The sequence below is a fragment of the Mycobacterium sp. NGS57 genome, from assembly GCF_059812405.1.
This window is the reverse complement of sequence record NZ_JCALCP010000003.1, coordinates 1-56900: the sequence shown is the minus strand read 5'-3', so window position 1 is coordinate 56900 and position 56900 is coordinate 1. Positions and strand designations below refer to the sequence as shown.

54 protein-coding genes and 2 pseudogenes (1 of these 56 running past the window's edge) are annotated in these 56900 nt (G+C 70.1%); 19 read left to right on the top strand and 37 right to left on the bottom strand.

Going from position 1 to position 56900, the window contains the following annotated elements:
• Positions 1-2719, bottom strand: the 5' portion of a protein-coding gene (locus tag AC5Y43_RS06655; RefSeq protein ID WP_499970605.1) for a type I polyketide synthase. The gene continues 9800 nt to the left of window position 1, outside the view; 2719 of the gene's 12519 nt are visible here — the first part of the coding sequence; it begins with the start codon at positions 2717-2719; its stop codon lies off the left edge, out of view.
• A 308-nt stretch (positions 2720-3027) separates the two neighbouring features.
• The gene (locus tag AC5Y43_RS06650; RefSeq protein ID WP_499970603.1) at positions 3028-3387 is read right to left on the bottom strand and encodes a hypothetical protein; all 360 of its coding nucleotides are present in this window, start codon (positions 3385-3387) and stop codon (positions 3028-3030) included.
• Between the two features lie 178 nt (positions 3388-3565).
• Between AC5Y43_RS06650 and rbpA the strand changes: the two genes are divergently transcribed.
• A complete protein-coding gene (rbpA, locus tag AC5Y43_RS06645; protein WP_499965881.1) occupies positions 3566-3901 on the top strand; it encodes an RNA polymerase-binding protein RbpA in 336 nt (111 codons plus the stop codon).
• A 13-nt stretch (positions 3902-3914) separates the two neighbouring features.
• On the opposite strand, the pseudogene lnt reads toward rbpA, so the two are convergent.
• The 3 genes and pseudogenes from lnt to AC5Y43_RS06630 all read right to left on the bottom strand — a co-directional run bounded on the left by lnt (position 3915) and on the right by AC5Y43_RS06630 (position 8759).
• Positions 3915-6487, bottom strand: a pseudogene (gene lnt / locus AC5Y43_RS06640) (apolipoprotein N-acyltransferase).
• A 130-nt stretch (positions 6488-6617) separates the two neighbouring features.
• Positions 6618-8150 (bottom strand): amidohydrolase, encoded by a 1533-nt coding sequence (locus AC5Y43_RS06635; RefSeq protein ID WP_499971493.1) that lies wholly within the window; start codon positions 8148-8150, stop codon positions 6618-6620.
• A 102-nt stretch (positions 8151-8252) separates the two neighbouring features.
• Positions 8253-8759 (bottom strand): FxsA family protein, encoded by a 507-nt coding sequence (locus AC5Y43_RS06630; RefSeq protein ID WP_499970602.1) that lies wholly within the window; start codon positions 8757-8759, stop codon positions 8253-8255.
• A 73-nt stretch (positions 8760-8832) separates the two neighbouring features.
• On the opposite strand from AC5Y43_RS06630, the gene AC5Y43_RS06625 reads away from it, so the two are divergent.
• Positions 8833-9531 carry a dienelactone hydrolase family protein gene (locus tag AC5Y43_RS06625; protein WP_499970601.1) on the top strand — a complete coding sequence of 233 codons (699 nt, stop codon included), beginning with the start codon at positions 8833-8835 and terminating at the stop codon, positions 9529-9531.
• A 9-nt stretch (positions 9532-9540) separates the two neighbouring features.
• On the opposite strand, the gene AC5Y43_RS06620 is transcribed toward AC5Y43_RS06625, so the two are convergent.
• Complete coding sequence (locus tag AC5Y43_RS06620; protein ID WP_499970599.1) at positions 9541-10395, bottom strand: type 1 glutamine amidotransferase domain-containing protein; 855 nt, start codon at positions 10393-10395, stop codon at positions 9541-9543.
• Positions 10396-10410: 15 nt separating this feature from the next.
• Positions 10411-10797: a PPOX class F420-dependent oxidoreductase gene (locus AC5Y43_RS06615; protein ID WP_499970597.1), complete on the bottom strand. Its 387-nt coding sequence runs from the start codon at positions 10795-10797 to the stop codon at positions 10411-10413.
• Positions 10798-10909: 112 nt separating this feature from the next.
• Between AC5Y43_RS06615 and AC5Y43_RS06610 the strand changes: the two genes are divergently transcribed.
• Together AC5Y43_RS06610 and AC5Y43_RS06605 are read left to right on the top strand one after the other, a co-directional pair.
• Entirely contained in the window at positions 10910-11581 is a 672-nt protein-coding gene (locus AC5Y43_RS06610) for a TetR/AcrR family transcriptional regulator (protein WP_499970595.1), read from the top strand.
• Positions 11582-11593: 12 nt separating this feature from the next.
• Positions 11594-12397, top strand: coding sequence for an SDR family NAD(P)-dependent oxidoreductase (locus AC5Y43_RS06605; protein WP_499970593.1), 804 nt, complete (start codon positions 11594-11596; stop codon positions 12395-12397).
• 56 nt (positions 12398-12453) lie between these two features.
• Here the strand turns inward: AC5Y43_RS06605 and AC5Y43_RS06600 are convergent, their stop codons facing one another.
• Complete coding sequence (locus AC5Y43_RS06600) at positions 12454-13008, bottom strand: TetR/AcrR family transcriptional regulator (RefSeq protein ID WP_499970591.1); 555 nt, start codon at positions 13006-13008, stop codon at positions 12454-12456.
• A gap of 113 nt (positions 13009-13121) precedes the next feature.
• On the opposite strand from AC5Y43_RS06600, the gene AC5Y43_RS06595 reads away from it, so the two are divergent.
• Positions 13122-13583 carry a nitroreductase/quinone reductase family protein gene (locus AC5Y43_RS06595; protein ID WP_499970589.1) on the top strand — a complete coding sequence of 154 codons (462 nt, stop codon included), beginning with the start codon at positions 13122-13124 and terminating at the stop codon, positions 13581-13583.
• Positions 13584-13612: 29 nt separating this feature from the next.
• On the opposite strand, the gene cobN is transcribed toward AC5Y43_RS06595, so the two are convergent.
• Both cobN and AC5Y43_RS06585 read right to left on the bottom strand, forming a co-directional pair.
• Complete coding sequence (gene cobN / locus AC5Y43_RS06590; RefSeq protein ID WP_499970587.1) at positions 13613-17188, bottom strand: cobaltochelatase subunit CobN; 3576 nt, start codon at positions 17186-17188, stop codon at positions 13613-13615.
• A 3-nt stretch (positions 17189-17191) separates the two neighbouring features.
• A complete protein-coding gene (locus AC5Y43_RS06585) occupies positions 17192-17869 on the bottom strand; it encodes an alpha/beta fold hydrolase (protein WP_499970585.1) in 678 nt (225 codons plus the stop codon).
• 80 nt (positions 17870-17949) lie between these two features.
• Between AC5Y43_RS06585 and cobG the strand changes: the two genes are divergently transcribed.
• The 3 genes from cobG to AC5Y43_RS06570 are packed head-to-tail and all read left to right on the top strand — an operon-like array spanning position 17950 to position 21156.
• The gene (cobG, locus tag AC5Y43_RS06580) at positions 17950-19056 is read left to right on the top strand and encodes a precorrin-3B synthase (RefSeq protein WP_499970583.1); all 1107 of its coding nucleotides are present in this window, start codon (positions 17950-17952) and stop codon (positions 19054-19056) included.
• Between the two features lie 4 nt (positions 19057-19060).
• Positions 19061-19687, top strand: coding sequence for a precorrin-8X methylmutase (locus tag AC5Y43_RS06575; RefSeq protein ID WP_499970581.1), 627 nt, complete (start codon positions 19061-19063; stop codon positions 19685-19687).
• The gene (locus tag AC5Y43_RS06570; RefSeq protein WP_499970579.1) at positions 19684-21156 is read left to right on the top strand and encodes a precorrin-2 C(20)-methyltransferase; all 1473 of its coding nucleotides are present in this window, start codon (positions 19684-19686) and stop codon (positions 21154-21156) included. The genes AC5Y43_RS06575 and AC5Y43_RS06570 overlap by 4 nt, the downstream gene beginning before the upstream one ends.
• Before the next feature lie 4 nt (positions 21157-21160).
• On the opposite strand, the gene AC5Y43_RS06565 is transcribed toward AC5Y43_RS06570, so the two are convergent.
• Entirely contained in the window at positions 21161-21781 is a 621-nt protein-coding gene (locus AC5Y43_RS06565; RefSeq protein ID WP_499970577.1) for a flavodoxin family protein, read from the bottom strand.
• A gap of 42 nt (positions 21782-21823) precedes the next feature.
• Positions 21824-23329, bottom strand: coding sequence for a PPE domain-containing protein (locus tag AC5Y43_RS06560; protein WP_499970575.1), 1506 nt, complete (start codon positions 23327-23329; stop codon positions 21824-21826).
• On the opposite strand from AC5Y43_RS06560, the pseudogene AC5Y43_RS06555 reads away from it, so the two are divergent.
• The 3 genes and pseudogenes from AC5Y43_RS06555 to AC5Y43_RS06545 all read left to right on the top strand — a co-directional run.
• Positions 23281-24102: pseudogene (locus AC5Y43_RS06555) on the top strand (DUF2275 domain-containing protein); the annotation flags it as partial. The gene AC5Y43_RS06560 and the pseudogene AC5Y43_RS06555 sit on opposite strands and share 49 nt — an antisense overlap.
• Before the next feature lie 171 nt (positions 24103-24273).
• Positions 24274-24828, top strand: coding sequence for an RNA polymerase sigma factor SigC (gene sigC, locus AC5Y43_RS06550; protein ID WP_499971491.1), 555 nt, complete (start codon positions 24274-24276; stop codon positions 24826-24828).
• A 65-nt stretch (positions 24829-24893) separates the two neighbouring features.
• Complete coding sequence (locus tag AC5Y43_RS06545) at positions 24894-25403, top strand: DinB family protein (RefSeq protein WP_499970573.1); 510 nt, start codon at positions 24894-24896, stop codon at positions 25401-25403.
• Here the strand turns inward: AC5Y43_RS06545 and AC5Y43_RS06540 are convergent.
• The 4 genes from AC5Y43_RS06540 to dprE2 form a co-directional block, all read right to left on the bottom strand.
• Positions 25384-26112 (bottom strand): cobalt-precorrin-6A reductase, encoded by a 729-nt coding sequence (locus AC5Y43_RS06540; protein WP_499970571.1) that lies wholly within the window; start codon positions 26110-26112, stop codon positions 25384-25386. The genes AC5Y43_RS06545 and AC5Y43_RS06540 overlap by 20 nt on opposite strands.
• A complete protein-coding gene (gene cobM, locus AC5Y43_RS06535) occupies positions 26112-26864 on the bottom strand; it encodes a precorrin-4 C(11)-methyltransferase (RefSeq protein ID WP_499971489.1) in 753 nt (250 codons plus the stop codon). The genes AC5Y43_RS06540 and cobM overlap by 1 nt, the downstream gene beginning before the upstream one ends.
• Positions 26861-28024: a precorrin-6y C5,15-methyltransferase (decarboxylating) subunit CbiE gene (gene cbiE / locus AC5Y43_RS06530; RefSeq protein ID WP_499970569.1), complete on the bottom strand. Its 1164-nt coding sequence runs from the start codon at positions 28022-28024 to the stop codon at positions 26861-26863. The genes cobM and cbiE overlap by 4 nt, the downstream gene beginning before the upstream one ends.
• Before the next feature lie 82 nt (positions 28025-28106).
• Complete coding sequence (dprE2, locus tag AC5Y43_RS06525) at positions 28107-28856, bottom strand: decaprenylphospho-beta-D-erythro-pentofuranosid-2-ulose 2-reductase (RefSeq protein WP_499970567.1); 750 nt, start codon at positions 28854-28856, stop codon at positions 28107-28109.
• 35 nt (positions 28857-28891) lie between these two features.
• On the opposite strand from dprE2, the gene AC5Y43_RS06520 reads away from it, so the two are divergent.
• Positions 28892-29302 (top strand): F420-dependent biliverdin reductase, encoded by a 411-nt coding sequence (locus AC5Y43_RS06520; RefSeq protein WP_499970566.1) that lies wholly within the window; start codon positions 28892-28894, stop codon positions 29300-29302.
• Between the two features lie 40 nt (positions 29303-29342).
• Here the strand turns inward: AC5Y43_RS06520 and AC5Y43_RS06515 are convergent, their stop codons facing one another.
• The 3 genes from AC5Y43_RS06515 to AC5Y43_RS06505 all read right to left on the bottom strand — a co-directional run bounded on the left by AC5Y43_RS06515 (position 29343) and on the right by AC5Y43_RS06505 (position 33429).
• Positions 29343-29606: a hypothetical protein gene (locus AC5Y43_RS06515; protein ID WP_499970564.1), complete on the bottom strand. Its 264-nt coding sequence runs from the start codon at positions 29604-29606 to the stop codon at positions 29343-29345.
• Between the two features lie 12 nt (positions 29607-29618).
• Positions 29619-32222, bottom strand: a complete 2604-nt coding sequence (locus AC5Y43_RS06510; protein WP_499970562.1) for a WXG100-like domain-containing protein — start codon at positions 32220-32222, stop codon at positions 29619-29621.
• Positions 32223-32301: 79 nt separating this feature from the next.
• Positions 32302-33429, bottom strand: coding sequence for a M24 family metallopeptidase (locus AC5Y43_RS06505; protein WP_499970560.1), 1128 nt, complete (start codon positions 33427-33429; stop codon positions 32302-32304).
• A gap of 19 nt (positions 33430-33448) precedes the next feature.
• On the opposite strand from AC5Y43_RS06505, the gene AC5Y43_RS06500 reads away from it, so the two are divergent.
• Positions 33449-34405: a 5'-3' exonuclease gene (locus AC5Y43_RS06500; protein ID WP_499970558.1), complete on the top strand. Its 957-nt coding sequence runs from the start codon at positions 33449-33451 to the stop codon at positions 34403-34405.
• 6 nt (positions 34406-34411) lie between these two features.
• On the opposite strand, the gene AC5Y43_RS06495 is transcribed toward AC5Y43_RS06500, so the two are convergent.
• The 13 genes from AC5Y43_RS06495 to dop all read right to left on the bottom strand — a co-directional run bounded on the left by AC5Y43_RS06495 (position 34412) and on the right by dop (position 47221).
• Positions 34412-35161, bottom strand: coding sequence for a DUF4333 domain-containing protein (locus AC5Y43_RS06495; protein WP_499970556.1), 750 nt, complete (start codon positions 35159-35161; stop codon positions 34412-34414).
• 67 nt (positions 35162-35228) lie between these two features.
• Positions 35229-37991, bottom strand: coding sequence for a DEAD/DEAH box helicase (locus AC5Y43_RS06490; protein ID WP_499970554.1), 2763 nt, complete (start codon positions 37989-37991; stop codon positions 35229-35231).
• 90 nt (positions 37992-38081) lie between these two features.
• Positions 38082-39050 (bottom strand): twin-arginine translocase subunit TatC, encoded by a 969-nt coding sequence (gene tatC, locus AC5Y43_RS06485; RefSeq protein ID WP_499970552.1) that lies wholly within the window; start codon positions 39048-39050, stop codon positions 38082-38084.
• Between the two features lie 40 nt (positions 39051-39090).
• Entirely contained in the window at positions 39091-39345 is a 255-nt protein-coding gene (tatA, locus tag AC5Y43_RS06480; RefSeq protein ID WP_499970551.1) for a Sec-independent protein translocase subunit TatA, read from the bottom strand.
• Between the two features lie 50 nt (positions 39346-39395).
• Positions 39396-40367 carry a helix-turn-helix transcriptional regulator gene (locus AC5Y43_RS06475; RefSeq protein ID WP_499970550.1) on the bottom strand — a complete coding sequence of 324 codons (972 nt, stop codon included), beginning with the start codon at positions 40365-40367 and terminating at the stop codon, positions 39396-39398.
• Positions 40364-41362, bottom strand: coding sequence for a helix-turn-helix transcriptional regulator (locus AC5Y43_RS06470; protein ID WP_499970548.1), 999 nt, complete (start codon positions 41360-41362; stop codon positions 40364-40366). Before AC5Y43_RS06470 ends, AC5Y43_RS06475 begins: the two co-directional genes overlap by 4 nt.
• Positions 41363-41370: 8 nt before the next feature.
• A complete protein-coding gene (gene pafA / locus AC5Y43_RS06465; RefSeq protein ID WP_499970546.1) occupies positions 41371-42729 on the bottom strand; it encodes a Pup--protein ligase in 1359 nt (452 codons plus the stop codon).
• Between the two features lie 97 nt (positions 42730-42826).
• A complete protein-coding gene (locus tag AC5Y43_RS06460; RefSeq protein ID WP_499970544.1) occupies positions 42827-43267 on the bottom strand; it encodes a type II toxin-antitoxin system VapC family toxin in 441 nt (146 codons plus the stop codon).
• A gap of 2 nt (positions 43268-43269) precedes the next feature.
• Positions 43270-43524, bottom strand: coding sequence for an antitoxin (locus tag AC5Y43_RS06455; protein WP_499970542.1), 255 nt, complete (start codon positions 43522-43524; stop codon positions 43270-43272).
• A 191-nt stretch (positions 43525-43715) separates the two neighbouring features.
• A complete protein-coding gene (prcA, locus tag AC5Y43_RS06450; RefSeq protein WP_499970540.1) occupies positions 43716-44552 on the bottom strand; it encodes a proteasome subunit alpha in 837 nt (278 codons plus the stop codon).
• Complete coding sequence (gene prcB, locus AC5Y43_RS06445) at positions 44549-45436, bottom strand: proteasome subunit beta (RefSeq protein WP_499970539.1); 888 nt, start codon at positions 45434-45436, stop codon at positions 44549-44551. The genes prcA and prcB overlap by 4 nt, the downstream gene beginning before the upstream one ends.
• Positions 45433-45627: a ubiquitin-like protein Pup gene (locus AC5Y43_RS06440; RefSeq protein WP_067114400.1), complete on the bottom strand. Its 195-nt coding sequence runs from the start codon at positions 45625-45627 to the stop codon at positions 45433-45435. Before AC5Y43_RS06440 ends, prcB begins: the two co-directional genes overlap by 4 nt.
• Before the next feature lie 85 nt (positions 45628-45712).
• Positions 45713-47221, bottom strand: coding sequence for a pup deamidase/depupylase (gene dop / locus AC5Y43_RS06435; RefSeq protein WP_499970537.1), 1509 nt, complete (start codon positions 47219-47221; stop codon positions 45713-45715).
• Positions 47222-47322: 101 nt separating this feature from the next.
• Between dop and AC5Y43_RS06430 the strand changes: the two genes are divergently transcribed.
• Together AC5Y43_RS06430 and AC5Y43_RS06425 are read left to right on the top strand one after the other, a co-directional pair.
• Positions 47323-48489 (top strand): hypothetical protein, encoded by a 1167-nt coding sequence (locus AC5Y43_RS06430; protein WP_499970534.1) that lies wholly within the window; start codon positions 47323-47325, stop codon positions 48487-48489.
• Positions 48490-48498: 9 nt separating this feature from the next.
• Complete coding sequence (locus AC5Y43_RS06425) at positions 48499-49104, top strand: hypothetical protein (RefSeq protein WP_499970532.1); 606 nt, start codon at positions 48499-48501, stop codon at positions 49102-49104.
• A gap of 18 nt (positions 49105-49122) precedes the next feature.
• Here AC5Y43_RS06425 and arc read toward each other — a convergent pair whose 3' ends face one another.
• Entirely contained in the window at positions 49123-50952 is a 1830-nt protein-coding gene (gene arc, locus AC5Y43_RS06420) for a proteasome ATPase (protein WP_499970531.1), read from the bottom strand.
• Between the two features lie 245 nt (positions 50953-51197).
• Between arc and lppK the strand changes: the two genes are divergently transcribed.
• Both lppK and AC5Y43_RS06410 read left to right on the top strand, forming a co-directional pair.
• Positions 51198-51779, top strand: coding sequence for a lipoprotein LppK (gene lppK, locus AC5Y43_RS06415; protein WP_499970529.1), 582 nt, complete (start codon positions 51198-51200; stop codon positions 51777-51779).
• A gap of 6 nt (positions 51780-51785) precedes the next feature.
• Positions 51786-52082, top strand: coding sequence for a DUF503 domain-containing protein (locus AC5Y43_RS06410; protein ID WP_499970527.1), 297 nt, complete (start codon positions 51786-51788; stop codon positions 52080-52082).
• A 93-nt stretch (positions 52083-52175) separates the two neighbouring features.
• Here AC5Y43_RS06410 and trmI read toward each other — a convergent pair whose 3' ends face one another.
• Entirely contained in the window at positions 52176-53018 is an 843-nt protein-coding gene (gene trmI / locus AC5Y43_RS06405; protein WP_499970525.1) for a tRNA (adenine(58)-N(1))-methyltransferase TrmI, read from the bottom strand.
• A 73-nt stretch (positions 53019-53091) separates the two neighbouring features.
• Here trmI and AC5Y43_RS06400 point away from each other — a divergent pair, with 73 nt between their 5' ends.
• Both AC5Y43_RS06400 and AC5Y43_RS06395 read left to right on the top strand, forming a co-directional pair.
• Positions 53092-53973, top strand: a complete 882-nt coding sequence (locus AC5Y43_RS06400; protein WP_499970523.1) for a RecB family exonuclease — start codon at positions 53092-53094, stop codon at positions 53971-53973.
• Entirely contained in the window at positions 53970-54764 is a 795-nt protein-coding gene (locus tag AC5Y43_RS06395; protein ID WP_499970521.1) for a thioesterase family protein, read from the top strand. The genes AC5Y43_RS06400 and AC5Y43_RS06395 overlap by 4 nt, the downstream gene beginning before the upstream one ends.
• A gap of 3 nt (positions 54765-54767) precedes the next feature.
• On the opposite strand, the gene AC5Y43_RS06390 is transcribed toward AC5Y43_RS06395, so the two are convergent.
• The 3 genes from AC5Y43_RS06390 to hisG all read right to left on the bottom strand — a co-directional run.
• A complete protein-coding gene (locus AC5Y43_RS06390) occupies positions 54768-56138 on the bottom strand; it encodes an FAD-containing oxidoreductase (RefSeq protein ID WP_499970519.1) in 1371 nt (456 codons plus the stop codon).
• On the bottom strand, positions 56135-56617 hold the full coding sequence (locus tag AC5Y43_RS06385) for a glycine zipper 2TM domain-containing protein (protein ID WP_499970517.1): 483 nt from the start codon (positions 56615-56617) through the stop codon (positions 56135-56137). The genes AC5Y43_RS06390 and AC5Y43_RS06385 overlap by 4 nt, the downstream gene beginning before the upstream one ends.
• Before the next feature lie 57 nt (positions 56618-56674).
• On the bottom strand, positions 56675-56900 hold a 226-nt coding region (hisG, locus tag AC5Y43_RS06380), incomplete at its 5' end, for an ATP phosphoribosyltransferase (protein ID WP_499970515.1).

Here is a 56900-nt window from a genome sequence, read left to right as displayed (position 1 = left end):
CCATGGACAGCCAAAAGCGATGCCGCTCGAAGGCATACGTGGGCAACTCGACGAGGCCGGCGCCGGGCAGCACGCCACGCCAGTCCACGGTCACGCCCGCCACGTGCGCGGTGGCGGCCGACGTGAGGAACCGCTGCAGCCCGCCGTCGTCACGGCCCAGCGTGGGCACCACGATCGCCTGGGTCCCGGTGCCGGTGAGGCAGTCGTCGGCGCTGTCCTCGATGCCGGCGATCAGCGCGGGATGGGGGCTGGATTCGACGAAAGAGCGGTATCCGTGCTCGCACGCGGTGCGCACGGCCCGGTCGAACTGCACGGTCTGGCGGATGTTGCGATACCAGTATTCGGCATCCAAGCCCGCTGTGTCCAAACGGTTTCCGGTCACCGTGGAGAAGAAGGCCGTGCGCGAGGAGCGCGGCTCGATGCCGGTCAGCGCCTCGGCGAGCTCGCCTCGAATCGCCTCGACCTCCACCGAATGCGAGGCGTAGTCCACGTCGATTCGCCGGGTGCGCAGCTCCAGGTCGGCGCAGAAGCCGACGAGTTCGTCCAGCACGGCCACGTCGCCGGAGACCACGACGGCGGCCGGGCCGTTGACGGCGGCAATGCTGACCCGATCTCCATAGGGCGCCAACAGTTCCCGCGCACGCTCGACGCCGCACGCGATGGACAGCATGCCGCCGGGCCCGGCCAGCGACCTCAGCAGCTTGCTGCGCAGCGTGACCACCCGTGCGGCATCCGGCAGGGATAGCGCACCGGCGACGTAGGCGGCCGCGATTTCGCCCTGGGAATGTCCGACCACCGCGTCGGGACTGACCCCGACCGACCTCCACAGTTCGGCCAGCGACACCATCATGGCAAACAGGACCGGCTGCACGACGTCGACACGGTCCAGGCCCGGGGCGCCCGGCGCGCCACGCAGAACCTCGGTCAGCGACCAGTCGACGAATTCGGAGAACGCCTCCTCGCAAGCCCGGATCTGCTCCGCGAATACCGGTGCGGTGTCGAGCAATTCGAGGCCCATACCCAGCCATTGCGAGCCTTGCCCGGGGAAGACGAAGACGGTCTTGCCGGCGGGTGCGGCGGCGCCGCGGATCACCGAGACGGGCTCGTCCGCGGCCAGCTCGTCGAGCCCTACCAGCAAACGGTCGCGATCACCGCCGACGACCACGGCGCGGTGCTCGAAGGTCGAGCGGCCGGCCAAAGTCCACGCCACGTCGGCGAGGTCGAGGTCACCATGGCCGCGCACGTACGCGGCCAGCCGCGCCGCCTGAGCGGCCAGCGCGCCCGTCGATTTCGCCGAAATCACCCACGGCAGCGCCGGCGGAGTGGGGGTGGCCTCACGCGGCGGAGCCTGCGATGCGGCCTCCACGATCACATGCGCGTTGGTGCCGCTGATGCCGAACGACGACACCCCGGCGCGTCGCGCGCGACCATCCGCTCGCCAGGGCCGGGCTTCGGTCAACAACGACACCGACCCCGCCGACCAATCCACGTGCGGGCTGGGCTGATCCACGTGCAGGGTCGCCGGCAACACCTCGTGGCGCATCGCCTGCACCATCTTGATCACACCCGCGACGCCGGCAGCGGCCTGCGTGTGACCCATGTTCGACTTGACCGACCCCAGCCACAGCGGCTCGGCGCGATCCTGCCCGTAGGCCGCCAACAGCGCCTGGGCCTCGATCGGATCGCCCAAGGTCGTCCCGGTGCCGTGGCCCTCGACCGCGTCCACCTCCGCCGCCGACAGACCGGCGTTGGCTAGCGCCGCGCGCACCACCCGCTGCTGCGAAGGTCCGTTGGGCGCGGTCAGCCCGTTGGACGCGCCGTCCTGGTTGACCGCGCTGCCACGCACCACCGCCAGCACCGGATGGCCCAGCCGCCGCGCGTCCGAGAGCCGCTCGACCACCAGCATGGCCCCGCCCTCGGACCAGCCGACCCCGTCGGCCGCCCCCGCGTAGGCCTTGCAGCGCCCGTCGGGCGCCAGCGCGCGGTGCCGGCTGAACTCGACGAACACCGTCGGCGTCGCATTCACGGTCGCGCCGCCCGCCAGCGCCAGGTCGCACTCGCCGGTCCGCAGCGACTGCACCGCCATGTGCAGCGCGACCAGTGACGACGAACACGCCGTGTCCACCGACACCGCCGGGCCCTCGAGCCCCAGCACATACGACACCCGCCCGGAGGCGACACTGGAGGTCATGCCGGTGAGCCGATACCCCTCGACCTCCTCGGCCAACATGCCGTAGCCCTGCACGATGAGCCCGGCGAACACCCCGGTGGCACTGCCGCGCAGGCCGCCGGGGTCAATCCCGGCCCGCTCCAACGCCTCCCACGAAAGTTCCAGCAGCATCCGGTGTTGCGGGTCCATCGCCAAGGCCTCGCTCGGCGCGATCCCGAAGAAGGCGGGGTCGAAGTCCGCGACGCCGTCCACGAAGCCGCCGTCGCGCACGTAGGTCTTGTGGCGCGCGTCGGGATCCGGATCGAACAGGCCCGCCAGGTCCCAGCCGCGATCGGTGGGAAACTCCGACACCACGTCGCGGCCGTCGGCCACCAGCTGCCACAGGTCTTCGGGGGTTTCGACGCCCCCGGGGAACCGGCACGACATGCCGACGATGGCGATCGGCTCGCTCGACCGCTCCAGCAGCGCACGGTTGGTGCGCTTCAGGCGTTCCACCTGGACCAGCGCTTTGCGCAGCGCCTCGGTCGCATGCTGGAGTTGATCCGCCATCCCTAACCTCGCCTAACCCTCACCTGGCATGGGGCGTCGTGTCACCGCCGGATGCGGTCCTGCCGAGCGCCGAGTCACGGAAGTTGCCGCACGAACCGGCCACGTGGATTTTCCGACCAGCGCCGTGCCGCTGTCCGACCCAAGAATGTCGCTGGTGAGTATGGCCAACTCCGGCAGGATTTCAAAACGCCCGATACTCCCGACTCCTAGAGGAGGACCGGCTTCGACCTGTACACCCGCGTACGACTGGCCCCACCGCCCATGGCGCGACTGTACCTGGATATCCATTGCTGGTGGTCAAAGGCGAGTTAGACACCCGCCCGGCGCCAGCCGTCGGCGGCGCGGACGGCCCGGATCAGCACGTCACACAGCTCACGCAGCTCGGTCGGCGCGGCCCCCTCGTCGAGCGCCGTGGCGACGTCCTCGGCGGCGCACCGCACCTGGTAAACGCGATCCGACAGGTCGGCGGCGTCGTCGGCGGACAGCACCACCGCATCGGCGGGCAAGGCCGGCACCACGTCCGTCCCGCCTTTGGTCAACGCGGCCCGCTGCTCGTAAGCGCGCTGCCGGCAGGACTGCCGGCAGTACTGGCGGCGACGGCCCAAACCGGCGTCGGTCACGTCCCGACCGCACCAGCGGCACGGTTGGGGGCGGGCGCGACGGGGCACGCCTGCCGACTTTAGTCGGCGCTGCGCCATTGTCCCGGTATCATGAATGGTCGCGTCGCGTATGCCGAGTGTCGGCATGGGAACTACGCAGACCGTACATAACGTTTGCCAACCGGGACAGAACGAGACACCCGTCAACCCCGTCAATACAGCCCAGCAGATCTAAGGAGTAGCACGCATGGCCGATCGCGTCCTGAGAGGCAGTCGCCTTGGCGCCGTGAGCTACGAGACCGACCGCAACCACGACCTCGCGCCGCGCCAGATCGCGCGGTACCGCACCGAGAACGGCGAGGAGTTCGAGGTCCCCTTCGCCGACGACGCCGACATCCCCGGCACCTGGCTGTGCCGCAATGGCATGGAAGGCACCCTCATCGAGGGCGACCTGCCCGAGCCCAAGAAGGTCAAGCCGCCGCGCACGCACTGGGACATGTTGCTGGAGCGCCGCACCGTCGACGAGCTCGAAGAGCTGCTCAAGGAGCGCCTTGAGCTGATCCGGTCGCGCCGCCGCGGCTAGCTCGGCCCCGCGATTACGTGCGGTTGTCCGCGCGCGTGGTGTCCCTGCGCGCCCGGCGCCCCTCGACGCCCCACCGGGTGACCTTGACCAGCGCCTCGCGAATGTTGGAGCCGCTCATCTTGGAGACGCCGAGTTCCCGCTCGGTGAAGGTGATCGGCACCTCGGCGATGACGAACCCGTTGCCGACGGTGCGCCAGGTCAGGTCGATCTGGAAGCAATAGCCCTTGGAGTCCACCGCCTCGAGCCCGATCGCCTCGAGGACCTCGCGGCGGTAGGCACGGTAGCCCGCGGTGATGTCATGCACACCGATGCCCAGCGCGAGCCGCGCGTAGGTGTTGGCCGTCCACGACAGCGCCCAGCGCCGCCACGGCCAGTTCCGCACGGCGCCCCCGTCGACGTAGCGGGAACCGATGGCCAGGTCGGCCCCGGCGTCGACGGCGTCCAGCAACAGATGCAGCTGTTCGGGGGCGTGGCTGCCGTCGGCGTCCATCTCGACGAGCACCGAATAGTCACGGCTCAGGCCCCACGCGAAGCCCGCCAGATACGCCGCACCCAGGCCGTCCTTCTCGGTGCGATGCATCACGTGCGTGCGGCCGGGATCGGCCGCGGCCAGCTCGTCGGCGAGCTGACCGGTGCCGTCGGGGCTGCTGTCGTCGACGATGAGCAGGTGCACAGCGGGGCACGCGTCCTTGAGGCGCCGGTAGATCACCGGCAGGTTTTCCCGCTCGTTGAACGTCGGGATGATCACCAGGACGCGCTCGCTGGGACGGTTGCCCGTGGCCCGGGGCGCCGGCTGGCCGGTGGTCATGTAGCTCCTCTGTCGTTACTGTCTCGCCCGACATCAGGTCGGCCGTCCTCCTCGGACGGGGTGTGGTGCGCGGTGTCCGTGTTGCCCACGTCGGGCGGGGTCTCGCCCGGGGGCTTCGCGGCATCTTCGGATTCCCCGCGCCGCCCGGATCTCAGGCGAACCGGACGCGCGAACCATCCATTCTGCCGTATCCCGACCAGGATGGCCGCTGTGGCCACGATGACCAAAGCCCACTGCACGATCGGGCCCCAGCGGGTCGCCGGCGTCAGCTTCGTCTTGAGGCGCACCTGCATGTCCAGGTAGGCGGGCTCGAAGAAGTCCGTGCGCACCAGCTCGGCGCCGTCCGGAGCGAGGACCGCGCTGACCCCCGTGGTGCCGGCGACCAGGACGTATCGGTCGTGCTCGACGGCCCGCACCTTGGCGAACGCCAGCTGCTGTTCGCTCATCGTCTTGTTGAAGGTGGCGTTGTTGCTGGGCACGGCGAGCAACTGGGCGCCATTGAGGACCGCCTTGCGCGGAGCCCGTTCGAAGATCACCTCCCAGCAGGTGGATACGCCGACGGGCACCCCGGCGATGTGCACCACGCCGCTGCTGGTGCCGGGCACCATGTGGCCGGCCCGGTCGGCGTAGCCGGACAGGTGCTTGAACAGCCACGGCATCGGCAGGTACTCGCCGAACGGCTGCACGATTTCCTTGTCGTGGCGGTCGGCCGGCCCGGTGACGGGGTTCCACACGATCACCGTGTTGGTGTACTGCGGGGTTTCCGGCGGGCGGCCGGGCACGTCGAGCACGGTTCCGATCAGTATCGGCGCGCCGATCGCGGCGACGGCGCGCGCGATCTGCTCGGCGGCGTCGCCGTTGGCCAGGGGGTCGATGTCGGACGAGTCCTCCGGCCAGATCACGAATTGCGGCTGGGGGGCGGCGCCAGAGCGCACGTCCTCGGCCAGCCGCAGTGTCTCGCGGACGTGGTTGTCCAGCACCGCCCGGCGTTGCGCGTTGAAATCGAGGCCGAGTCGCGGCACGTTGCCCTGCACCACCGCGACGGTGACCGGCGGTTCCCCGCCCGATCCCGCGCCGGCATGGCGCACCTGAGGCCAGACGACGACGGCGGCGAATAGCACCAGGCAGATGCAGATCCCCGGCAGCACCACGGCGGGCGGCTTGGCGTCCTCGGCGGCCGGCGCGTGGCTTTTCCACCACTTCACGATCGCCAGCGCGATCGCGGTCGCGCTGAACCCCACCAGCATGACCGCCGTGGACAGCAGCGCGACGCCGCCGAGTTGAACCAGCGGCAGCAGGGGGCCCTCCGTCTGGCCGAACGCCACCGAGCCCCAGGAAAAGCCGCCGAACGGCCACGTGGCCTTCAGCCACTCCTGGGCCGCCCATACCAGCGCGAACCAGACCGGCCAGCCGGGCAGCCGCCGCACGACGACGGCGCACAGGCCGAAGAGCCCCGGAAACAGCGCACACGTCGTCGCCAGCACCAGCCAGGGCACGGCACCCACCAACGTGCTGATCCACGGCAGCAGCGGCAGGTAGAAGGCCAGGCCGAACAGGAATCCGTAGCCCGCACCGCCCGCGGGCGTCGTGGCAGGGTGCGTCAGCACCCGCCCCAGCAGCGCGGCGGCGACGACGGCGGCCCACCACCAGTTCAGGGCGGGGAAGCTGGCGTAGAGCAGCAAGCCGCCCGCCACCGCGAGCAGCAGGCGCGGCAGGCGCGGCCGCAGTGCCGCCCACGCGCCGGGCAGGCGCGCGATCGCCGCCGCGAGCAGTCCCACCAGCGTCCGTCGCGCGGCGGCGCCCACCCGGGCGGGCAGCCCGGGTGCCTCGTCGCGCTCGGGCTCGTCGGTGGGCTCGACGATGGCCTCCGGGTCCTGGTCGGGCAGCTCGTGGCGGCCGGACCCCTCGCTAGCCATGGATGACGGCGCCCCGATGCACGGTGCGGCGGCAGCGCGGCAGGGCGTCGGCCGGCCCCAGGCGCGGCAAGGCGGGCACCCGGGAACGCGGATCGGTAGACCAGCGCTGGACGGCGTCGCGAGGCGCGTGGACGGCGAGTTCCGCGGCGTCCCACACGGCATAGGAGGCCGGCGCGCCGGGGACCAGCGTCCCCGCGTGGCCGTCGCGGATACCGCAGGCCCGCCAGCCGCCGCGGGTCGCCGCGGCGAATGCGGCCCGCGCCGACACCGCGCTGCCCGGCGTGCGGTGGTTGACCGCCGCGCGCACGCTCACCCACGGGTCGAGGCCCGTGACCGGGGCGTCGGAACCTAGCGCGAGGGGCACGCCTTGGGATGCTAACAGCGCGAGTGGGTTGAGTTGAGCGCCTCGTTCGGCGCCGAGTCGCCGTGCATACATGCCGTCGGCGCCGCCCCACAGCGCATCGAAATTGGGCTGCACGCTGGCGATGACGCCCCATGCGCCGAGCTTGGCGGCCTGCTCGGCGGTGACCATCTCCAGATGCTCGAGGCGGTGCCCGCAGCGGGCGACCGCGGCCGCCCCGAGGTCCGCGACGACGCGTTCAATGGCGGCGACCGCCGTCGAGACCGCGGCGTCGCCGATGACGTGGAAACCCGCCGTGATCTCCGCCTCGGTGCACGCCCGGACATGGGCTTCGACGGTGCCGGCCTCCAGGTGGCAGGTGCCGACGCGGTCCGGGACGTCGGCGTAGGGCTCGTGCAGCCACGCGGTGCGCGATCCCAGCGCCCCGTCGATGAACAGGTCGCCCGCCAGCCCGCGGGCTCCCGTCTCGGCCATCAGCGCGCGCGCCTCCGCGGCGGTGCTGACCGCCTCGCCCCAGTAGCCGATGACCTCGACGCCGTGCTCGAGGTCGCGCAGGCTGTTCCAGTCGCCGCGCCCCCCGATCTCCGGCCCCGCGCATTCGTGTACGGCGACGATGCCTGCCGCGGCGGCGGCGTCCAGCGCGGCCGTCCGGGCGTCGGCGAGCTGTTGCGGTGTGAGCAGGTCACGGGCGACGGCCCGGACCAGGTGGTGGGCGTCGCCCACCAGGGGCCGGTCGGAAGCGAAACCCGCTGCCGCGGGAAGTTCCGGGACCAGCCGTCGCAGCCCGGTTGAAGCCAGCGCGGAGTGGACGTCGACGCGGGTCAGGTAGGCAGGCCGGTCGCCGAGGACCGCGTCCAGCTCGGCCGTGCTCGGCGGCGCGTTCTCCGGCCACGACGACTCGTCCCAGCCGTGGCCCCACACAGGCCGGCCGGGGTGGGCGGCCGCGTAGTCGGCGAGCAGCCGCAGGCAGTGGGCGCGCGACGCGGCGGGTTTGAGGTCGAGGCCGCTGTGGGTCAGCCCGGTTGCGGTCAGGTGGATGTGGCTGTCCACAAAGCCCGGCGCGACGAAGCCGCCGTTTAGGTCCACGACGTCGGCGTCCGGAAACCGGCCGCGTCCGACGGCGTCGCTGCCCAGCCAGGCGATGACGTCGCCGCGGACGGCCATCGCGGTGGCGTCGGGGTGGGTCGGGCTGTGCACCCGGCCGTTGACCAGCAGCGTGGTCGTTGTGTCGCGCACAGGCCAAAACTACGTGTAACGGCGGGCCGATCAGTCCCAGCCCGGGTGCCCCGGGTGTCCGCCGCGTGCCTCGTGCGGCACCGCGGGCGGGGCGACGTCGCGGACGTCGACAACCTCGCCGTCGATGTAGTCCCCGTAGTCGGGCTGGTTGCGCAGGTCGTTGCCCGGGGGCATGCGTCGCCGCACACCGCGCAGCCCGAGCGCGGCCAGCCCCGGGCGGGCGACGGCGCGAATCGGCGGCACCAGCAGTAACACCCCCACGACGGTGGTAACCACGCCGGGGACCAGGACCAGGACTATGGCCAGCGTGACGAGCGCCCCGTCGCTCGCCGCGCGCCGCGGGTCGGTCAGCCCCGACCGCAGGTGCCCGAGTTGGCGGACGAGGTGCGACCCGGCCATCGGCGCCAGCAGGCCCCACCCGAGCACGAAGCTGCCCAGCAGGACCACCAGCGCCCAGCCCCATCCGACGGTCGAAACCAGCGCGATGACCGCCGCCAGTTCGACGACGGCGTAGATCAGTAACAGCCGCGACACCATGTGATGCCAACGACTGCCGACCGGCGTCGAGTTCCCCTGGTGGTGTCGGTCCAGGCTGCAGTTAGATGACGGTATGACGACGATTCAGATCGACACGCCCGAGGGACCGATCGACGCGCTGCTGAACCTGCCCGAGGGCCAGGGCCCGCGACCGGGAGTGGTGGTGATCCACGACGCGTTCGGGTACGGCCGCGACAAGAAGTCGATCAACGAGCGCATCGCCCGCGCCGGCTATGTGGCGCTCACCCCGAACATGTACGCGCGCGGCGGGCGCATCCGCTGCATCACCCGGGTCATGAAGGAGCTGCAGACCCAACGGGGGCGCGCCCTCGACGACATCCTGGCGGCCCGCGACCACCTCAAGGCGATGCCCGAGTGCTCCGGGCAGGTGGGCATCGCGGGCTTCTGCATGGGCGGCCAGTTTGCGATCCTTATGTCGCCCAAAGGCTTTGGCGCCGCCGCGCCGTTCTACGGAACTCCCCTGCCCCGCAAACTCGACGAGGTCCTCGACGGCGCGTGCCCGATCGTCGCGAGTTTCGGCGGGAAGGATCCGCTGGGTAAGGGCGCGCCCGAGAAATTCCGGGCGGCGACCGAGGCCAAGCAGATACCCACCGACATCAAGGTGTATCCCGGCGTCGGGCACAGCTTCGCCAACACCCTGCCCGCCCAGCCGCTGCTACGCGTCGCGGGTTTCGGTTACGACGAGGACGCCACCGAAGACGCGTGGACGCGGATCTTCGCGTTCTTCGGTGAGCACCTGGCGGTGGGTTAACCGTTTGTCTCACTTGATCTTTCGGGATACCACGGTTGCGAAGGTGTGCGTGTCGCCGGGCCAGCGCGCCGACACGTAGCGGCCGTCGTCGACGACGAACGCCGGGCGCGCATCGGTGGCGGTGTCGCGCGCCAGCCCCGATGACTTGAGCCGCCAGCGCGGCGACCCGCGGGCGACGTCACGGAAGTCCGCCGGATCCGCAAGGGCGCGTGTGACTTCCGACTGCACCGACAGGTAGCCGCCGGGCTGGCCGGGCTCCTCGGTATACGTGCGGTAGTAGTCGCGGTCCCAGAATCGGGTGATCCGGGTGAGCCGCCACGCCAGGCGCTCCATCGCCCAGGTCAGCGCCGTGGTCTTGTGGCCGTAGAGCACCGAACGGCCGGTCGCCGGGTCGACGCTGCGCGCGGCGAGCAGCACGCCGTGGCAGATCGCGGCCACGACCAGCCCTCGGGTGAAGGCGTCCACGACGAGCCGCTGCAGGATGTCGCTGTCGACGTAGCTGCGCATGCCGCGGGCGCGGTGTCCCCCGGGCAACAGCAGCGCGTCAAAGCCGTCGAGGGACGCCTGCGCCCACCTGGCGGGGTGCTGAAACTCCGTTGATCGCAACATGTCCCGGTACGCGGCGCGGCCGTCCCGGTTGGCCCGCAGCGCCAGGCCGACGAGCGGGACGGATCCCAGCACCGGCAGTTTTGACCAGGCGTCGAGCCCGCGGCCGGTCACCATGATGTCGTCGGCCACCCCGCTCACGCCGGTCTCGGTGGCGAAGACGACCCGGTGGCCGTCGCGCGTCAGCACCCGCCAGCTCACCGCGACCTCGGTCGGGTCGAAGTCACGGTCCGGGATCGGGATGAGGACGGTGCCCATCTGTCCCCAATTGCCCTAGCCGGGCGCGACTTTCAGCTCGAGCCCGACGTTGTTCTGCATGCCGCCGCGCAGCTTGCTGACGAAGTTGAACACCTTGCCCACGATGCCGTAGCGCCGCCCGATCGCGTCGTACACGGCGCCCGTCTGCGACTTGTCCAGGATCGCGGCGGTGCCCTCGACGGCCTCGCTCGTCGGACGGCCGTTGATGGTGCAGGTGGCCAGCGTCACCCGCGGGGTGTTGCGGATCCGCTTGACCTTCCACGACTTTGCCTCGGTGATGACCAGCAACCGGTCCCCGTCGGCCGCGGCCCAGATCGGGACCGGCTTGGGTCGGCCGTCCTTGGTGAAGGTGGTCAACAGGATGTATTGCGCCTTGGCGAGGTCGGCGAAGGTGGGCGTCACCGTGTCAACCTACCTCGCCGGGGCCGCGTCGGCCGCGCCGTTGACATTGGCGTCCCCAGGCTGCGATAGTGAGCGGCATTAAACGAAAATACTATTTTCATTTAAGGGCCCGGTGAGCGACCAGCACACGGCGCCCCCTCGCACGCGGCGGCGCGACAAACTGAGCCCGGACCCCACGGTGCGCCGGGAGATCCTGGCCGCCGCGTCGACGACGCTGCGGGAGCAGGGCATCGAGGGGTTCAGCATCGCCGCGGTCCTCGAGCGCGCCGAGTTGGGCACCCGAGCCTTCTACCGGCATTTCGGCTCCAGGGACGAACTGGTGGCCGCGCTGTTCCTGGAGATGGCGCGCGTCGAGGAACGCCGCCTGCGCCGCCGCATGGCGGCCGCCGCCACCGAAATCGGCGCGGTCGCGGCGTGGATCGACGGGCGGCTCGACCTGGCGTTCGACGACAACGTCCGATCCGACCTGCGCCGCGTGTCGCTCGAGGCGCAATCGCAGATGTTCGCCTCCCCCAAGCTGATCCAGCCCGCCTACGAACGGTTGCTCAAGCCGCTGAGCGAGGCCCTGCAGCGCGGCCAGCAGCGCGGGGTGTTTCCGCGCATCGACCCGGCGGGCGACGCGCAGGCCATCCACGGCGCGGTGTGGGCGGCCACCGAGCGGCAATGGGCGACCGGCGATCGCGACCGCGACGGTGTGCGCCGGCGCCTGCTGCGCTTCTGCCTGGGCGGGCTCGGCGTGGCACGGGAAGCGATCTTTCGCTTTGAGCAACCACGTAGCAACTGAAGGGAGAAGTGGATGGACCTGGGTTTCGCCGGAGCGACGGCCGTGGTCACGGGAGGCAGCAAGGGCATGGGGCTGGCCATCGCTGAAACCCTTGCGGCCGAGGGGGCCAGCGTCGCGGTGATGGCCAGAGGCCAGGGAGCGCTCGACGCGGCGGTGGCGTCGCTGCGCGCCGCGGGCGCCCCGGACGCCGTCGGCATCGGCGTGGACATGGCCGACGCCGATTCCATCGCCGCCGCCTTCGCTGAGGTGTCGAGGCGGTGGGGACGCCTCAATTGCCTGGTCCACACGATCGGCCCGGCCGACGGCTATTTCGAGCAGATGGACGACGCCGAGTGGGAGGCCGCGTTCGCGCTCGGCACGATGTCGGCCGTGCGATCGATTCGCGCCTCGTTGCCGCTGCTGCGCGCCGCGGACTGGGCCCGCATCGTCACGCTGTCGGCGCACTCGATTCAGCGGCAGAACCCGCGCATCGTCGCCTACACGGCGTCGAAGGCCGCTTTGGCCAGCGTCACCAAGAACCTCTCGAAAAGCCTTGCCGCGGACGGCATCCTCGTCAACTGCGTGTGCCCGGGAACCATCGTCACCGCCAGCTTCACCGAGGTGCTCAAGGACATCCTCGCCGCCGACGGCCTGGACGCCGCCGACCCGGTGGACGTCATGACGTGGATCGACAACAACTTTCATCAGCCGTGCGACCTGGGGCGCGCCGGGCTGCCGGAGGAGGTCGCGTCGATCACCGCCTACCTGGCGTCGCGGCGCAACGGCTACGTCACCGGCGCCACGGTCAACGTGGACGGCGGCTCGGACTTCATCTGACGGGCTGCCGCTCAGCTTCGAGACCGGCTTTGGCGGCCGTCGTTGGCGACATGGCGTCAACCTGCGGCAAATTGCGCGGAGAGCACACGCCGCACCCGCCGGAGCGGGGTCGGCGACCGTTGCGCCACCGACATGATGACCGCGCCCTCCACGGCGGCAACCGCGGTGGTGGCCAGATCGGCGGCCGCCGATCGCTCCACACCGGCTTCGCGGAGGAGCTGAGCCAACAGGCCCTCCCACGCGCTGAACGCCGCTGCCGCCACGTCGGCGGCCGCAGGTGCCTGCGCGCGACCCAACGTCGCCGCGACGATCGGGCAGCCCGCCGTGTAGTCACTGTCGGCCAGCATCGATTCCCACATCTGCAGGAAGGCGCCCACCGCCCGCGCGGGATCGTCGTCGCGCATGCAGTCCCGGATGGCGGCGGTGAGCTCGGCGCCGGCGGCGTCGGTTGCTGCCTCGACGAGGTCCGGTTTGCCGCCGGGGAAGTTCAGATAGAGCGTTCGGCGTGCCAGGCCGGAGTGGTCGAGCAGCGCCGACACGCTGGCGCCGGCGACTCCGGCGGTCCGAATGAGCGCAATTGCGCTGGTAATCAAGCGCTCCCGTGCGGACATGACCTTCCTCACCTTCGCCCGTCAAGACCCACTTGCGGTAGACCGATTATTCTACTAGATTGCTATCGCAGGTAGACCGATCGATCTATCGAAGCGAGGACGGGAGGCTAACGATGCCGAGCGACGCGGCTTACCCCACTACCAGTCTGCAGGCCGTCCGGAAGTTTCGCAGGGAGCGCCTCATCGGTCGCTACCTCGCCAATCCCGCCGTGGCCTTGCTCGGCCGACTCGGCATCCGGACAACGTTCGCGACCGAGTTGGAAACGACTGGACGAAAATCCGGGGCGCGTCGCCGCGTTCCGGTTTCCGCCAACTTCGACGATGAAGGCGCATGGGTGATTTCCCAGCACGGGCGACGTTCAGGATGGGCCCTCAACATTGAGTCCGACCCCAAAGTGCTTATCCGGCAACGGGGCCGGTGGCGGTCCGGAATCGCCCGGTTCGAACCCGGAGACGACCCGGCCAAGCGGGCCAGCACGTTCGCGACGTCGCGGCTGCTGGCACCGGTCGTCGCCGCAACTTTCCGAGCCCTGCAGTCCGACCCGATCAGCGTGCGGATTGACTTCACGGACTGACCGGCTCAAGGGCGGCGCACCGCGCGGAGCTAGCTCTCCAGCTCGCCCTCGGTTTCCAGCAACGCCTGGCGCAGGCCGTCGACCGTTTCCGGTTGCGGCTCGGCCCACATGCCGCGGCCGGCGGCCTCGAGCAACCGTTCGGCCATGCCGTGCAGCGCCCAGGGATTGGACTCCGCCATGAACTTGCGGTTCTCCTGGTCCAGCACGTAGCGCTCGGTGAGTTGTTCGTACATCCAGTCGGCCATCACGCCCGCGGTGGCGTCATAGCCGAACAGGTAGTCGACCGTGGCGGCCATCTCGAAGGCGCCCTTGTATCCGTGCCGGCGCATCGCCGCCATCCAGCGCGGGTTGACCACCCGCGCGCGGAACACCCGGGTGGTCTCCTCGGAGAGGGTGCGGGTGCGGATCGCGTCGGGCCTGGTGTTGTCGCCGATGTAGGCGGCCGGCGCCTGGCCGGTGAGCGCGCGCACCGTGGCGACCATGCCGCCGTGGTACTGGAAATAGTCGTCGGAGTCGGCGATGTCGTGTTCGCGGGTATCGGTGTTCTTGGCGGCCACCGCGATGCGCCGGTACTGGCGGTTCATATCTTCGGAGGCAGGCCGACCGTCCAATCCGCGCCCGTAGGCGAATCCGCCCCAGGCGGTATAGACCTGCGCCAGGTCGGCGTCGTCGCGCCAGTTGCGGCTGTCGATCAGCTGCAACAGACCGGCGCCATAGGTACCCGGCTTGGAACCGAAAATTCTTGTGGTGGAACGACGTTCGTCGCCATGCTGGGCCAGGTCGGCCTGGGCGTGGGCGCGCACGTAGTTGTCCTCGGCGGGTTCGTCGAGGTCGGCGACCAGCCGCACCGCGTCGTCGAGCATGGTCACGACGTGCGGGAACGCGTCGCGGAAGAACCCGGAGATCCGCACGGTCACGTCGATGCGCGGGCGGCCCAGCTCGGCCGGTGGGATCGGGGTCAGGCCGACGACGCGCCGCGAAGCGTCGTCCCACACCGGCCGAACCCCCAGCAGCGCGAGGACTTCGGCGATATCGTCGCCGGCGGTGCGCATCGCCGAGGTTCCCCACACCGACAGCCCGACCGACTGCGGCCACTGCCCGTGGTCGGCGCGGTACCGGGTCAGCAGCGAATCCGCCAGCGCCACACCGGCTTCCCAGGCCAGCCGCGACGGCACCGCCTTGGGGTCCACCGAGTAGAAGTTGCGCCCGGTGGGCAGCACGTTGACCAGGCCGCGCAGCGGCGACCCCGACGGGCCGGCGGGAATGAACCGGCCGTCCAAAGCCCTTAGCACCTGGCCGATTTCGGCGGCGGTGCCGGCCAGCCGGGGCACCACCTCGGTGGCGGCGAACCGCAGCACCGCGGCGACGTCGGAGTTGTCGGTGAGCCCGTCGGGGGCGGCGGGGTCCCAGCCGGTGGCCTGCAGAGCCGCGACCAACTCCCGGGCCGCGGCCTCGGCGCGGTCGACTGCGGCGCGTTCGTCGGTCCCGTCCTCGGCCAGCCCGAGCGCCTGGCGCAACCCGGGAATGACGTGCTCGCCGCCGAACAGCTGGCGCGCCCGCAAAATGGCCAGCACGAGGTCGAGTTCGGCTTCCCCCGTGGGCTTTTGACCCAGCACGTGCAGCCCGTCGCGGATCTGGACGTCCTTGATCTCACACAGCCACCCGTCGACGTGCAGGATCATGTCGTCGAACGCGTCCTCTTCGGGCCGCTCGGTCAGCCCCAGGTCGTGGTCCATCCTGGCGGCGCGGATCAGCGTCCAGATCTGCTGGCGGATGGCCGGCAGCTTGCCGGGATCCAGCGCCGCGACCGTGGCGTGCTCGTCGAGCAGCTGCTCCAAACGGGCGATGTCGCCGTAGGTTTCGGCGCGCGCCATCGGCGGGATGAGGTGGTCGACGAGCACGGCGTGGGCCCGCCGCTTGGCCTGCGTGCCCTCGCCGGGGTCGTTGACCAGGAACGGGTAGATCATCGGCAGGTTGCCCAGCGCGGCGTCGGGCCCGCAGGACGCCGACATGCCCAGCGTCTTGCCCGGCAGCCACTCCAGGTTGCCGTGCTTGCCCAGGTGCACGACGGCGTGCGCCCCGAATCCGGCGTCCAGCCAGTGGTAGGCGGCCAGGTAGTGGTGGCTGGGCGGCAGGTCGGGGTCGTGGTAGATGGCGACCGGGTTTTCCCCGAATCCGCGGGGCGGCTGGACCATCAGGACCAGGTTGCCCGCGCGCAGGGCGGCGATGACGATCTCGCCGTCGGGGTCGGCGCTGCGGTCGACGAACAGCTCGCCGGGTGGCGGGCCCCAATGCGCGACGACGGCGTCGGTGAGTTCGGCCGGCAGCGTGGCAAACCAGGCCCGATAGTTCTTGGCGGACACCCGGATCGGGTTGCCGGCCAGCTGGCTGTCGGTGAGCCAGTCGGGGTCCTGCCCGCCGCGCTCGATCAGCGCGTGGATCAGGGCATCACCGTCGCCCGCGTCGACGCCCGGCAGATCGCCCACCTGATAGCCGCGCTCGCGCATCGCCCGCAGCAGCGCGACCGCGCTGGCCGGGGTGTCCAGCCCCACCGCGTTGCCGATGCGGGCGTGCTTCGTGGGATAGGCCGAAAACACCACGGCGACGCGCTTTTCGGCCGCCGCGACGTGGCGCAGCCGCGCGTGCCGGATGGCCAGGCCCGCGACCCGCGCGCAGCGTTCGGCGTCGGCGACATACGAGATCAGCCCGTCGGCGTCGATCTCCTTGAACGAGAACGGGACCGTGATGATGCGCCCGTCGAACTCGGGCACCGCCACCTGGCTGGCCACGTCGAGCGGGGACAGGCCGTCGTCGTTGTCCGCCCACTGGTCGCGGGCGCTGGTCAGGCACAACCCCTGCAGGATCGGGATGTCCAGGGCCGCAAGGTGTTCGACGTTCCAGCTGTCATCGGAGCCCCCGGCGGCCGCCTCCGCGGGTCTCAATCCCCCGGCGGCCAGCACGGTGACCACCATGGCGTCGGCGTCGGCGAGCCGTTGCAGCAGTTCGGGTTCGGCGGTGCGCAGCGAGGCGCAGTAGACGGGCAGCGCCCGCCCGCCGCCCTCCTCGATGGCCCGGCACAGCGACTCGACGTAGGAGGTGTTGCCGGCCAGCTGCTGGGCGCGGTAGTAGAGCACCGCGATGGTCGGGCCGTCGCTGTCGCCGGCGTGCGGCCGCTCCAGCTCGCCCCAGGTGGGGGTCACCACGGGCGGGGTGAACCCGAAGCCGGTCATCAGCACCGTGTCCGAGAGGAAGGCGTGCAACTGGCGCAGGTTCTCCACGCCGCCGTGGGCCAGGTAGACGTGCGCCTGCACCGCGATGCCGGCCGCCGGCGTGGACAGCCCGGTCAGTTCGGCGTCGGCGGCCTGCTCGCCGCTGACCAGCACCGTCGGGACACCGCTGGCGATCACCGCGTCGATGCCGCCCTGCCAGGCGCGGTAACCGCCGAGGATCCGCACCACCGCGACCGCCGCGCCGTCCAGCAACTCCGGCAGTTCCTCATCGGACAGCCGCGCCGGGTTGGCCCACCGATAATTCTTGCCGCTGGAACGGGCGCTGATCAGGTCCGTGTCGGACGTCGACAGCAGCAGGATGGTCGGTTCAGCCACCCGTCATTCGTACCGCAGCGTGGCCGCGATGCGGGCGGCGACCTCTGCGGCCACCTCCAGCGCCCGCCCGCCCGTCGCCGCCTCGTAGCGATCCGCGACGGGGTCGTAGTCGGCGCCGGCGATCGACCCGTGGTCGGCAGCCAGCTCCACCAGCTCCACCGGCCAGCCGGCCCGCTCGAGCCCGGCGGCGAACTCCCGGCTGGCGGTCACCGGCACGGCGTCGTCGGAAAGGCCGTGCAAGAGCGTGAACGGCGCCCCGACGCGGTCGGTGGGCAGCGCGTCGCCCGGCGGCCGGCCGGAGATCGGGTCGGCGACCATGAAGGCGCCGGCCAGACACACCGTGTGCGCCAGCGCGACACCGAAGCGCGCCGCGCCCAGGGTCAGCGCCGCCGCGGCGCAGCCCCCCATGGACCACCCGACGAGCACCATCCCGTCGGGGTCCGCGGCGAAGTTGCGCGCGAACTCCAGCGAACCCAACAGGTCGCCGCGCCCGCCGTCGCCGGCGTGGGAGTTCCAATCCGGGGCCACCACCGCGGCGCCGTGACCGGCGAGCAGGCCGGCGAGGGGGCGCACGGCCGTGCGGGCGTCGGTCTGCATGCCATGCCACAGCAGGACCGTGGCTTGCGTCGAATCGCCGAAGATGTCGGCCTTGCGCCCGGGGGCATACTCCACCGTTTCCACGGGGACGAGTGTGCCCCGGGCGGACCGCATCCAACCGCGAAGTGGTGCCCCGGGGACTCGAGGAGTCGTACCGTGATTGGGTGGTCCGAACCCGCGACACGGACGCCTGCCCGGGCGCGCTGCAGGTGCACCAGGCCGCCGACGGCGCGCTCGTTCGGGTCCGGCTGCCCGGCGGCATGATCGCCGCGGCTCAGCTGGCGGCGCTGGCCGGGCTCGCGAACGAGTTCGGGTCCGCGACGCTCGAGCTGACCGCCCGCGGCAACGTGCAGGTGCGCGGAATCGCCGACGTGACCCCGGTAGCCGAGGCAATCGCCCGCGCAAGCCTGTTGCCGTCCCCCACGCACGAACGGGCCCGCAACATCGTCGCGTCGCCGCTGTCCGGTCGCGCCGGCGGACGCGCCGACGTGCGGGCGTGGGTGGGCGAGCTGGACGAGGCGATCTGCGCCGAGCCCGGGCTGGCCGAGCTGGGGGGCCGGTTCTGGTTCAGCCTCGACGACGGCCGCGCCGACGTGTCCGGGCTGGGCGCCGACGTCGGCGCGCACGTGCTCGACGACGGGGTCGCGCTGCTGTTGGCGGGGCGCGACACCGGGGTGCGGCTGGCGGCCGGCGACGTGGCGCGATCACTGATCGGGATCGCCACCCGGTTCGTCGAGGTGCGCGGAAAGGCCTGGCGGGTAAGCGAATTGGCTGATATGGCAGCGCTGCTGCCCGGCGCGACGCTCGGTGCCGCCTTCGCCCCCGTGACCAGGGCGCCGGTGGGATGGATCGGTCAGGACGACGGCCGGGTCACGCTGGGCGCCGCGGTGCCGCTGGGCGTGCTGCCCGCGCGGGTCGCGGAATTCCTCGCGGCCATCGAGGCCCCGCTGGTCGTCACGCCGTGGCGCTCGGTGTTGGTGTGCGATCTGAGCGAAGAGACGGCGGACGCCGCGCTGCGCGTACTGGCGCCGCTGGGCCTGGTCTTCGACGAGAACTCGCCCTGGCTGAGCGTCAGCGCCTGCACCGGCAGCCCCGGATGCGCGCACTCGGCGGCCGACGTGCGCGCGGACGCGGCCGCGTCGCTGGATACCGATTGCGCCGTACATCGGCACTTCGTCGGCTGCGAACGCGCCTGCGGCAGCCCGCCGGCGGGCCAGGTCCTGGTCGCCAACGGGCAGGGATATCGCGTGCTGCGCGACGCCTTAGGGTGAGCGGGTGCTCGACTACCTGCGCGACGCGGCGGAGATCTACCGGCAGTCGTTCGCGGCCATCCGCGCCGAAGCCGACCTGACGCGGTTCCCCGACGACGTCGCCCGCGTCGTGGTCCGGCTGATCCACACCTGCGGGCAGGTCGACGTCGCCGAGCACATCGCCTACACCGACGACGTCGTCACGCGCGCCGGCGAGGCCCTGCGCAGCGGCGCGCCCGTGCTGTGCGATTCGTCGATGGTGGCCGCGGGAATCACCACCGCGCGGCTGCCCGCCGACAACCGCGTCGTCTCGCTGGTGGCCGACCCGCGCGCGGCCGAGCTGGCCGCACGCCGGCACAGCACCCGGTCGGCGGCCGGCGTCGAGTTGTGGACCGATCGGCTGGCCGGCGCGGTGCTCGCGATCGGCAACGCCCCCACCGCGCTGTTCCGGCTGCTGGAGCTGATCGACGAGGGCGCTGCCCCACCGGCCGCGGTGCTCGGCGGCCCGGTCGGATTCGTCGGATCCGCGCAATCCAAACAGGAACTCATCGACCGTCCGCGCGGGATGTCGTATCTGGTGGTGCGCGGCCGACGCGGCGGCAGCGCGATGGCCGCGGCCGCCGTCAACGCGATCGCGAGCGACACCGAATGAGCGCGCGTGGGACACTCTGGGGGGTCGGGCTGGGACCCGGCGACCCGGAGTTGGTGACCGTCAAGGCCGCCCGGGTGATCGGCGAGGCCGACGTGGTGGCCTATCACAGCGCTCGGCACGGTCGCAGCATCGCCCGCGGAATCGCCGAACCTTACCTGCGGCCCGGCCAGATCGAGGAACACCTCGTCTACCCGGTGACCACCGAGACGACCGACCACCCCGGCGGCTACGCCGGCGCGATCGAGGACTTCTACACCGAGGCGACCGCGCGCATCGCCGCCCACCTGGACGCCGGTCGCGACGTGGCGCTGCTCGCCGAGGGCGACCCGCTGTTCTACAGCTCCTACATGCATCTGCACACCCGGCTCACCGAGCGGTTCAACGCCGTTATCGTGCCGGGCGTCACGTCGGTGAGCGCCGCGTCGGCGGCCATCGCGACACCCCTGGTCGCCGGCGACGAGGTGCTGTCGGTGCTGCCCGGCACCCTGCCGGTCGCCGAGCTCACACGCCGGCTCGCCGACGCCGACGCCGCCGTCGTGCTCAAGCTGGGCCGCTCCTATCACCATGTGCGCGAAGCGCTTTCGGCGACGGGTCAGCTCGACGACGCGTTCTACGTCGAGCGGGCCAGCACGTCCGGGCAGCGGATCCTGCCCGCCGCCGAGGTCGACGGGGCCGGCGTTCCGTACTTTTCGCTGGCCATGCTGCCCGGCGGCCAGCGGCGCGAATCGCTGTCGGGTACCGTCGCCGTCGTGGGCCTGGGGCCCGGCGACCAGGACTGGATGACGCCGCAGACCCGACGCGAACTGGCCGCCGCGACCGACCTGATCGGCTACGGCGGCTATCTGGATCGCGTCCCGGTCCGCGACGGACAGCGCCGCCACCCCAGCGACAACGCCGACGAGCCCGCGCGGGCGCGGCTGGCCTGCGCGCTGGCCGAGCAGGGGCGCAGTGTCGCGGTGGTGTCATCGGGCGACCCGGGCGTGTTCGCGATGGCGACCGCGGTCTTGGAGGAGGCCAAACAGTGGCCGGGCGTGCGGATCCGGGTGATACCGGCGATGACGGCCGCGCAGGCGGTCGCCAGCCGGGTCGGCGCCCCGTTGGGTCACGACTATGCGGTGATCTCGCTGTCCGACCGGCTCAAGCCGTGGGAGGTGATCTCCGCGCGGCTGGCCGCCGCGGCCGCCGCCGATCTGGTGCTGGCCATCTACAACCCCGCGTCCAAGACCCGGACCTGGCAGGTGGGTGCGATGCGGGACGTGCTGATGGCCCATCGCGAACCCGGCACACCGGTCGTGATCGGCCGCAACGTGTCCGGACCCGACGAGGAGGTCCGCGTGGTGCGGCTGGCCGACCTCGACCCCGCCGCGGTCGACATGCGCTGCCTGCTGATCGTCGGGTCCTCGCAAACCCAGTGGCACACAGACGATTTCGGGGACCGGGTGTTTACGCCCCGGCGCTATCCCGCCTGAAGGCCTACTCGTAAGGCGGATACGGGCTTTGCCGCAGCACCCCGGCCAGGTGCACCGCGTTGCGGGCGGCGGATGCGGTAGTGCTGGCGATGACCTCCGGGACCTCGTCGAGGTCCTTGAAATCCCCGCCCTGCATGGCCTCGCCGTTCCAGTACGTGCAGCCGTGCGCCGGGATCGAGAACCCCACGTCGTTGAGCGCCTGGAACAGGTCGGCGACGATCTTGTGCGCGCCGTCCTCGTTGCCCACGACCACGGCCAGCGCCACCTTGCCGAGCGTCTTCGGCCGTCCGGCGTCGTCCTTCTCGGACAGCTCGGCGTCCAGTCGCTCCAGCACGCGCTGGGCGACGCTGGACATGTGGCCCACCCAGGTCGGCGTGGAAATCACGAGAATATCTGCGGCCCTGATCTTTTCGAGCAATCCGGGCCACTCGTCGCCCGGCCCCATGTCCGCCTCGGTGCCGGGCAGCAGGTTCAAATCGACGCAACGGACCTTCTCGCCCTCGGCGCCGGCCTTGCGCAGCTGCTCGAGCACCTGGTCGGCCATCACCTCGCTGCTCGACCGGTCGGGGCTCTTCTTCAAGGTGCAGATCAAGGCGAGGGCCCGCTGCTGTGGTGTTGAGGTCATGCCGGCGCGTACCCCGGTACCGCGCCGGCAAAACGATGCCGGTTACTGCGGCTCGCCGCCCCAACTGCTCGGCAGCATCGGCAGGGCCGGCCCGTCGCTCCAGCCGTCGCCGGCCACGGTCGCCAAACCCGTCGCCGCTGCCGCACCGGAGTTCGTTGCCGCCCCGGCGAATCCGAGCGTTCCGGCGCCGGCGTCCGACTCCAGGTATTCGTAGCGGTGGGCGCGGTCCTCGGCGGTGGCCCGAAGCCGGCGACGGCTGCGCTGCCGGGTCGCCGGCGCGGCGGCGGGAGCGGGAGCGTCGGCGTCATCGTCGGCCGGTTCCTCGGATTGACGACGCGCGCGTCCGCTGGCACTGCCGCGCGCCGAAAGCCCCGACAGGCCGACGGCGTAGAGGACATCGGACAGGCTCGCGCCGATGCCGTCCGTCACCGTCGGACCGAAGCCCACCCCTGGCCCGGCCCCGGCGGGTCCCCCTCCGATCGCCGGGGCCGGGCTTGGGGCGGCGGCGCTCGGCAGCACCGGGCCGCTGCTGCTACTCACGGGGGCGGTGCCCGCCGCGGCGGGAGCCGGCAGGGCCGCCGGCGTCGGGGCCGCCGCGGCGGTGGCCAACGGCGTGGCCACGGCGACCGGGACCGCGATGCCGGCGGCGGCCGCTCCCCCCGCTGCCAGGCCCGCGGCCGGGACTGCGAGCAACGCGGGGGCCAGCGCGACGGCCAGCTGGATCGCCTGCTGCCCGAACGGCCAGAAGATCATCAGCGTGTGGAAGGTGGCCCACCCAATCGCGGTGGCCAGGGCCGGCGTCATCCCCGGGATTTGCATGAGCGGGCCAGTGATGGAGTTGACGAACGGGACCGCGGGGATGGGCCAGCCGGCGGGGTTGAGATCCTTGGATACCGGCCACGCGAAATTCTTTGTGTACTGCTGCAGGTAGGACGCCAGTTGATCCTGCCAAGAAGTGCTGGCGGCCGGGGCCACCGCGTCAGTATGGGCGGCAGCGGCCGCCTCTCCCGCCGGGGCGGCGATCTGCGGTGCCGGCGGGGTCGGCGGGACCGCCGCGAGGGCCGCGCCGGCGGCGACCTGGTAGGCGGTCATCGTCTCGGCGGCCTGGACCCACATGCGCGCGTAATCGGCTTCGTTCACCGCGATGGGGATGGTGTTGATGCCGAAGAAGTTGGTTGCCACCAGCGCCGCGTGCACGGCGTGGTTTGCGGCGAGTTCGGCCAGCGTGGGCATGGCGGCCAGCGCGGTGGTGTGGGCCGCGGCCGCCGTCTGATGCAGCGAGGCGGCGGCCGTGCTCTTGGTGGCACCCTCCAAAAGCCAGCTCAGGTAGGGCGCGTGGGCGGCCACGTAGCGCTCCGCGGTGGGGCCATCCCAGGCGCCCTGGGCCGCGCCGAGCACGCCGGTGAGTTCGTCCGCGGCGGCGGCATACTCCGCCCCCATCGACGACCATGCCTCCGCAGCGGCGAGCAGCGGCCCGGATCCCGGACCGCTGCTGAGCAATGTGGAGTGCACCTCGGGGGGCAAGGCCATCCAGATCGGGGCGGTCATCGTCGGCGGCCGTCGGGTCGGGGCACGAATTCCTCTTCGGTCGATGGTCTGCTGAGCTGCTTGCCTCCAGTGGTCGGTTTGCCGAACGGTTTGGTTCCCGTCGTTCGTTTTTTGAGTTCTTTGCGCGCCGAGGAGCCATGCGCAACGATGCAGGGATGCGGTGTGACGTTGCGCGTGAGGCGCTTTCTGCGCGATTGGACGGCGAGCGTCCGCAAGTGCTCGCGCAACAGGTCGACGCCCACCTGGAATCGTGCCGGCGTTGCCGCGCCTGGCTGATCGGTGCCGCGGTGCAGACACGGCGGCTGGCATCGATCGAGCCGGGCCAGGGACCGGACCTGGTCGACAAAATCATGGCGAGGATCGACCAGCAGTCCCCCGCGTACCAGCGGTCGATGCGCTGGTTGCGGGTGCGCTACCGGCGCTGGGGGCTGATTGCGGTCGGCGTGTTCCAGGTGGCGATCGCCGCCGCGCAGGTCGGCGGGATGGACTTCGGGATGGTGTCGGGCCACATGCATGGCGCGATGTCGGGCGAGCACCTGATGCACGAGTCGACCGCCTGGTTGCTGGCGCTGGGTCTGGCCATGATTGCCGCCGGCGTGTGGCCCGTGACCGCGATTGGCGTGGCGGCGATTACCGGTGTGTATTCCGTCGCGCTGTTGGGTTATGTGATCGTCGACGCCTTTGCCGGCGACGTGACGGCGGCACGCATCGCCAGCCATATGCCGCTGCTGTTGGGATTGGTGTTCGCGGTGTTGGTGGCGCGCGAACGCGTCGGTTCCGGCGGGCGGGCGCGGGCCTCGGAAGCCTCCGCCGACTTCCGGGCCTGGCCATCGGCGTCGCAGAGCGGCCGGCGGCACCGGCATCTCTGGCCGATCAACCGCTCGGCCTCTTCTACGACGACCCGTCGTAGACTTACCCTGCCCACGCAACTAAGGTGGTTGGCCATGACCGCGTCCAGCGACGACGAGGCCGTTACCGAGTTGGCCTTGGCCGCCGCACGGGGCAACGCGCGAGCGCTCGAGGCGTTCATCAAAGCCACCCAGCAGGACGTGTGGCGGTTCGTCACGTACCTGTCCGACGCGGGCACCGCCGACGACCTGACGCAGGAAACGTTCCTGCGCGCCATCGGCGCGATCGAGCGGTTTTCCGGACGATCCAGCGCCCGCACGTGGTTGCTGTCGATCGCGCGCCGGGTGGTGGCTGACCACATCCGCCACGTCCGATCACGACCGCGCGCAGCGGCCGGCGCCGAGCCCGACCAGTACCTGCGTGGCGACCGCCACGCCCGCGGATTCGAAGACCTGGTCGAGGTGACCACGATGATCGCCGACCTGACCGCCGAGCAGCGGGAAGCCCTGTTGCTCACCCAGTTGCTCGGGTTGCCTTACGCCGACGCCGCCGCGGTGTGCGGATGCCCGGTGGGCACCATCCGGTCGCGCGTCGCGCGCGCCCGCGATGCGCTGCTGGCCGGTGTCGAGCGCGAGGACCTGACCGGCTAGCTTCGCGGCGATATCCACGCCGGCGCGCAAAAGAAGTAAATGCCGCCTACGCAAAGGAATTCGTCATGACCGCTGTACTCGGCCCTGGACGCCCGTTCACAGGCAGCGAACGAGAGCTGCTGGAGAACACCCTCGAGCTGAACCGCACGGAGCTTGTGCGAGCCGTCGAACACCTCTCCGGCGCCCAAGCCCGCGGGAAATTGGTGCCCTCGCTGACCACGCCCATCTCACTGATCAAGCACTGCGCCGCGGCCGAACGCATCTGGTTTCAACGAACACTGGCGGGCATGAGCATCGATGATTGCGACGGCCACGCCACCGGCGGTGACGGTAGCTTCTCCGTCGCCGAAGACGAATCCCTCGCCGACGTGATCGCCGAATACCAGACTGCGTGTCAACGGTCTGACGAACTCGCCGCGACCCGCAGCCTGGATGACACTGTCGAGCATCACATCGTCGGCACCGTGAGCCTGCGGTTCATCTATCTGGCCATGATCGCCGAGGTCGCCCGGCACGCCGGTCACGCCGACATTCTCGCCGAACAGCTTCAGGCGGCTACAGATTCAGGCCCATGACCCATTCGGCGGCGTCTTGCACCGTGCCCACCGCCGCGACGCCGGCGGGCAGTTGTGGCCGGGTAACCATGACCACCGGAATGCCCAGCGCCCCAGCGGCATCCAGCTTCGCCCGGGTCATGTCGCCGCCGCTGTTCTTGGTGACCAGCGCGTCGATCCGGTGCTCGCGCATGATGGCCAGTTCGTCGTCGTAGCGATAGGGCCCGCGCGACAGCAGGATCTGGTGGCGGCGCGGCAGCGAGGCTGCATCCGGCGCGGTAACCGCGCGGATCAGAAACCACGCCCCGCTGCCGGCGAAGACCTTGGCGCCCGAGCGGCCGGTGGTGAGGAACACCCGCTCATAGCGTTGTCGTACAACGACTTCCGCAGCTTTTTTGTCCGATGCGACTACGGTCGCGGCGCCCGGCTCCCACGCGGGGCGGGCCAGCGCCAGGTGAGGAATGCGGAGTTCGGCGCACGCTTCGGCGGCGTGCGCGGTCATGGTCGCCGCGAACGGGTGGGTGGCGTCGACGACGGCGTCGACGTGTTCGTCTTGCAGCCAGCGCCGCAGCCCGTCCACGCCGCCGAACCCGCCGACGCGCACCGGGCCGACTGGCAGCGCGGGATCGGGGACCCGGCCGGCCAGCGAGCTGACGATGTCGACCTGCGGGTGCAGGGCTTTCGCGAGCGCGCGGGCCTCGGCGGTGCCGCCGAGCAGAAGAACCCGCATCAGTGCCGGCTTCCGCGGGTTCGCCCGGTGGAATACAGGTAGCTGTCGGTGAATCCCTCGGCGGCCAGAACGTCACCGACGATGATGACCGCGGTCTTGGTGATGTCGGCGTCGTGCATTTGCTTGGCGACGGTGAGCAGGGTGCCGCGCAGCACGGTCTGCCGCGGCCAGCTGGCGAAAGCCACCACTGCCGTGGGCGTTTCGGGTCGGTAGCCGCCCTCGAGCAGCTGCGGGACGATGGCGTCGATCTGGGCGGCGGCCAGGTGCAGGACCAGCGTGGCCTTCGATTTCGCGAGGGCGGTCAGCTCCTCTCCGGGCGGCAGCGGCGTCGACAGGGTGGCCACCCGGGTCAGTGTCACCGTCTGCGCCACGCCGGGCACGGTGAGCTCACGCTTCAACGCGGCCGCCGCCGCGGCGAAAGCCGGTACGCCCGGCACGATTTCGTAGTCGATGCCCAGCGCGTCGAGCCGGCGGCACTGCTCGGCCAGCGCGCTGTAGAGCGACGGGTCCCCGGAGTGCAGCCGCGCCACGTCGTGGCCGGCGCCGGCCGCGGCGATTTCGGCGACGATCTGCTCCAGCGTCAGCGGGCCGGTGTCGATGACTTTCGCGCCGGGCGGACACAGCGTCAGCAGGTCGTCGGGCATGATCGAGCCCGCGTACAGGCACGTCGCGCACGATTGCAGGAGCCGTTGGCCGCGGACGGTGATGAGGTCCGCGGCGCCGGGCCCCGCTCCGATGAAATACACCGTCATTTCGTCATCGCCCACTGGGTGACCGGATACTGAGGGCGCCAACCGGTGAATCCGCCCAGCGGCTCCGCCTGGTAGTGCTGGAGGCGTTGCAAATCGCCGCCGTAACGGGAGTATGACTGCGCGAGAATGGATTCCGATTCGGCCGTGACGGCGTTGGCGACGAGCCGCCCGCCAGCGGGCAGGTAGTCCAGGCACGCTTGCAGCAGTCCGGGTTGGGTCAGGCCGCCGCCGATGAAGATCGCCGACGGGGCTTCGGCGCCGGCGAACGCGCCCGGCGCCTCGCCCCGGATGTCGATGTTGACGCCGAAGGCGGCGGCGTTGCTTTCGATGTTGTGGCGGCGCCCCTCGTCGCGCTCGAACGCCACGGCGCTGCAACTGCGCCAGCTCAGGCACCACTGGACACCGATGCTGCCCGAGCCGGCACCGACGTCCCACAGTCGCTCACCCGGGCGCGGCGCCAGCGCGGCCAGGGTCACCGCGCGCACACCGTGTTTGGTGATCTGGCCGTCGTGGACGAACTCGTCATCGGGGTGCGGCGCCACGCGTTCGTCGGGCAGGTAGCGCACGGCGATCACGTTGAGGTCGTCGACGTCGGGCGAAGCATCGGCCCACTGCCGCGCGGTTCCGTCGCGCCGGCGTTCGGTTGGGCCACCGAGGTTTTCGAGCACGGTGAGCTCGGAGTCGCCGCGGCCGTGGGTGTCGAGCAGTGCTGCCAGCTCCTTTGGTGTTGACCGGTTTTTCGACAGCACGATTGCTTGGCCGCCCCGTCTTACCGCGGTGTGTGGTGGCGCCGTGACCAGACTGATCACCTCGGTGTCGTGAACGTTCCAGCCCATCCGCGCGCACGCCAGCGCCACCGACGACACGTGCGGCAAGATCCGGACGTTTGCGGCGCCGTGCAGCCGGATCAACGCGCCGCCGATGCCATGCAGGAGTGGGTCGCCGCTGGCGACGATGTGGATGTCGCCGTCCACGAAAAGTTTTTCCAGCGCGGGCAGCAGTGGTGACGGCCATTCCCGGCGAGGCGCCGCGACGGTGTCGTCGAGCAGGTCAAGTTGTCTTCTCGAGCCGTAAATGACTGCGGCCCTGCGGAGTTCGGTGCGCGACGTTTCCGTCAGCCCCGCCATGCCGTCGGCGCCGATACCGACGACGATGATCATGCGCGCCCCTCCTTCTCATCGCTTCGTCCCCCTCGCCGCTTCGCGGCTGGGGGTGCCCCCACTGCATCGTCGGCGGCGCGGATCATCGGGGCATCCTGCGCCACACGAACTGCGGCAGCATCCGCATCACGGCGGCCGCGGGACCCAGCGCCCACGGGATCCACACCGCGCGCCGGCCCTTCGCCAGCGCCCGCGCGGTCGCGGCGGCCACCTGCGCGGGCGTGCTGGACAGCGGCGCCGGCGACATGCCCTGCGTCATGCGCCCGATCACGAATCCCGGCCGGACGATGAGCAGGCGTACGCCGGTGCCGTGCAGGGCGTCGGCCAGTCCGCCGGCGAAGCCGTCCAGGCCGGCCTTCGCCGAGCCGTAGACGTAGTTGGCTCGCCGCACGCGCGCGCCGGCGATCGACGAGAACACCACCAGCGAGCCCTTGTCCGCCTTGCGCATGGCGGTGGCCAGGTGGGTGAGCATGCTGACCTGGGCGACGTAGTCGGTGTGCACGACGGCGACGGCGTGGGCGGCGTCGTTCTCGGCGCGGGCCTGGTCCCCGAGGATGCCGAAGGCCAGCACCGCGGTGCCGACGGGCCCGTGCTCGGCGACGATGTCGGCGACCAGCGGGCCGTGCGAGGCTAGGTCGTCGGCGTCGAACTCCCTGGCGTGCACGGCCGCGGCGCCGGCGTTTCGCACAGCGGCGACCTCCGCGTCGAGGCGGTCGGCGTTGCGGGCGGCCAGCACCACCGTCGCTCCGGGGGCCAGGAGCCGCGCGAGCTCGATGCCGATCTCGCTGCGACCGCCCAGGATTAGTACCGGACCAGCGCCCGTGTCGTCCACGGCTGCGATTATCACCTGCGCTAGCGTGAGCGGTGATGGCGAATACCACTACGCGGCTGACCGACGATGCCCTGGCGTTCCTGTCAGAACGTCATCTGGCCATGCTGACGACGCTGCGGGCCGACAATTCCCCGCATGTGGTCGCCGTCGGTTTCACCTTCGATCCCAAGACCCACATCGCGCGCGTCATCACCACCGGCGGGTCGCAGAAGGCCGTCAATGCCGATCGCGCCGGGTTGGCCGTACTCAGCCAGGTCGACGGCGCGCGGTGGCTGTCGCTGGAGGGCCGGTCGAAGGTGAACAGCGATGCCGACGCGGTTCGCGACGCCGAGCTGCGCTACGCCCAGAGGTATCGCACCCCACGCCCGAACCCGCGACGGGTGGTCATCGAGGTACAGGTGGAGCGGGTGCTGGGGTCGTCGGATCTGCTGGACCGCGGCGAGTAGTTGCGAACTGCGCGGCCGGCCCATTGTCAGCGTCCGCGCATTACACGGGGATCCCTCGGTTACTGCCCGGTCTTTGTAGCAGCAGCTCATCGTGCTCACGACGGCGACAAGCTTCGATGAATTCTAATGCTGCTGCCTTGTTTCGCAGGAATTCTTCGTACTGGTTCGGATTAAGCTCATAATATTCTTCGTAGTCGACGACGCCATTGCTAACGGGTAACGACGCATAGAAACGGCCCGAAGTCGACTCCACGCCTAATGAGTATCTGTCCTCTCGCGAAAAATAGGTATCCTCGAATTTCATCTCAGCTCTTTTCTACTTGAAGATATCGGTCACGCTGTAATCGTCCGGCAGTATCGTTTCCCCGTCCACGACGGCCTCGGACGAACCGTTCGGCAAGTGGCCGCCCGGAATCCATTGGTCATTGGCCCCCACTTCGTTACCTGAGGGAATACGTAGGTTGAATTCTTCGGGATTAGCTATGTCGATCCTAACGACCTTGTTCGAGTCGAGGAAGCCCTCAGGTAGTCCGAGCTCATTCTCCATTGCGCGGGGGTCGCCCTTGGTCGCCGTCATCATTGCATCAGCTTCGTCTTTTGGCATTACGAATGAGGTGCCGTCCCGTTGAGCGATCCCATACTTTTCAAGATTACTCTCTGGCATGAATCGCGTCGCACCATCAGCAAATTTATTCAAATGTCTGTCAATGTATTCGGGCGATAAGTATTCTGATGGGTCCGGACGATTACCCTTCGGCATCGCGATGATTTCGTCGCGCTTTTCGGCACTCAGCCCTCCCGACAATGGATCATCGCCGTTACGACTATCACCGTCACCTGGCCCGTGAGATGCGCCATCATCTGGTGGTGTGTGCCCGTCATGGCCGCTGGAACGCCCATCGCCAGGCCCGTGCGGTCCCCCGCCATGCGGCTTTCCGTGCGGGTGTCCGCCGAGGGCACCATCGTCACCCGGCGGGTGCCAGCCGCCACCGGGCGGGGACATATCGGGCGGGCGTGCCGGCGGGGCCGAGAAATGCGGCGTCGCGGCAGGAAGCGACGGGGCCGCCGTCGGTGCATGCGCGGCGACGGGCGCGGGCTCGGCAAGGCTGGGCGGTACCGGCGCCGGTGCGTGTTCGACCAGTCGCGGGACGGCGGCTGGCACGCGCTCCCCGACCGCGGCGGGCGCGGACACAAGCGGCGAACCGGGCGCGGGCGCCGATACAGGTTCGTGGGGTCCCCCGACGGGGGCCGGTGCGGGCTCATGCGGAGCACCGATCGGCTCATGTGGCCCGCCGACAGGTTCATGAGGTCCGCGCCCGGGCGACGGGGCGGCGTTCGCGGGCTCGCGCGGTTCGCCGGCCTCGCCCGGCGCGTGAGGTCGCGGCTCGACGGGCGGATCCAGCGGCTTGGGCGCCGGCAGCTCCACCGGACGCCCCCCGAGCGGCGGTTCGATCTTGGGCAGATTGGCGCTGACGTCTTCGAGGCCCTTGGTCAGATCGCCGCCCGTCCCGGCGATGTCGGCCAACCCGCGGGCATCCCCGAGCGCACCCGCGACCTTCCCGAACGCGCCCTCCGCCTTGCCCGCGGCTTCCGCGGCCTCGGCTCCCTCACGCGCGACCGCCCCGGCGCCGTCGGCCGCCGCTCCGGCCTCTCCCCCGCCCGGAACGACTAGCAATGCGAGGTCGAAGAGGTTTTCGCCCAATCCCAATCCTGGCCGGGCGGTACTCCAATCATCCAGGTGCAGAAGCGATTTGGCCTGCTGTAGCTGTGTTTCGGCGGCCTCTTGGGGATGGATCATTGCATTGAACACACTCCCCTTCCACATGGTCTTGCCCAGATCCGACCAGGTCGCCGCGGCGCCCTCGGGATCGAGGGCAAACCATGCCGGGTTGAGATCTTCGAGGGCCAGCACCGTACCGAGGAAACCCTTGACGACCCCCTCGTCCATGTTCACCAAAAAGTCGAGCTGGTTCCCGACCGAATTGCCGACCTCTTCACCCAGAAACTGGGTCAACTGCTTGCGCGTCCACTTCTCGAATTTGACGATCAGGCCGTCACCAGACTGCATGGCCATCTTGAATTCCTGCTCCTCGGCCCGGGCCTCCCGACCCAGGTCATGCAGGATGGCGTTGATGTCGTTGGCGATCTTTTTGATCTCGTCGAGCGCGTCGCCCTTGATGATCAACATCAAGTCGTGCCCAAGGTCGGCGAGGGACCCGAGCCGGTGCAAGAGGTCGCGGATCGCGTTTTGGGCTTGCTCGACATCGCCGGCGAACTTGTCGAGGGCAGTCGCCAGCTTTGCCGACCCCTCGCCGATTTTGGCGATACCGTCCCGGATTTGCGACAACGCCACATCGATCTTCCCGCCCTCGGGGATCTGATGCGCATCCAGCAGCACCATCGCGCTGTTCAGCGCGGTTACGGTCCCGACAGTGCCCGCGGCGAAGCCCCGCCACCGCGCCGCTGCCGCGCGTATGGCGGCGACGTCGCCGTCGGGCCACGCGTCGGCGACGAACGCGTCCACCACGGCCCACAGCAGCGGCGGCGGTTCGCCTTTGCCCCACGTCCCGGGTGGCCCGGGCGCCGTGACCTTGACCGGCTCGGGCGGCGACTGCAACACACCGGCGCCACCACCGAGCGTGGACGCCGCCTCAGCCTTCGAGTAGTTCGACGCGCCCTGCTGTATCAGGGCCCCGCAGTGGCCGCAGGCGTTGACGGCGGCCGCCATGGCCTTCAGCAGCGATTCGGCGGCATCTTGATAGGCCTCGCCGAACAGGTGGCCTGCCGCATCGACGCCGGTGTGGGCGGCAAAGCCTGACGCCAACACGGTCAGGTTCGCGGTCAGCCCACCACCCGCGGCGACCACGGCGCTGCCCGCCGCGAACAACGCCTCCGGATCGACAACCAGCGGAGGAGCCACGCGCGGAATTCTCGTCGAGGTCTCCGCGCGCCGCTATTCACCCCGTCGCGGCAAGCTGGCTACGACCACAACTCGCTCATCAACAGGCGGGCACCACGATCAGGTCGTGCGGGCGGTTGTTGACGGCCTCGGCGCCGTCCTCGGTGACGACGACGATGTCCTCGATGCGCGCGCCCCACCGCCCGGGAAAGTAGATGCCCGGCTCGACGGAGAAGGCCATGCCCGCGGACAGGGGCAGGTCGTTGCCGGTGACGATGTAGGGCTCCTCGTGCACCGACAAACCGATGCCGTGCCCGGTGCGGTGCACAAAATACTCAGCGAGTCCGGCCTCGGCCAGCACGTCGCGCGCGGCGGCGTCGACCTGCTCGGCCGTCACCCCGGGACGCGCCGCGTCCAGCGCCGCGCGTTGGGCCCGCTGCAAAACCGAATACTGTTGTGCCACTTCGGGGATCGGTCTGCCAATGCTGTAGGTGCGGGTGGAATCGGAGTGGTAGCCGGGTTCGTAGGCGCCGCCGATGTCGACGACGACGACATCGCCCGCCCGCAGTTCCCGGTCCGAATAGCCGTGATGCGGGTCGGCAGCGTGCGGCCCGGAGCCGACGATGATGAACGCCACTTCCGAATGCCCTTCGGCGACAATCGCTTCGGCGATATCGGCGGCGACGTCGGCCTCGGTGCGGCCCGGGCGCAGGAAGTCCGGCACGCGGGCGTGCACCCGGTCGATGGCCGCGCCGGCCTTGCGCAGCGCGTCGATCTCGCACTCCTCCTTGACCATCCGCAGCCCGCGCAGCACGTCGGTGGCCAGCACGGGCGGCACGCCCAGCACATCGGCGAGTGGCACCAGGTGCAGCGCGGGCATGGAATCGGTGACGGCGGACGCGGCGGAGCCGCCGCCCAGAGACGCGCGCACCAACTCGTATGGGTCGTCGCCGTCGACCCAATCCCGCACGGCCAGGCCCAGTTCCGCGACGGCCGACTCCTTGAGCGAGGCGAGCTCGAGGCGGGGCACCACGACCGTCGGATCGCCGGATGCCGGCAACACCAGCGCGGTGAGCCGCTCGTGGGTCTGGGCGCGCGAGCCGATGAGGTAGGCCAGGTCGTGGCCCGGGGTGATCACCAGGCCGGTGAGGCCGGCATCGGCGGTGGCCGCGGCGGCCGCGGCCAGCCGGCGCGCATACACCCCGGTGTCGAATCGGCGGGAATCCATGGCTGGCAGGATAGCCCGCATGCCACAACCGCTCGTGTTGCTCGACGGCGCCAGCATGTGGTTCCGCTCGTATTTCGGGGTGCCGTCGTCGATCACCGCCCCCGACGGGCGGCCGGTCAACGCGGTGCGCGGGTTCCTCGACGCGATGGCCGTGGTGATCACCCAGCAGCGACCCGCCCGGCTGGCGGTGTGCCTGGACCTGGACTGGCGCCCGCAGTTCCGGGTGGACCTCATCCCGTCGTACAAGGCGCACCGGGTCGCCGAGGCCGAGCCCGCCGGCGAGCCCGACGTCGAGGAGGTGCCCGACGACCTGACGCCGCAGGTCGACATGATCATGGAACTGCTGGACGCGTTCGGCATCCCCACCGCGGGCGCCGAGGGCTTCGAGGCCGACGACGTGCTGGGCACGCTGGCGGCGCGCGAACGCACCGATCCGGTGGTGGTGGTCAGCGGCGATCGCGACCTGCTGCAGGTGGTCGCCGACGACCCCGTCCCCGTCCGGGTGCTCTACCTGGGCCGGGGGCTTTCCAAGGCCACGTTGTTCGGGCCGGCCGAAGTGGCCGAACAATATGGCGTGCCGCGGGAACGGGCGGGCGCGGCCTACGCCGAGCTGGCACTGCTGCGCGGCGACCCGTCCGACGGCCTGCCCGGGGTACCGGGCGTCGGCGAGAAGACGGCAGCCACCCTGCTGGCCCAGCACGGTTCGCTGGAACGCATCCTGGCCGCCGCCCACGACCCAAAGTCCAAGATGGCCAAGGGTTTACGCGCAAAGCTGCTCGGCGCCGCCGACTACATCGAGGCCGCGCACCGGGTGGTGCGGGTCGCCACCGACGCGCCGGTCGGGCTGTCGACGCCCGACGACGCCCTGCCGCTGACGGCCGCGCATCCCAGGCGCACCGCCAAGCTGGCCACCGAACTGGGCGTCGGGTCCCCGATCGCCCGCCTGCAGAAAGCGCTCGACGCGCTGCCCGGTTAGCGGACCCTACTGGGGCCGGCCGACCTCGTAGGTGCCCTTGTTGTCCTGGAACGTCACCGTCACACGCTTCTTGGCGCCGTCGATGCTGACATCACAATCGAACGTGCCGCCCTTCTTGACGACGGGGTCCTGGCCGTGGTTGCACGCGACGTCCTTGACGTTCTTGGCGCCGTAGCCGTTGGTCTCGTCGGTGAGCACCTGCTGGACGCCGGCCTGGGCCTTGTTGACGTCCAGTTTGGTGGTCACGAAAAACCCGGGCTGCCAGAAGCCGAGCACCAGCACCACCGCGATGACCAGCAGGGCGATCGCGGCGGCCACGCCCCCGAGCAGCGCGGTCGGCCGCTTCTTGCCCGGCTGCTCGTACGGCGGGTACTGCTGCGGGTACTGGCCGGGCTGAGGGTACTGACCGTATTGACCGGGCTGGGGGTACTGACCGGGCGGCGGGTACTGGCCGGGCTGGGCGTACTGCCCGGGCTGGGCGTACTGGGTGGGCTGCGCACCGTACTGGCCGGGCTGGGCCCCCGGTTGGCCATAGCCGGGCTGCTGGGAGTACTGCTGCGGGTAGGCCTGCTCCGTGGGCTGTTGGTACTGCGGGTAATCGGCCGGGGGGGTGTAGGCCGGCGCCTGCCATGTCGCGTCCTGACCCGGGTGCTGCTGCCACGGCGATCCCACCTGCGTGGGATCCGACGACTGATCGCCGCCCTGACCGGGCGGTTGCCACTGCTGGCCCGGCTCCGATCCCTGCGGTCCGCTCATCGTTTCTCCTCGATCCCTCGTTAAGTCCCTCGTTTACCCGGCCCTGCCACGGTAGCTCGCGCCCAGCCTACCCGGCGTCAACTGCGACGACGCCGCGCCGGACGTCGTTGATCGCGCGCTTGGCGGCCGCGCGCAGCTCGGGATCCGGCGCCGCGTTGCGCACCTGGTCGAGCAGGTCGAGCACCTGGCGGCACCACCGCACGAAGTCCCCGGCCGACAGCGGGGCACCAGATCCGGCTGCATCGGCCGCCGCCAGAGCGGCGGTCAGATCGCCCGTCCGCGCCCACCGGTAGATGACGTGGACAAAGCCGTCGTCGGGCTCGCGGCTGGGGACGATCCGGTGCGCCTGCTCGTCGGCGCGCAGCGCGGTGGACAGCCGCGACGTCTGCTGCAGGGCCTGACGCAATCGCTGCGTGGGCACCTCGGCCGCCAACACCGCGCCCCCGCCGTCGCCGCCCCGGGACTCGTACAGCACCGCCGACACCACCGCCGCCAACTCGGCCGGCTTCAACCCCGCCCACGCCCCCGAGCGCAGGCATTCGGCCACCAGCAGGTCGCTCTCGCTGTAGATGCGAGCCAGCAATCTGCCGTCGTCGGTGACGCGGGGGTCGTCGGCCGGCCCCTCGATGAAGCCCCGTTCGGTGAGCAGCCCGACGATCCGGTCGAACGTGCGGGCCAACGAGTTGGTGGCGGCGCCCACCTTTTTCTCCAGCTGCGCGTTGTCGCGTTCGATGCGCAGATACCGCTCGGCCTGACGCATCCGGGTTTCGAGGCCCGGCCCGTTGTGCGCGGGATGGCGGCGCAGCTGCTCCCGCAACGACGACAGCTCCGGATCGTGAAATGCGCCGTCGGTGTCGCCGCGGCCGCCGCGGCGGGCGGTCGGGAGGTCCAGTCCGGAGACGGCCGAGCGCAGCGCCGAGGCGAGGTCGCGCCGGACCCGCGGCTGGCGGTGTTCGACCCGCTTGGGCAACGACATCGATCCCACCGGCGCCGACGCCCCCGTGTAGTCGGCCGTCGAAATCCGTCCCGCCCAACGGTTCTCGGTGAGCACCAGCGGTCGTGGGTCGAAGCTGTCGCGGGCCGACTCCAGCACCACCGCCAGACCGCCGCGGCGGCCGTGGGTGATGTTGATGATGTCGCCGCGGCGCAACGCGGCCAGCGCGTCGCTGGCCGCCTGCCGCCGCTGCAGCCGCGACGCGCGCGACTGCGCGCGCTCCATGTCGGAGATGCGCGCGCGCAGCCGGGCGTATTCGAAGATCGGCGCGTCGTGCCCGCCGAGCTCGCCGGCGATCTCGTCGAGCATCCGCTTGCCGCGTTCGATGCCGCGGACCAGGCCGACGACGGAGCGGTCGGCCTGGTACTGGGCGAACGACTGCTCGAGCAGCTCGTGCGCCTGTTGGGGGCCCATGTGCTGAACCAGGTTGATCGTCATGTTGTACGACGGGGCGAACGAACTGCGCAGCGGGAAGGTGCGGGTGGACGCCAGCCCGGCCACCGCGGCGGGTTCGGTGGTCTCCTCGCCGGGGTTCCACAGCACCACCGCGTGCCCCTCGACGTCGATGCCGCGCCGGCCGGCGCGGCCGGTCAGCTGGGTGTACTCGCCCGGCGTCAGCGCCGCGTGCTGCTCGCCGTTGAACTTCACCAGCCGCTCGAGCACGACGGTGCGTGCGGGCATGTTGATGCCGAGCGCCAGGGTTTCGGTGGCGAACACCGCCTTGACCAGGCCGGCGGTGAACAGCTGCTCGACCGTGTGCCGAAACGCCGGCAGCATGCCGGCGTGGTGGGCGGCCAGGCCGCGCAACAGCCCCTCGCGCCACTCGTAGTAGCCCAGCACGGCCAGGTCGGCGTCGGCCAGGTCGCCGCAGCGGTGGTCGATCACCTCCGCGATCTGGGCGCGCTCCTCCTCGGTGGTCAGCCGCAGCGGCGATCGCAGGCATTGCTGCACCGCGGCGTCACAGCCCGCCCGCGAAAACACGAACGTGATCGCCGGCAGCAGGCCCTGGGAGTCCAGGATCGCGAGCACGTCGGGCCGCGCGGGCGGCCGGTAGAAACGTGGCCGCCCCTGACCCCCCCGTCCCCTCCGGGGACTGTGCCAGTCCGACATCCGGTCCGCCTCGCGGCGATGGGCGATGTGGCGCACCAGGTCCGGATCAACACGGGGGCCGCGCGACGTGTCGGCTTCGGGTGCTTCGGCCCCGGGGTCGAACAGGTCGAACAGGCGCTTGCCCACCAGGACGTGCTGCCACAGCGGGACGGGCCGGTGTTCGTCGACGACGACGGTGGTGTCGCCGCGAACGGTCTGGATCCAGCCGCCGAACTCCTCGGCATTGCTCACCGTCGCCGACAGGCTGACCAGCCGCACCTCGTCGGGCAGGTGCAGGATCACCTCCTCCCACACCGGCCCCCGCATCCGGTCGGCAAGGAAATGCACCTCGTCCATCACCACATGGGAAAGACCTTGCAGCGCAGGCGAATTCGCGTACAGCATGTTGCGCAGCACTTCGGTGGTCATCACCACGACGGGCGCGTCGCCGTTTACCGACATGTCTCCGGTCAGGAGCCCGATCCGGTCGCGACCGTAGCGCGCGGTCAAATCGGTGTGCTTCTGGTTGCTCAGGGCCTTCAGCGGGGTGGTGTAGAAGCACTTGCCGCCGGCCGCCAGCGCCAGGTGTACGGCGAATTCGCCGACCACCGTCTTGCCGGCGCCGGTCGGCGCACAGACCAGCACGCCGTGACCGCGTTCCAGCGCCGCGCAGCCCCGCTGCTGAAAGTCGTCGAGGGCAAAGGGTAGCTCCGCGGCGAACCGGTCCAGCTCGGCGAGCTCGGTCACGCCGTCGCCCGATGACGCGAGCGTCCGCAGATGTACATGAAATGCGGCGTGTCGCGGTACCAACACGCCCGCTCGCGAGGGGGGTGGGGGTTATGTGACGTCGTCATGGCTCCCGGCGATGATGGACGGCTCGGGTATCGACTCCGCTATCGGCGAGGGCGGCTCGATGACCGAGGCCTCGTCGTCGGGGATCGCCGCCTGGGCCTCGCGCTTGGCCTTGCGCCGGTCGTGCAGCCGCGCGATCTGGATGGCGAACTCGAGGAGCACCGACAGCGCCATCCCGAGCGCCGTCATCGAGAAGGGATCGGATCCCGGCGTGAACACCGCCGCGAAGACGAACATCGCGAAGATCAGCCCGCGCCGCCACGCCTTGAGCCGCTGGTAGGGCAGCATGCCGGTCATGTTGAGCATGACGATCAGCAGCGGGAACTCGAAGCTGACGCCGAACACGACCAGCAGGTTGATCAGGAAGCCGAAGTACCGGTCCCCCGACAGCGCGGTCACCTGCACGTCGCTGCCGACGGTCAGCAAAAAACCGAGCGCCTTGGACAGCACGAAGTACGCCAGCACCGCGCCGCCCAGGAACAACACCACCGCGGGGATCACGAAGCCGATCGCGAAGCGGCGCTCCTTCTGGTAGAGCCCCGGGGTGATGAACGCCCACAGCTGGTAGAACCACACCGGGCAGGCCAGCACGACCCCGGCGGTCAGCCCCACCTTGAGCCGCAGCATGAACTGGTCGAACGGCGCGGTCGCCAGCAGCCGGCACTGCCCGTCGGCGCTGATGCTCGCGCGGGCCGACTGCGGCAGCGAACAGTACGGGTGGCGCAGCCATTCGCCGAGGCTTTCCAGCCCGAAAATCGAGTGCGAGTACCAGACGAACCCGAAGATCGTCGTGATCAGGATCGCCGCCAGCGCGATCAGCAGCCGGGTACGCAGCTCGGTCAGGTGGTCGACCAGCGACATCGTCGCGTCGGGGTTGGTGCGGCTGCGCCTGTTGCGGGGGTTGAGCCGTTTCAGCAGGCCGGCGGGGCGCGCTGAAACCCTGAAACCTTTCACGACGTTTCGTCAGTCGCGCTCGGGCACCGCGGCGGCGCGGCTAGGCCGGGCGCGCTTCGGTGTGCCCCTGCTCGGTGGCCGCCGGCGGGTCGACCCGCTGCGACTGCACGGGCTGGGGATTCTCGATGGAGTGCGCTTCGGGCTTGCCCTCGGTCTGCATTTCCCGGATCTCGGACTTGAAGATGCGCATCGACTTGCCCAACGACCGCGCCGCATCGGGGAGCTTCTTGGCACCGAACAGCAGGACCACGACGACCGCGAGGATCGCCCAGTGCCACGGACTAAGACTGCCCACTTTGATTACCTCCAGACGTCCACCCGATGCTACCGCAGCGAGGCCCCGACCTAGTGGGAGCGCGCCGCGACCTGGTAGGACTGCAGCGCGGCGGTGGCGGCCTCCCGCACCCGCTTGGCCAGCGGCTGCGGTTCCAGCACCCGCACCGCCGACCCGAAGCCGAGCACCAGGCGCGTCATCCAGTCCTCGGAGGCATAGGTCATGACGGCCTCGCACGATCCGCCGGCCAACTCGCGCACGTCGCGCATCGGGTAGTACTCGAACATCCACGAGGCCGAGGGCGCCACCAGGAGCTTGGCCGACGGCAGGGACGGGTCGCCCTCGAACAGCGAGGTATCCGGCGGCGCCTGCAGCGCCGGTTCGGGGGCGGCGGCCGGCTCTCCCAGGTCGCGGGCCTCCACGATCCGGTCGAAACGGAACAAACGAACGCCTTCGGCCTCCCGCGACCAGGCCTCCAGGTAGCTGTGACCGCCGATCAGCAGGACCCGGATCGGGTCGACGATCCGGCTGGTCAGGGTGTCATGGGAGGCGGAGTAGTAGTCGATCGCCAGCGCGCGTTTGTCCTGTACCGCCCTGCGCACCGCGGCCGCGGCCCGGCTTTCGGCGGGTGCGCGCTCGTCGACGGCGGCCATCGTGCCGTCCTGGCCGACGGCGCCGGCGGCGGCCTCGATCTTGGCGATCGCGCTGCGCGCCGCCTGCGGATCGACCACGCCCGGGATGTCGGCCAGCGCCCGCAGCGCCACCAGCAGGCCCGTCGCCTCCGGCGAGGTGAGCTTGAGCGGCCGGTCGATGCCCGCGGAGAACGTCACCTCGATGGTGTCGCCAGAGAACTCGAAATCGATGAGGTCGCCCGGGTAATAGCCGGGCAAGCCGCAGATCCAGAGCTGGTTGAGGTCGTCCTCCAGCTGCTTGGCCGACACCCCCAGATCCGCGGCGGCCTTGGCCCGGGTGACCCTCGGGTTGGCTTGGAAATACGGCACCATGTTGAGCAGCCGGACCAGCCGGGTGGAGATGAGTGTCATTGCGCCTGGCCTTCCAATCGGGCCAGCACGTCGTCGCGCAGGGACTCCGGCTCGAGCACGACGGCATCGGCGCCATAGCCGGCGATGTCGCGCGCGAGCTGGTCGGCAAACCCGATGTCGAGTTCGATCACCTCGCCGTCGCGGCCACCCAATTGCCGTGGGGCCGTTGGCGTTCCGGCGCGTCGCAGCGCGGTCGCACGGCCGTCGGCGACCCACACCCGGGCCCGCCCGAGCGTCGGCGCCGCGGAAACTTCGTTGACCGTCTGGGTCACGATCTTGCGCAGGTCCACGCCGTCGGGCACGGTGACGGCACCGGCCGGGCCGACCGGGGTGACGTCGGCGCCGATCCGGGACAGCCGGAACGTGCGGGTGGCGTCGCGGTCGCGGTCGTGGCCCACCAGATACCAACGACCCTTCTCGGTGACCACGCCCCACGGCTCGACCGTGCGCGTGGCGAAGGGCTCGGCCCGCGAGGGCCGGTGCGGGAATTGCACGGCCTGACGAGAATCGATGGCGGACAACAGGATTCCGAGAACGTCCTCCGACCCGCGCAGCCCCGGCACGCCGCCCGGGGACGCGATGGCTACCGGGGCGGCGGCATCGACGGCGTCGACGTCGACCCCGGCGGCGCGCAGCTTGAGCAACGCGCCCTGGGTGGCGGTGATCAGCTCGGGTGACTCCCACAATTGCGTCGCGACGGCCACCGCGGCCGCCTCGTCCGGAGTCAGCTCGACCGGCGGCAGCGCATAGGCGTCGCGGTTGATCCGGTAGCCCTCGGTGGGGTCGGTCACCGAGACCCGGCCGACCTCGAGGGGGATGCCGAGGTCGCGCAGCTCGTTCTTGTCGCGCTCGAACATCCGCGAGAACGCCTCGGCGGACGGGCTGTCGGAATAGCCGGCGACGCTGGACCTGATCTTTTCGGCGGTGATGTAGCCGCGGGTGGACAGCAGAGCGATGACGAGGTTGACCAGCCGCTCGACTTTCGAGATCGCCATTCGTCCGGCTACATGCTCGCGATCAGCCGCTTGACCCGCTCGTCGACGGACCGGAACGGGTCCTTGCACAGCACGGTGCGCTGGGCCTGGTCATTGAGCTTGAGGTGCACCCAGTCGACGGTGAAGTCGCGGCCCGCCGCCTGGGCGGCACTGATGAACTCCCCGCGCAACCGGGCGCGGGTAGTCTGCGGCGGGTTGTCGACGGCCTCGGCGATGTCCTCGTCCGTGGTGACACGAGCGGCCAGGCCCTTGCGCTGCAGCAGATCGAAGACGCCACGCCCGCGCTTGATGTCGTGGTAGGCCAAATCCAGCTGGGCGATCTTGGGGTCGGACAGCTCCATGTCGTAGCGGTCCTGGTAACGCTGGAACAGCTTGCGCTTGATCACCCAGTCGATCTCGGTGTCCACCTTCGCGAAATCCTGGCTCTCGACGGCGTCGAGCTGGCGGCCCCACAGGTCGACGACCTGCTCGATCTGCGCGTTGGGCTCCCGGGTCTGCAGGTGCTCGACGGCGCGGCTGTAGTACTCGCGCTGGATGTCCAGCGCGCTGGCCTGGCGCCCGCCGGCCAGCCGCACCGGCCGCCGGCCCGTGACGTCGTGGCTGACCTCGCGGATGGCGCGGATCGGGTTGTCCAGGGAGAAGTCGCGGAAGGGGACCCCGGCCTCGATCATCTCCAGCACCAGCGCGGCGGTGCCCACCTTGAGCATGGTGGTCGTCTCGCACATGTTGGAGTCGCCGACGATGACGTGCAGCCGCCGGTACTTCTCGGCGTCGGCGTGCGGCTCGTCGCGGGTGTTGATGATCGGGCGTGATCGGGTGGTGGCGCTGGAGACGCCCTCCCAGATGTGCTCGGCGCGCTGCGACAGGCAGAACGTGGCCGCCTTCGGCGTCTGCAGCACCTTGCCCGCGCCGCAGATCAGCTGGCGGGTGACCAGGAACGGCAGCAGCACATCGGAGATCCGGGAGAACTCGCCGGCCCGCACGATCAGGTAGTTCTCGTGGCAGCCATACGAGTTGCCCGCCGAGTCGGTGTTGTTCTTGAACAGGTAGATGTCGCCGCCGATGCCCTCGTCGGCCAGGCGCTGCTCGGCGTCGACGAGCAGGTCTTCGAGCACCCATTCGCCGGCGCGGTCGTGCGTGACTAGCTGCACCAGGCTGTCGCATTCGGCCGTGGCGTACTCGGGGTGGCTGCCGACGTCGAGGTAGAGGCGCGCCCCGTTGCGCAGGAAGACGTTGGAGCTGCGGCCCCACGACACCACCCGGCGGAACAGGTAGCGGGCGACCTCATCCGGGGACAGGCGGCGATGGCCGTGGAACGTGCAGGTAACACCGAACTCGGTCTCGATCCCCATGATTCGCCGCTGCACGTAATCGAGGGTACTGGTTGTCCGGGGGCCAGGGTGCGGAAGCCGCGCCCATTGTGTATGCGGAAGCCTCAGTGACGTCGCCGCAGGAGGCCCGTTCTCATCGACCGGGCGGGGCCGACGGCAGGTCCCAGCGCACCCCGGGGAATCGGCCGAAGTCACTGTCGTACGACACGATGCTGGCGCGATGCTCGACGGCAAGCGCGGCCAGGTGCGCGTCGTTGACGAGGTTGCCGCCGGCTCCGACTTGCCCCACCATCCTGGCCAGGATCTCGGCGTGCGCCGCCGTCGGATTCACCAGCACCGCGCTCGGCGCGGCCAGCCAGTCGGCGACCTGACCAGTGGCCTCGGCCGGAGTCAGCGGCCGCGGAAACAGCCCGTCCTTGGTCGCGAGCCGGACGAAGGCCAGCAATGGAACCCAGGCGAAGCCGACGCTGTCGGCGCCCGACAGCGCGTCGTCGAGCCAGCGCACGGACGGCGCGTGATGTTCGCTCGACGTGTTGACCGCATAGAGCAGCACATTGGCGTCGACGATCTTCATTGTTAAGACCGACGCCGCTGACGGCGAACGAGTTCCTCGTCTTCGAGTTCGGCGGCAAGCTGTAGCGCCCGATCGAGGTTGACCGCGGGGACACCGAGGTCAGCGGTGCGGGTCGCGAACCGGCGCGGTTCGGTTCCCCCCGCGGCGCCGTCACGGATCGCGTCGTTCAGCGCTTTTTTGAAGGACACGTGCCGCTCGGCCATCCGGCGTCGCACCAAGTGCTCGACGTCGTCGTCCAATGTCACCGTGGTCCGCATCTTGACAGCATAGCATCAAGATTATTGACAGCATGCTGTCACGCAAGGGATGCGCCCAGTGCGAGGCCATGGCATTGGGTGCGCGCGCAGGGCGGGATTTTGGTCGGTTAGCCGCCCAGGCTTCACTGCGAAAGCCCACGCTTCACGCTCAATGGCGGGCCGAGTGGCCGGCTCAGAGCAACGCGCTAGTCCTATGACTTGCCGTCGGCCGACGCGTCTTTGGCATCCTTAGTGTCCTTGGCGGCCTTGGCGTCCTTGGCGTCCTTGGCGTCCTTGGCGTCCTTGGCGTCCTTGGATCCCTTGGCGCCCTTGGCGTCCGCCTTCTGCAGCAACGATTCCAGCGCGGGACCGCTGATCCGCCGAAACGCCCGCCGCGGCCGGTTGGCGTCGAGGATGGCCACCTCCAGGTTGGACACGTCCAGTGGGGGCTGCTCGCTCGAGCCACCGTTGGCGCTGCCGGCGCGTAACGCGCCGACCGCGATCCGCACGGCGTCGGTGAGGTCGGCGTTCTCGGCGTACGACTCCTTCAGCGCGGTGGTGATCGGCTCGGTGGTCCCGCCCATCACCACGAAGTGCGGCTCGTCGGCGATGGACCCGTCATAGGTAATCCGGTACAGCTCAGGCGGTTTCGTCTCACCGAAGTGCGCGACCTCGGCGACGCACAATTCCACCTCGTAGGGCTTGGCCTGCTCGGTGAAGATGGTGCCCAGCGTCTGCGCGTAGACGTTGGCCAGCTGCCGACCGGTCACATCGCGACGGTCGTAGGCGTAGCCGCGGGTATCGGCGAACTGAATCCCGCCGCGGCGCAGGTTGTCGAATTCGTTGAACTTTCCCGCGGCCGCGAAGCCGACGCGGTCGTAGAGCTCGCTGATCTTCTGCAACGAGCGCGACGGGTTCTCCGCGACGAACAGCACACCACCGGCGTAGGCCAGCGCGACCACGCTGCGGCCCCGCGCGATGCCCTTGCGCGCGAGCTCGCTGCGCTCGCGCATCGCCTGCTCGGGCGAGATGAAATACGGGAAACTCACTTCTCACCTCGCGGCTCGGCGTCGGGACCGAAAGTGTCTGCGCGCGAGCGGCTTTCGATGACTTCACGGGCAAGCTCGGCGATGCGGCTCTCCGGCACGTCGGCCGCACCCTCGGCGCCGATGGTGACCGCCGTCGGGTAAATGCCGCGGACCAGATCCGGCCCGCCGGTGGCCGAGTCGTCGTCGGCGGCGTCGTAGAGCGCCTCGACGGCCACCCGCACCGCCGAATTGGCATCGGCGACTTGCGAATACAGCTTCTTCATCGACGACTTGGCGAAGATCGAGCCCGACCCCACCGCCTGGTAGCCCTCTTCCTCGATGTTCCAGCCGCCGGCGGCGTCGAACGAGACGATGCGGCCGGCGCTTTCGGGGTCCGCCGCGTGGATGTCGTACCCGGCCAGCAGCGGCAGCGCCACCAAACCTTGCATCGCCGCGGCCAGGTTGCCGCGCACCATGATCGCGAGCCGGTTGACCTTTCCGGCGAACGTCAGCGGTACGCCTTCGAGCTTCTCGTAGTGCTCGAGTTCCACCGCGTACAGGCGGGCGAACTCGACGGCGATCGCCGCGGTGCCGGCGATGCCCGTCGCCGTGTAGTCGTCGGTGATGTACACCTTCTTCACGTCGCGGCCCGCGATCATGTTGCCCTGCGTGGAGCGGCGGTCGCCGGCGATGACGACGCCGCCGGGGTATTTCAGCGCGACGATGGTGGTGCCGTGTGGCAGCTGGGCCCCGGCGCCGCCGGGCTGCGCGGCTCCCCCGAAACTGGCCGGCAGCAACTCGGGCGCCTGGCGGCGAAGGAAGTCAGCAAACGAAGAAAGGTCTACGGCCGGGCTCGCTGGAAGTGCGGAATTGGTGGACAGGCGATGGGAGGACGGCCAGGTCACTGTCCGCCCTTTTGGACGTACGCGCGGACGAAGTCCTCGGCGTTTTCCTCAAGGACGTCGTCAATCTCGTCGAGCAGATCGTCGGTTTCCTCGGCCAACTTTTCGCGACGCTCCTGGCCCGCGGCAGTGCCGTCGGCGAAGTCGTCATCGTCGCCGCCGCCACCGCCACGCTTGGTCTGCTCCTGAGCCATCGCCGCCTCCTGGTTGGTTCTGGGCCTGTTTCCCTACATTACCGGTCAACACCGGTGGATCCCCGCGTTTCCCGGTCTAACGGGCTTAGCTGGTCAGTTGTTCCACCAGTTCGACGGCGCTGTCCACGGAGTCCAGTAACGCGCCCACATGCGCCTTGCTGCCGCGCAGCGGCTCGAGCGTCGGGATGCGCACCAGCGAATCGCCGCCGAGGTCGAAAATCACCGAGTCCCAGCTCGCCGCGGCGATGTCGGCGCCGAACCTGCGCAGGCATTCGCCGCGGAAGTAGGCGCGCGTGTCCGTGGGCGGCTTGTCGACGGCCTCGAGCACCTGGTGCTCGGTGACCAGGCGCTTCATCGAGCCGCGCGCGACGAGCCGGTTGTACAGGCCCTTGTCCAGCCGGACGTCGGAATACTGCAGGTCGACGAGGTGCAGCCGCGGCGCCGACCAGTTCAGGTTCTCGCGCTGTCGGAAGCCGTCGAGCAGGCGCAGCTTGGCGGGCCAGTCCAGCAATTCGGCGCAGTCCATCGGGTCGCGCTCGAGTTTGTCGAGCACGTCGGCCCAGGTCTCGACGACGTCGGATGCGCGGGGGTCGGGGTCGCGGCTGTCGACCAGCTTGGCCACCCGATCGAGATAGACCCGTTGCAGCGCAAGGCCGGTCAGTTCACGGCCGTCGGCCAGGGCCACCGCGACCCGCAACGACGGGTCGCGGCTGATGGCATGCACGGCGTGCACCGGCCGCGCCAACGCGAGGTCGCTCAGGTCTATCCCGTGCGCGGGGCCCTCTTCGATCAGGTCGAGCACCAGCGCCGTGGTGCCCAGCTTCAGGTACGTCGACGTCTCGGCGAGGTTGGCGTCGCCGATGATGACATGCAGGCGCCGATACCGGTCGGCATCGGCGTGCGGCTCGTCGCGGGTGTTGATGATGCCGCGTTTGAGCGTGGTCTCCAGCCCGACCTCGACCTCGATGTAGTCGGAGCGCTGGGACAGCTGGAAGCCGGGCTCGTCGCCGGCGGGGCCGATGCCGACGCGTCCCGAGCCGGTGACGACCTGCCGGGAAACGAAAAACGGTGTCAGGCCCGCGATGATGGCCGAGAACGGCGTCTGGCGGCTCATCAGGTAGTTCTCGTGGGAGCCGTACGAGGCGCCCTTGCCGTCAACGTTGTTCTTGTAAAGCTGCAGCTTGGCGGCGCCGGGCACGCTGGCGACGTGCCGCGCCGCGGCCTCCATCACGCGCTCGCCGGCCTTGTCCCAGATCACCGCGTCCAACGGGTCGGTGCATTCGGGGGCGGAGTATTCGGGGTGGGCGTGGTCGACGTAGAGGCGCGCGCCGTTGGTCAGGATCATGTTGGCCGCGCCGACCTCGTCGGCGTCGACGACCGGTGGGGGCCCGGCCGAGCGGCTCAGGTCGAAGCCGCGGGCGTCACGCAGCGGCGATTCCACCTCGTAGTCCCAGCGCGTGCGTTTGGCGCGCTGAATCCCGGCGGCCGCCGCATAGGCCAGGACCGCCTGCGTCGAGGTGAGGATCGGGTTGGCGGTCGGGTCCGACGGCGAGGAAATGCCGTACTCGACCTCCGTGCCGATAATCCGTTGCATTCCTTCAAGATAGGCCCGGTGACCATATAGCCCGCGAAGTGGGGGTAAATGCTCGCGAGAACGGCCGGACTGGCGCGCCTCGGGCACTAGGGTGAGCCCGCATGGGGCTATCCGGCGCGGCCGCCGAAAGCTGGTTCCTGCAGCGGGGTTTGCCGGCGGTGCTGACGAGGCGGTCCCGTTGGCGGCGGCTGTGGCCGCGGTCGGCCCCGATGCTGGCGGCGTATGCGGCGCTGCAGGCCTGCGCGCTGGCGCTCTACCTGATCACCGGCGGCCATGACGTCGAGATCGCCGGCGAGCCCACTACCTCCGAAGTGATCGTGCTGACCATCGTCGGCCTCGCGCTTCCCACGATGAGCGTCGTCGGGTGGCTGGTGTCGGGGTTGCGCGGCGGCCGGGCCCGCGCGGGCGCGGCGACCGTCGCCGTGCTCGTCGTGGCTTGCGTGAGCACCATCGTCGGCGGTGCGACCAACCTGGCCCAGGACGCCGTCGTCGTCGCGGCGGTGCTGCTTCTGACCGGCTGCGGCGTCGGGTCGGTCGTCGGGTGGGCGGTGCGCATGATGCTGTCGCACCTTGCGACGGTGGGCGCCCTGGCCGTGCGAGCCCTGCCGGTGGTGTTGCTGACCGCCCTGGTGTTTTTCAACAGTTATGTGTGGATCATGTCGACGACGATCAGCGGGGACCGGCTGGCGCTGGCGATCGCGTTCCTGCTGTCCATCGCCGCGGTCTTCGTCGTCTCCGCCACCGGTGAACGCGTCCGGCCGGCCCTGCGCACGGCGGCCGTGCAAGGTAATGACCCCAAAGACGCTGAGCGGCTTGTCGACACGCCGTTCGCGACGATGCCGGACGTCGGCGATTGCGCGCCGCTGAAACGGGCCGAACGCCTCAACGTGGTATTCGTGCTGGCCGCCTCGCAGCTGGCGCAGATCCTAGTGGTGGCCGTGGTCACCGCCACCATCTACCTGATTCTGGGGCTGATCGTGCTCACGCCGTCGCTGCTGAATGAATGGACCCACACCTATACCAGCACCGCGACGGTGCTGGGATTCACGCTGCCGGTGCCCGATTCGCTGATCCACATGACCCTGTTCCTCGGCGCCCTGACGTTCATGTACATCAGCGCCCGCGCGGCCGGCGACGCCGAGTACCGCGCCACGTTCCTCGACCCACTGATCGACGACCTGCGCACGACGTTGATCGCGCGCAACCGCTACCGCGGCGCCGTGGCCGTCACCGCGTGTGAAGTTGACGCCGACGGGGGTAGTGATTAATTTCACAAGGTGACCGATTTGGCCGGGAAACGTTATGGCGAAGTACTTCTCGTGACGCCCGGCGAGGCCGGCCCGCAGGCCGCGGTCTACAACAGCTTTCCGCTCAACGATTGTCCCGCCGAGTTGTGGTCGGCACTGGATGCGCACGCCATCGCCACCGAAAACGGCGCGGCCGCAGCGCTTCTCAACGGCCCGCGGTACTGGCTGATGAACGCCATCGAAAAGCGGCCGCAGGGCCCGCAGATCACGAAGAGCTTCGGGGGCATCGAGATGATCCTGCAGGCGACTGTCCTGCTGTCGTCGATGAACCCGGCGCCGTTCACCGTCAACAAGGTGAGCCGCCATACGGTGTTCGTGTTCAACGCCGGCGAGGAGATCTACGAACTCGTCGACCCCCGGGGGCAGCGCTGGGTCATGCAGACCTGGAGCCAGGTCGCCGACCCCAACCTGAGCCGCGAGGACCTGCCCGGGCTGGCCGGCCGGCTCGACCTGCCCAGGGGGTGGAGTTACCAGTCGCGCGTACTCACCGAAGAACTGCGGGTGGACACCCGGACCCAGGCCGCCGAGGTGCTGCAGGACAACCTGACCAACAGCTACTCGCTGGAAACCGGCTGACCCGAACGGCGACTGCGCCTACAGGTACTGGCCCAGGTTCGACTCGGTGTCGATGGCCCGCGACGCGCTCGAGCTCTTGCCTGTGACCAGCGTGCGGATGTAGACGATCCGCTCGCCCTTCTTGCCCGAAATCCGCGCCCAGTCATCGGGGTTGGTGGTGTTGGGCAGGTCTTCGTTCTCGGCGAACTCGTCGACGATCGAGTCGAGCAGGTGCTGGATGCGCAGGCCCGGCTGGCCGGTTTCCAGCACCGACTTGATCGCGTTCTTCTTCGCGCGGTCGACGACGTTCTGGATCATCGCCCCGGAGTTGAAGTCCTTGAAGTACATGACCTCCTTGTCACCGTTGGCGTAGGTGACCTCCAGGAACCGGTTGTCGTCGATCTCGGCGTACATCCGGTCGACGACCTTTTCGATCATCGCCTTGATGCAGGCGGTGCGGTCGCCGTCGAACTCGGCCAGGTCGTCGGCGTGCACCGGCAGCGCCTCGGTCAAATACTTCGAGAAGATGTCTTGCGCCGCTTCGGCATCCGGGCGCTCGATCTTGATCTTCACGTCGAGGCGACCGGGCCGCAGGATCGCGGGGTCGATCATGTCCTCGCGGTTGGAGGCGCCGATCACGATGACGTTCTCCAGGCCCTCGACGCCGTCGATCTCGCTCAACAACTGCGGGACCACCGTGGTCTCCACGTCCGAGGAAACCCCGGTGCCGCGGGTGCGGAAGATCGAGTCCATCTCGTCGAAGAACACGATCACCGGCGTCCCCTCCGACGCCTTCTCCCGGGCCCGCTGGAAGATCAGCCGGATGTGGCGCTCGGTTTCGCCGACGAACTTGTTCAGCAGCTCGGGACCTTTGATGTTCAGGAAGTAGGACTTGGCCTCGCGGGCGTCGTCGCCGCGGACCTCGGCCATCTTCTTGGCCAGCGAGTTGGCGACGGCCTTGGCGATCAACGTCTTACCGCAGCCGGGCGGGCCGTAGAGCAGCACACCCTTGGGCGGGCGCAGCGCGTACTCGCGGTAGAGCTCCTTGTGCAGGAACGGCAGCTCGACGGCGTCGCGGATTTGCTCGATCTGGCGGGTCAGGCCGCCGATGTCTGAGTAGCTGACGTCCGGCACCTCCTCCAGCACCAGGTCCTCGACCTCGGCCTTGGGGATGCGCTCGAAGGCATAGCCGGCCTTGGTGTCCACCAGCAGCGAGTCGCCGGGGCGCAGCTTGCGCGGCTTGGTGTCGTCGTTGAGGGCGTCGGGCACGCCGTCGGGCAAATCCTCGGCGACCAGCGGCTCGGCCAGCCATACGATGCGCTCCTCGTCGGCGTGGCCGACGACGAGGGCGCGGTGCCCGTCGTTGAGCACCTCGCGCAGGGTGGAGATCTCGCCGACCGACTCGTACGTGCCGGCCTCGACCACGGTCAGCGCCTCGTTGAGACGGACGGTCTGGCCCTTGCGCAGCGAAGCGACCTCGATGTTGGGCGAGCAGGTCAGGCGCATCTTGCGGCCCGAGGTGAACACGTCGACGGTGTCGTCGTCGTGCGCCCCCAGCAAAACGCCGTAGCCGCTGGGCGGCTGACCCAGCCGGTCGACCTCTTCGCGCAGCGCCAGCAGTTGCTGGCGAGCTTCCTTGAGGGTCTCCATCAGCTTGGAGTTGCGGGCGGCAAGGGAGTCGATACGGGCCTCGAGCTGGTGCACGTCACGGGCGGAGCGAGCGCTGCCGTGGGATCCCACCGTGTTGTCCAGTTGCTCGCGCAGCACTGCTGCCTCACGGCGTAGCTGTTCCAACTCGGCAGCGTCGCCGCTGGACATGCCAGTTTCACGTGCGTTGCCGAATGCTTCAGAACGCTCTGAGTCACCCATGTTGCGCCCCTTTCCCGCCGCGAAAGTGCGGTGGATACTTCAACGCTACCGGCGATTGCGGGTTGATGTGGGCAGTCAAATACCAACGAAAAGCTAAGACTTTGGCTGCACTGGTAATCTCTGCCACGAATCGCGCCGATCGAAAGGACAGCCGTGGCCCCAAACGCCCTCCCAACCGGCTCCGCCGGCGCCGTCTTTCCCGTCGCGCCGACGTCCGGTGTGACATCCATTGCACCCGTTGGCCCGTGGTTGCCCCCTGGACGCGGCTAGGCCTGCAGGTTGCGCTGGGCGCCGCCGCGGTGACGGTCGCGGTCGCCGGGTGCTCGCACGCCGGGCCCAAGGTCGTGGCGTCCTCGTCCTCGGCGGTCACGGGCACGTCGACCCCGCTCGTGGTCGCGGCCCCGCCCACCGCTCCCCTGCCCGCCCCCGAGGCGCTGATCGACGTGCTGAACCGGCTGGCCGACCCCAACGTGCCCGGCATCGACAAGGTGAACCTCGTCGAGGGCGCAACCCCCGACAACGCGGGCACCCTGGACAAGTTCACCAAGGCGCTGCGGGACAACGGCTACCTTCCGATGACGTTCGTGGCCAAGAACCTCGCCTGGTCGGACAAGAACCCGTCCCACGTGACCGCCACCGTCACCGTCAACACCGCCCAGGCCAACAATGGCACCTTCACCTTCCCGATGGAGTTCACCCCATTCCAGGGCGGTTGGCAGCTCTCTCGGCGGACCGCGGAAATGCTGCTGGCCCTGGGCAACTCGGCAACAGGGAGCACACCGGCAAGCCCCGCGCCGCCGCCACCGTCGCCCGGTCCCCCCGGCTGAGTTGCGATGTGGATCGGCTGGCTCGAGTTCGACGTGCTGCTCGGCGACGTGCGGTCCCTCAAACAGAAGCGGACGGTGATCCGTCCCGTCGTGGCCGAGTTGCGGCGCAAGTTCAGCGTGTCGGCCGCCGAAACGGGCGCCCAGGACCTGCACCGGCGCGCGGGCGTCGGCGTCGCCGTTGTGTCCGGTGACCGCAACCACGTCGTCGACGTGCTGGACGCGGCCGAACGCCTGGTGGCCGCGCATCCCGAGTTCGAGCTGCTGGCGGCGCGGCGGGGTCTGGTACGCAGCGACGACCAGTGAGGCCGGCCCGCCGCCGCGAAAGTGCACCTATCTACGGCCCCACTCGAACAACACGTCGGCAGCTGCACTCTCGCGGCCCCCCGGCTCGCCCGCTCAGCCGTCGCGGCCCTCGCGCTTGCGGCCCAGCGGCACCGGGGCGACCACGCCGGGCGCCAGGCGCCGGGTGAAGATCAGGAACGCGGTGTGCCCGCGCATCGAATGCTGCGGCCGAACGGCCAGCCCGACGACGTTCCACCCGCGCTGCAGCGTCTCCCAGGACCGCGGTTCGGTCCAGCACTGCTGGGCCCGCAGGGCTTCGACCACCCGCGACAGCTGGGTGACCGTGGCCACATAGATCATGAGCACCCCGCCGGGAACCAGCAGGCGCGCGGCGGCCCCGAGGACGTCCCAGGGCGCGAGCATGTCGAGCACGGCGCGGTCGAACGAGCCGTCGGGCAGGGTGGAATCGTTGAGGTCGTCGATGATGAGCTGCCAGTTGTCGGGCGCCCCGCCGCAGAACACCTCCACGTTGCGGCGGGCGTGCTCGGCGTGGTCGGCGCGCTGCTCATAGGAGACCACCAGGCCGTCGGGCCCGACGGCGCGCAGCAGCGAGCAGGTCAGCGCGCCGGAACCCGCCCCGGCCTCCAGCACGCGGGCCCCGGGACCGATGTCGCCCTCGTGCACGATCTGGGCGGCGTCCTTGGGATAGATCACCTGCGGCCCGCGGGGCATCGACATCACGTAGTCGACCAGCAGCGGGCGCAGCGCCAGGAACGGCGCGCCGTTGCTGGACTTGACGACGCTGCCCTGTTCGAGGCCGATCAGCGCGTCGTGGGCGATGGCGCCGCGATGGGTGTGAAACTCGGCGCCGGCAGTGAGCGTCATCGTGTAGTGCCGGCCCTTGGCGTCGGTGAGCTGGACGCGTTCACCAGCGGTGAATGGGCCGGTTCCGGACACGCCGTCTAGCGTGCCAGCCGACGCGCCCGCCGAACTGCCCGGGGTTGTCGGCACCCGGTTCTAGGCTGCGTGTATGACGGTTCGGCCGGAGGAAGACGCGGTGCGGCCGGCTTCCCGGCCGGCCCTCTCGCCGTCGCGGGCGGCGGACTTCAAACAGTGCCCGCTGCTGTATCGGTTCCGGGCCATCGACCGGCTGCCCGAGGCGCCGTCGGCGGCGCAGCTGCGGGGGTCGGTGGTGCACGCGGCACTCGAGCAGCTCTACGGCCTGCCCGCGGGGCAGCGCGTTCCCGACACCGCGAGCTCGCTGGTCGAGCCCGCCTGGGACCGGGTGATCGCGGCCGAACCCGACCTGGCCGCCGAGCTGGACCCCGAACAGAAGAGCCAACTGCTGGACGAGGCCCGCGCGCTGCTGTGCGGCTACTACCGGCTGGAGGACCCGACCCGCTTCGACCCGCAATGCTGCGAGGAGCGGGTGGAGGTCGAGCTCGCCGACGGCACACTGCTGCGCGGCTTCATCGATCGCATCGACGTCGCCGCCACCGGGGAGCTGCGCGTGGTCGACTACAAGACCGGCAAGGCGCCGCCGGAAGCGCGGGCGCTCGCCGAGTTCAAGGCGATGTTCCAGATGAAGTTCTACGCGGTGGCGCTGCTGCGGTCCCGCGGGGTGCTGGCCACCCGGCTGCGGATCATCTACCTGGCCGACGGTCAGGTGCTGGACTACACGCCCGACCACGACGAGCTGATGCGCTTCGAGAAGACCCTGATCGCGATCTGGCGCGCCATCCAACACGCCGCGCCGACGGGCGATTTCCGGCCCAGCCCGTCGCGGCTGTGCGACTGGTGCGCCCACCAACAGCTCTGCCCGGCATTCGGGGGAACGCCGCCGCCCTACCCCGGCTGGCCGGAACACACGGCGCCGCAAGCCGTTTCGCAACCGACCGAACCGGCGGCATGACCGGCTGCTTCTACCGTCGCCTCCCGCCCGAAGGCGACTATCAGTCGTTTGCTCCGACCGACTTCACGCGCAGCAACTGGGGTCCCGAACTGCAGCACGGCTCGCCGCCCTTGGCTCTGCTGACCAAGCTGATCGAAGAGCTCGCGGCGGGCTCCGGGCTGCGCGTCGGCCGGCTGAGCCTGGACATCCTGGGCGCAGTTCCGGTGCAACCCCTTCGCGCCCGCGCGTGGGTGGAGCGCCCGGGCTCGCGGGTCTGCATGATGGCCGCCGAGCTGTCGGCCGCCCGCGACGGCGCGCCCCCGCGCGCGGCGGCGCGGGTGACGGCGTGGCTGCTGGCCGCCACCGACACCGCCGACGTCGCGTGCGACCGCTACCCGCCGCTGACGGAGGGCGCCGCCCAACCGCTTCCGGCCCCGTTCGCCGATGCCGGCGGCTACTTCGACGCGATCCGCTGGCGCCCGCAGGACACCGACGGGCAGCCGGCGGCGGTGTCCTGGTTCAGCCCACTGGTCCACGTCGTCGAGGCCGAACCCATGTCGGCGCTACAGCGGCTGGCCGGCGTCGTCGACTGCGCGAACGGCGTGGGCAAGGTCCTCGACCCGGACCGGTTCGTGTTCATGAACACCGACACCGTCGTCCACCTGCACCGGCTTCCGGCCGGCAACGACTTCGCGCTGCGCGCCCGCGCGTCGATCGGGCCGGACGGCATCGGAGTCACCACGGCCGAGGTGTTCGACCGCGACGGGTTCATCGGGACGTCGGCGCAGACGCTGCTGATCCAGCGCCGGTGACGGTCAGTCGAGCGGCGACATCTCCTGCAGCATCGTGGGAATCAGCTCGCTGACGGTGGGGTGGATGTGCATGGTGCGCGACAGCGTGGTGTAGGGCGCCTTGGCCGACATGACGTCCAGAATGGCGTGGATCGCCTCGTCGCCGCCGACGCCGAGGATCGCGGCGCCCAGGATCTCGTCGGTGTCGGCGTCCACCACGATCTTCATAAAGCCTTGCGTCTCACCCTTTTCCACCGCCCGCCCGACCCTGGTCATCGGCCGCTTGCCGACCAGCGCCCTGCGCCCCGACGCGTGGGCCTGCTCGACGGTCAGGCCGGCGCGCCCCAGCGGCGGGTCGATGTAGAGCGCGTAGGTGGTGATGCGGTCGCTCACCCGGCGGGGGTCCTCATCGAGCAGGTTGGCGGCGACGATCTCAAAGTCGTTGTAGGAGGTGTGGGTGAAGGCGCCTTTGCCGTTGCAATCGCCCATCGCCCAGATGTGATCGACATTGGTCTTGAGCTGGTCGTCGACCTCGATGAAGCCGCGCGCGTCGGTCTTGACGCCGGCCGCCGGCAGGTTCAGGTCGTCGGTGTTGGGCCGCCGGCCCACCGCCACCAGCAGGTGACTGCCGGCGATGGGGACGGCCCCGGCGCTCGGTGTGAGCTGAAATCCATTGTCGCTCTTGATGATTCGCACGTCGTCGGCGCCGACGACGACGTCGATGCCCTCGGCCTCCAGGATGTCCCGGACCGTGGCGGAGACGTCCCCGTCTTCGCGGGACGCCAGGCGTGGGCCGCGCTCGACCACCGTCACCCGGGCGCCGAAGCGGCGATACATCTGCGCGAATTCCAGCGCTATGTAGCTGCCGCCGAGGATGACGAGATGGCTTGGCACGGTGTCGAGTTCAAGGATCGAGGTGTTGGTGAGGAACTCCACGTCGGACAGGCCCGGGATGTCGGGCACCACCGCGCGGCCGCCGACGTTGAGGAAGATCCGGTCGGCGCGCAGCTGCTCGCCATCGACGTCGACGGTGTGCGGGTCCGTGAAACGCGCGTGGCCGCGAACGACGGTGCAGCCGTCCATGCCGTTCAGCCAGCTTTCGACACCGCGGCGATCGGCGAGCATGATGCCGTCCTTGCGCGCCTTGACCTTCGCCATGTCGACGCTGACGGGACCGGCCCCGACGCCGTATTCCGCTGCGCGCCGGGCCAAGTGCGCGGCGTGCGCGCTGGCCACCAGCGTCTTGGTCGGGATGCATCCGGTGTTGACGCAGGTGCCGCCGATCAGGTTGCGCTCGATCACCGCGACGCGTTGCCCGGCGGCCGTCAGCCGGCCCGCCAGTGGAGGCCCGGCCTGCCCGGCGCCGACGACGATCGCGTCGAAACGCTGCGTCACAGGTGGGCCGTCAGCGCGAGAACCGCAAAGCCCCCCAGGATCGCGATGGCGTCCTCGAGCAGCGCGATCGGCAGGTCCTGCCCGCCGCGGGCGGCCACCAGCCGCCGGCGCGCGTGGTAGCCGCCGAGGGTGCCCAGCACCGCGCCGATGACGCCGGCCCCGAGCGAGCTGAACGTGTAATGCCACGCCGCGCCGATGACGGCGCCGGCAAACCCGCCCATGACGAGCCGGGCGGCGAAAATCGGTGGCGCGGTGCGTGCCGGCGTCTTGGGCAGCTTGTCGTTGACCAGTTCGCCGACCGCGAGAACGGTCAGGATCACCACCGTGATGATGTTGGCCACCCAGGCAGCCCAGGTCCCGTGCAGGTTGATCCAGGTGAGGAAGGCCGCCCAGGCGACCACGGCCGGGGCCGTCAGCGACCGCAGGCCGGCGACGACACCGATCAGCAACGCCATCAACAGAACCAGTGCGTGGGTCACGGCGGCCTCCTCTGCCTCAGGGCGGACGCTAACACAGGTGGCGCTTCACCACCGTGATCAAAACCGGCAGAACCGGATGTCCGAAGCCAGGATCGCCTTGGCACCGATCGCCGCCAGTTCGTCCATGATCTCGTTGACGCCGCGGCGGGGCACCAGCGCGCGAATGGCCACCCAGTCCGGGTCGGCCAGCGGGGCGATGGTCGGCGACTCCAGGCCCGGGGTGATCGCGGTGGCCTTGTCCAGGACCGAGCGCGGGCAGTCGTAGTCCAGCATCAGGTATTGC

Coding starts and splice junctions, on each gene's coding strand:
- AC5Y43_RS06605 (WP_499970593.1), top strand. CDS start 11,594: ATGGACCTGGGTTTCGCCGGAGCGACGGCCGTGGTCACGGGAGGCAGC.
- AC5Y43_RS06495 (WP_499970556.1), bottom strand. CDS start 35,161: ATGAGCGGACCGCAGGGATCGGAGCCGGGCCAGCAGTGGCAACCGCCC.
- AC5Y43_RS06520 (WP_499970566.1), top strand. CDS start 28,892: ATGGCGAATACCACTACGCGGCTGACCGACGATGCCCTGGCGTTCCTG.
- AC5Y43_RS06545 (WP_499970573.1), top strand. CDS start 24,894: ATGACCGCTGTACTCGGCCCTGGACGCCCGTTCACAGGCAGCGAACGA.
- AC5Y43_RS06470 (WP_499970548.1), bottom strand. CDS start 41,362: ATGGCGATCTCGAAAGTCGAGCGGCTGGTCAACCTCGTCATCGCTCTG.
- AC5Y43_RS06630 (WP_499970602.1), bottom strand. CDS start 8,759: ATGGTGTCGCGGCTGTTACTGATCTACGCCGTCGTCGAACTGGCGGCG.
- AC5Y43_RS06540 (WP_499970571.1), bottom strand. CDS start 26,112: ATGCGGGTTCTTCTGCTCGGCGGCACCGCCGAGGCCCGCGCGCTCGCG.
- AC5Y43_RS06475 (WP_499970550.1), bottom strand. CDS start 40,367: ATGACACTCATCTCCACCCGGCTGGTCCGGCTGCTCAACATGGTGCCG.
- AC5Y43_RS06595 (WP_499970589.1), top strand. CDS start 13,122: ATGCCGAGCGACGCGGCTTACCCCACTACCAGTCTGCAGGCCGTCCGG.
- AC5Y43_RS06635 (WP_499971493.1), bottom strand. CDS start 8,150: ATGGCCGTCCGCGGCGACGTCATCGCCTGGCTGGGCAGCGACGCCGTC.
- AC5Y43_RS06410 (WP_499970527.1), top strand. CDS start 51,786: ATGTGGATCGGCTGGCTCGAGTTCGACGTGCTGCTCGGCGACGTGCGG.
- AC5Y43_RS06620 (WP_499970599.1), bottom strand. CDS start 10,395: ATGGGCACCGTCCTCATCCCGATCCCGGACCGTGACTTCGACCCGACC.
- AC5Y43_RS06505 (WP_499970560.1), bottom strand. CDS start 33,429: ATGGATTCCCGCCGATTCGACACCGGGGTGTATGCGCGCCGGCTGGCC.
- AC5Y43_RS06515 (WP_499970564.1), bottom strand. CDS start 29,606: ATGAAATTCGAGGATACCTATTTTTCGCGAGAGGACAGATACTCATTA.
- AC5Y43_RS06440 (WP_067114400.1), bottom strand. CDS start 45,627: ATGGCTCAGGAGCAGACCAAGCGTGGCGGTGGCGGCGGCGACGATGAC.
- rbpA (WP_499965881.1), top strand. CDS start 3,566: ATGGCCGATCGCGTCCTGAGAGGCAGTCGCCTTGGCGCCGTGAGCTAC.
- cbiE (WP_499970569.1), bottom strand. CDS start 28,024: ATGATCATCGTCGTCGGTATCGGCGCCGACGGCATGGCGGGGCTGACG.
- AC5Y43_RS06560 (WP_499970575.1), bottom strand. CDS start 23,329: ATGACCGCCCCGATCTGGATGGCCTTGCCCCCCGAGGTGCACTCCACA.
- AC5Y43_RS06460 (WP_499970544.1), bottom strand. CDS start 43,267: ATGAAGATCGTCGACGCCAATGTGCTGCTCTATGCGGTCAACACGTCG.
- sigC (WP_499971491.1), top strand. CDS start 24,274: ATGACCGCGTCCAGCGACGACGAGGCCGTTACCGAGTTGGCCTTGGCC.
- AC5Y43_RS06565 (WP_499970577.1), bottom strand. CDS start 21,781: ATGACCTCAACACCACAGCAGCGGGCCCTCGCCTTGATCTGCACCTTG.
- AC5Y43_RS06600 (WP_499970591.1), bottom strand. CDS start 13,008: ATGTCCGCACGGGAGCGCTTGATTACCAGCGCAATTGCGCTCATTCGG.
- AC5Y43_RS06455 (WP_499970542.1), bottom strand. CDS start 43,524: ATGCGGACCACGGTGACATTGGACGACGACGTCGAGCACTTGGTGCGA.
- AC5Y43_RS06570 (WP_499970579.1), top strand. CDS start 19,684: ATGAGCGCGCGTGGGACACTCTGGGGGGTCGGGCTGGGACCCGGCGAC.
- AC5Y43_RS06400 (WP_499970523.1), top strand. CDS start 53,092: ATGACGGTTCGGCCGGAGGAAGACGCGGTGCGGCCGGCTTCCCGGCCG.
- arc (WP_499970531.1), bottom strand. CDS start 50,952: ATGGGTGACTCAGAGCGTTCTGAAGCATTCGGCAACGCACGTGAAACT.
- AC5Y43_RS06430 (WP_499970534.1), top strand. CDS start 47,323: ATGGGGCTATCCGGCGCGGCCGCCGAAAGCTGGTTCCTGCAGCGGGGT.
- dop (WP_499970537.1), bottom strand. CDS start 47,221: ATGCAACGGATTATCGGCACGGAGGTCGAGTACGGCATTTCCTCGCCG.
- AC5Y43_RS06625 (WP_499970601.1), top strand. CDS start 8,833: ATGACGACGATTCAGATCGACACGCCCGAGGGACCGATCGACGCGCTG.
- AC5Y43_RS06395 (WP_499970521.1), top strand. CDS start 53,970: ATGACCGGCTGCTTCTACCGTCGCCTCCCGCCCGAAGGCGACTATCAG.
- cobM (WP_499971489.1), bottom strand. CDS start 26,864: ATGACGGTGTATTTCATCGGAGCGGGGCCCGGCGCCGCGGACCTCATC.
- AC5Y43_RS06500 (WP_499970558.1), top strand. CDS start 33,449: ATGCCACAACCGCTCGTGTTGCTCGACGGCGCCAGCATGTGGTTCCGC.